This is a genomic window from Stenotrophomonas sp. S39, assembly GCF_016624665.1.
Taxonomy (GTDB): domain Bacteria; phylum Pseudomonadota; class Gammaproteobacteria; order Xanthomonadales; family Xanthomonadaceae; genus Stenotrophomonas.
Map to the genome: position 1 here is coordinate 1 of NZ_JACVTT010000004.1, position 57,671 is coordinate 57,671.

46 protein-coding genes (1 of these 46 running past the window's edge) are annotated in these 57,671 nt (G+C 66.7%); 22 read left to right on the top strand and 24 right to left on the bottom strand.

What is annotated here, in order from left to right; all coding sequences use genetic code 11:
• Nucleotides 1-185: 185 nt before the first annotated feature.
• Nucleotides 186-752, bottom strand: a complete 567-nt coding sequence (locus IAE41_RS02595) for an N-acetylmuramoyl-L-alanine amidase (RefSeq protein ID WP_200731979.1) — start codon at nucleotides 750-752, stop codon at nucleotides 186-188.
• Between the two features lie 72 nt (nucleotides 753-824).
• Here IAE41_RS02595 and IAE41_RS02600 point away from each other — a divergent pair, with 72 nt between their 5' ends.
• Together IAE41_RS02600 and rlmKL are read left to right on the top strand one after the other, a co-directional pair.
• Nucleotides 825-1,352 carry a hypothetical protein gene (locus tag IAE41_RS02600; RefSeq protein ID WP_079221303.1) on the top strand — a complete coding sequence of 176 codons (528 nt, stop codon included), beginning with the start codon at nucleotides 825-827 and terminating at the stop codon, nucleotides 1,350-1,352.
• A gap of 145 nt (nucleotides 1,353-1,497) precedes the next feature.
• A complete protein-coding gene (gene rlmKL / locus IAE41_RS02605) occupies nucleotides 1,498-3,636 on the top strand; it encodes a bifunctional 23S rRNA (guanine(2069)-N(7))-methyltransferase RlmK/23S rRNA (guanine(2445)-N(2))-methyltransferase RlmL (RefSeq protein ID WP_108759655.1) in 2,139 nt (712 codons plus the stop codon).
• A 65-nt stretch (nucleotides 3,637-3,701) separates the two neighbouring features.
• Here the strand turns inward: rlmKL and IAE41_RS02610 are convergent, their stop codons facing one another.
• The 9 genes from IAE41_RS02610 to IAE41_RS02650 form a co-directional block, all read right to left on the bottom strand.
• Nucleotides 3,702-4,034 carry a hypothetical protein gene (locus IAE41_RS02610; RefSeq protein ID WP_234458256.1) on the bottom strand — a complete coding sequence of 111 codons (333 nt, stop codon included), beginning with the start codon at nucleotides 4,032-4,034 and terminating at the stop codon, nucleotides 3,702-3,704.
• Nucleotides 4,035-4,327: 293 nt separating this feature from the next.
• Nucleotides 4,328-4,657, bottom strand: a complete 330-nt coding sequence (locus IAE41_RS02615; RefSeq protein WP_200731981.1) for a DUF3325 domain-containing protein — start codon at nucleotides 4,655-4,657, stop codon at nucleotides 4,328-4,330.
• The gene (locus IAE41_RS02620) at nucleotides 4,654-6,291 is read right to left on the bottom strand and encodes a PepSY-associated TM helix domain-containing protein (protein WP_200731982.1); all 1,638 of its coding nucleotides are present in this window, start codon (nucleotides 6,289-6,291) and stop codon (nucleotides 4,654-4,656) included. The genes IAE41_RS02615 and IAE41_RS02620 overlap by 4 nt, the downstream gene beginning before the upstream one ends.
• A complete protein-coding gene (locus IAE41_RS02625) occupies nucleotides 6,288-6,608 on the bottom strand; it encodes a DUF3649 domain-containing protein (protein ID WP_108759651.1) in 321 nt (106 codons plus the stop codon). Before IAE41_RS02625 ends, IAE41_RS02620 begins: the two co-directional genes overlap by 4 nt.
• 108 nt (nucleotides 6,609-6,716) lie before the next feature.
• The gene (locus IAE41_RS02630; RefSeq protein WP_200731983.1) at nucleotides 6,717-8,915 is read right to left on the bottom strand and encodes a TonB-dependent siderophore receptor; all 2,199 of its coding nucleotides are present in this window, start codon (nucleotides 8,913-8,915) and stop codon (nucleotides 6,717-6,719) included.
• A 261-nt stretch (nucleotides 8,916-9,176) separates the two neighbouring features.
• On the bottom strand, nucleotides 9,177-9,560 hold the full coding sequence (locus IAE41_RS02635; RefSeq protein ID WP_200731984.1) for a DUF4124 domain-containing protein: 384 nt from the start codon (nucleotides 9,558-9,560) through the stop codon (nucleotides 9,177-9,179).
• A gap of 326 nt (nucleotides 9,561-9,886) precedes the next feature.
• Nucleotides 9,887-11,173 carry a DUF445 family protein gene (locus tag IAE41_RS02640; protein ID WP_200731985.1) on the bottom strand — a complete coding sequence of 429 codons (1,287 nt, stop codon included), beginning with the start codon at nucleotides 11,171-11,173 and terminating at the stop codon, nucleotides 9,887-9,889.
• A 154-nt stretch (nucleotides 11,174-11,327) separates the two neighbouring features.
• A complete protein-coding gene (locus IAE41_RS02645) occupies nucleotides 11,328-12,206 on the bottom strand; it encodes a plasmid replication/partition related protein (protein WP_200731986.1) in 879 nt (292 codons plus the stop codon).
• 63 nt (nucleotides 12,207-12,269) lie between these two features.
• Nucleotides 12,270-13,622: an aspartate aminotransferase family protein gene (locus IAE41_RS02650; RefSeq protein WP_200731987.1), complete on the bottom strand. Its 1,353-nt coding sequence runs from the start codon at nucleotides 13,620-13,622 to the stop codon at nucleotides 12,270-12,272.
• A gap of 128 nt (nucleotides 13,623-13,750) precedes the next feature.
• On the opposite strand from IAE41_RS02650, the gene IAE41_RS02655 reads away from it, so the two are divergent.
• Nucleotides 13,751-15,247 carry an aldehyde dehydrogenase gene (locus tag IAE41_RS02655; RefSeq protein ID WP_200731988.1) on the top strand — a complete coding sequence of 499 codons (1,497 nt, stop codon included), beginning with the start codon at nucleotides 13,751-13,753 and terminating at the stop codon, nucleotides 15,245-15,247.
• Nucleotides 15,248-15,533: 286 nt separating this feature from the next.
• On the opposite strand, the gene IAE41_RS02660 is transcribed toward IAE41_RS02655, so the two are convergent.
• Nucleotides 15,534-16,172: a hypothetical protein gene (locus IAE41_RS02660; RefSeq protein WP_200731989.1), complete on the bottom strand. Its 639-nt coding sequence runs from the start codon at nucleotides 16,170-16,172 to the stop codon at nucleotides 15,534-15,536.
• Nucleotides 16,173-16,317: 145 nt separating this feature from the next.
• Between IAE41_RS02660 and IAE41_RS02665 the strand changes: the two genes are divergently transcribed.
• Nucleotides 16,318-17,616: an MFS transporter gene (locus IAE41_RS02665; RefSeq protein WP_079221316.1), complete on the top strand. Its 1,299-nt coding sequence runs from the start codon at nucleotides 16,318-16,320 to the stop codon at nucleotides 17,614-17,616.
• Here IAE41_RS02665 and IAE41_RS02670 read toward each other — a convergent pair.
• Together IAE41_RS02670 and IAE41_RS02675 are read right to left on the bottom strand one after the other, a co-directional pair.
• Nucleotides 17,597-18,058, bottom strand: a complete 462-nt coding sequence (locus IAE41_RS02670; protein ID WP_079221317.1) for a bacteriohemerythrin — start codon at nucleotides 18,056-18,058, stop codon at nucleotides 17,597-17,599. The two genes, IAE41_RS02665 and IAE41_RS02670, sit on opposite strands and share 20 nt — an antisense overlap.
• 71 nt (nucleotides 18,059-18,129) lie before the next feature.
• Nucleotides 18,130-19,482 carry a diguanylate cyclase gene (locus IAE41_RS02675; RefSeq protein WP_108746323.1) on the bottom strand — a complete coding sequence of 451 codons (1,353 nt, stop codon included), beginning with the start codon at nucleotides 19,480-19,482 and terminating at the stop codon, nucleotides 18,130-18,132.
• Between the two features lie 129 nt (nucleotides 19,483-19,611).
• Between IAE41_RS02675 and IAE41_RS02680 the strand changes: the two genes are divergently transcribed.
• The gene (locus IAE41_RS02680) at nucleotides 19,612-20,127 is read left to right on the top strand and encodes a hypothetical protein (RefSeq protein ID WP_234458257.1); all 516 of its coding nucleotides are present in this window, start codon (nucleotides 19,612-19,614) and stop codon (nucleotides 20,125-20,127) included.
• 49 nt (nucleotides 20,128-20,176) lie between these two features.
• On the opposite strand, the gene IAE41_RS02685 is transcribed toward IAE41_RS02680, so the two are convergent.
• Both IAE41_RS02685 and IAE41_RS02690 read right to left on the bottom strand, forming a co-directional pair.
• Nucleotides 20,177-21,787 (bottom strand): MASE1 domain-containing protein, encoded by a 1,611-nt coding sequence (locus IAE41_RS02685; protein ID WP_325166973.1) that lies wholly within the window; start codon nucleotides 21,785-21,787, stop codon nucleotides 20,177-20,179.
• A gap of 245 nt (nucleotides 21,788-22,032) precedes the next feature.
• Nucleotides 22,033-23,310, bottom strand: a complete 1,278-nt coding sequence (locus tag IAE41_RS02690; RefSeq protein ID WP_200731991.1) for an FAD-binding oxidoreductase — start codon at nucleotides 23,308-23,310, stop codon at nucleotides 22,033-22,035.
• A gap of 161 nt (nucleotides 23,311-23,471) precedes the next feature.
• Between IAE41_RS02690 and IAE41_RS02695 the strand changes: the two genes are divergently transcribed.
• The 10 genes from IAE41_RS02695 (at nucleotide 23,472) to IAE41_RS02740 (ending at nucleotide 35,806) form a co-directional block, all read left to right on the top strand.
• Entirely contained in the window at nucleotides 23,472-24,233 is a 762-nt protein-coding gene (locus IAE41_RS02695) for a gamma-glutamyl-gamma-aminobutyrate hydrolase family protein (RefSeq protein WP_200731992.1), read from the top strand.
• Nucleotides 24,230-25,627, top strand: a complete 1,398-nt coding sequence (locus IAE41_RS02700; protein ID WP_079221322.1) for a glutamine synthetase family protein — start codon at nucleotides 24,230-24,232, stop codon at nucleotides 25,625-25,627. Before IAE41_RS02695 ends, IAE41_RS02700 begins: the two co-directional genes overlap by 4 nt.
• Before the next feature lie 94 nt (nucleotides 25,628-25,721).
• The gene (locus IAE41_RS02705; RefSeq protein WP_108759639.1) at nucleotides 25,722-26,831 is read left to right on the top strand and encodes a polyamine ABC transporter substrate-binding protein; all 1,110 of its coding nucleotides are present in this window, start codon (nucleotides 25,722-25,724) and stop codon (nucleotides 26,829-26,831) included.
• Between the two features lie 227 nt (nucleotides 26,832-27,058).
• Nucleotides 27,059-28,228, top strand: coding sequence for an HlyD family secretion protein (locus IAE41_RS02710; RefSeq protein WP_200731993.1), 1,170 nt, complete (start codon nucleotides 27,059-27,061; stop codon nucleotides 28,226-28,228).
• Nucleotides 28,225-29,781 (top strand): DHA2 family efflux MFS transporter permease subunit, encoded by a 1,557-nt coding sequence (locus tag IAE41_RS02715; RefSeq protein ID WP_079221325.1) that lies wholly within the window; start codon nucleotides 28,225-28,227, stop codon nucleotides 29,779-29,781. The genes IAE41_RS02710 and IAE41_RS02715 overlap by 4 nt, the downstream gene beginning before the upstream one ends.
• Nucleotides 29,781-31,322, top strand: a complete 1,542-nt coding sequence (locus IAE41_RS02720; protein ID WP_200731994.1) for an efflux transporter outer membrane subunit — start codon at nucleotides 29,781-29,783, stop codon at nucleotides 31,320-31,322. Before IAE41_RS02715 ends, IAE41_RS02720 begins: the two co-directional genes overlap by 1 nt.
• Before the next feature lie 129 nt (nucleotides 31,323-31,451).
• Nucleotides 31,452-32,588 (top strand): polyamine ABC transporter ATP-binding protein, encoded by a 1,137-nt coding sequence (gene potA, locus IAE41_RS02725; RefSeq protein ID WP_079221327.1) that lies wholly within the window; start codon nucleotides 31,452-31,454, stop codon nucleotides 32,586-32,588.
• Nucleotides 32,585-33,517, top strand: coding sequence for an ABC transporter permease subunit (locus IAE41_RS02730; RefSeq protein WP_079221328.1), 933 nt, complete (start codon nucleotides 32,585-32,587; stop codon nucleotides 33,515-33,517). The genes potA and IAE41_RS02730 overlap by 4 nt, the downstream gene beginning before the upstream one ends.
• On the top strand, nucleotides 33,514-34,356 hold the full coding sequence (locus tag IAE41_RS02735; protein ID WP_079221329.1) for an ABC transporter permease subunit: 843 nt from the start codon (nucleotides 33,514-33,516) through the stop codon (nucleotides 34,354-34,356). The genes IAE41_RS02730 and IAE41_RS02735 overlap by 4 nt, the downstream gene beginning before the upstream one ends.
• A gap of 85 nt (nucleotides 34,357-34,441) precedes the next feature.
• Nucleotides 34,442-35,806, top strand: a complete 1,365-nt coding sequence (locus IAE41_RS02740; protein ID WP_200731995.1) for an NAD-dependent succinate-semialdehyde dehydrogenase — start codon at nucleotides 34,442-34,444, stop codon at nucleotides 35,804-35,806.
• 112 nt (nucleotides 35,807-35,918) lie between these two features.
• Here the strand turns inward: IAE41_RS02740 and IAE41_RS02745 are convergent, their stop codons facing one another.
• The 7 genes from IAE41_RS02745 to IAE41_RS02775 form a co-directional block, all read right to left on the bottom strand.
• Nucleotides 35,919-36,941 carry a magnesium and cobalt transport protein CorA gene (locus IAE41_RS02745; protein WP_200731996.1) on the bottom strand — a complete coding sequence of 341 codons (1,023 nt, stop codon included), beginning with the start codon at nucleotides 36,939-36,941 and terminating at the stop codon, nucleotides 35,919-35,921.
• A gap of 6 nt (nucleotides 36,942-36,947) precedes the next feature.
• Entirely contained in the window at nucleotides 36,948-38,207 is a 1,260-nt protein-coding gene (locus tag IAE41_RS02750; protein ID WP_200732020.1) for a DUF4105 domain-containing protein, read from the bottom strand.
• Nucleotides 38,208-38,230: 23 nt separating this feature from the next.
• Nucleotides 38,231-39,112, bottom strand: coding sequence for a transporter associated domain-containing protein (locus tag IAE41_RS02755; RefSeq protein WP_079221333.1), 882 nt, complete (start codon nucleotides 39,110-39,112; stop codon nucleotides 38,231-38,233).
• A gap of 64 nt (nucleotides 39,113-39,176) precedes the next feature.
• Entirely contained in the window at nucleotides 39,177-39,731 is a 555-nt protein-coding gene (locus tag IAE41_RS02760) for a hypothetical protein (RefSeq protein ID WP_200731997.1), read from the bottom strand.
• Nucleotides 39,732-39,825: 94 nt separating this feature from the next.
• Entirely contained in the window at nucleotides 39,826-40,410 is a 585-nt protein-coding gene (locus tag IAE41_RS02765) for a hypothetical protein (RefSeq protein ID WP_200731998.1), read from the bottom strand.
• A 71-nt stretch (nucleotides 40,411-40,481) separates the two neighbouring features.
• On the bottom strand, nucleotides 40,482-40,967 hold the full coding sequence (gene ybeY, locus IAE41_RS02770; protein ID WP_079221336.1) for an rRNA maturation RNase YbeY: 486 nt from the start codon (nucleotides 40,965-40,967) through the stop codon (nucleotides 40,482-40,484).
• Nucleotides 40,968-41,114: 147 nt separating this feature from the next.
• Nucleotides 41,115-42,098: a PhoH family protein gene (locus IAE41_RS02775; protein ID WP_200731999.1), complete on the bottom strand. Its 984-nt coding sequence runs from the start codon at nucleotides 42,096-42,098 to the stop codon at nucleotides 41,115-41,117.
• 409 nt (nucleotides 42,099-42,507) lie between these two features.
• On the opposite strand from IAE41_RS02775, the gene IAE41_RS02780 reads away from it, so the two are divergent.
• The 7 genes from IAE41_RS02780 (at nucleotide 42,508) to IAE41_RS02805 (ending at nucleotide 55,511) form a co-directional block, all read left to right on the top strand.
• A complete protein-coding gene (locus tag IAE41_RS02780) occupies nucleotides 42,508-45,687 on the top strand; it encodes a type VI secretion system Vgr family protein (protein ID WP_200732000.1) in 3,180 nt (1,059 codons plus the stop codon).
• A 2-nt stretch (nucleotides 45,688-45,689) separates the two neighbouring features.
• Nucleotides 45,690-48,992 (top strand): phospholipase D-like domain-containing protein, encoded by a 3,303-nt coding sequence (locus tag IAE41_RS02785; protein WP_200732001.1) that lies wholly within the window; start codon nucleotides 45,690-45,692, stop codon nucleotides 48,990-48,992.
• 80 nt (nucleotides 48,993-49,072) lie between these two features.
• A complete protein-coding gene (locus IAE41_RS02790) occupies nucleotides 49,073-50,527 on the top strand; it encodes a hypothetical protein (RefSeq protein ID WP_200732002.1) in 1,455 nt (484 codons plus the stop codon).
• Nucleotides 50,528-50,595: 68 nt separating this feature from the next.
• Nucleotides 50,596-51,990, top strand: coding sequence for a phospholipase D-like domain-containing protein (locus IAE41_RS02795; RefSeq protein ID WP_234458258.1), 1,395 nt, complete (start codon nucleotides 50,596-50,598; stop codon nucleotides 51,988-51,990).
• A gap of 23 nt (nucleotides 51,991-52,013) precedes the next feature.
• Nucleotides 52,014-52,328: a hypothetical protein gene (locus IAE41_RS22440; RefSeq protein WP_234458259.1), complete on the top strand. Its 315-nt coding sequence runs from the start codon at nucleotides 52,014-52,016 to the stop codon at nucleotides 52,326-52,328.
• Nucleotides 52,325-53,881: a hypothetical protein gene (locus IAE41_RS02800; protein ID WP_200732003.1), complete on the top strand. Its 1,557-nt coding sequence runs from the start codon at nucleotides 52,325-52,327 to the stop codon at nucleotides 53,879-53,881. Before IAE41_RS22440 ends, IAE41_RS02800 begins: the two co-directional genes overlap by 4 nt.
• A 40-nt stretch (nucleotides 53,882-53,921) precedes the next feature.
• Nucleotides 53,922-55,511, top strand: a complete 1,590-nt coding sequence (locus tag IAE41_RS02805; RefSeq protein WP_200732004.1) for a hypothetical protein — start codon at nucleotides 53,922-53,924, stop codon at nucleotides 55,509-55,511.
• Between the two features lie 183 nt (nucleotides 55,512-55,694).
• Here the strand turns inward: IAE41_RS02805 and miaB are convergent, their stop codons facing one another.
• Together miaB and IAE41_RS02815 are read right to left on the bottom strand one after the other, a co-directional pair.
• Nucleotides 55,695-57,110, bottom strand: a complete 1,416-nt coding sequence (miaB, locus tag IAE41_RS02810) for a tRNA (N6-isopentenyl adenosine(37)-C2)-methylthiotransferase MiaB (protein ID WP_200732005.1) — start codon at nucleotides 57,108-57,110, stop codon at nucleotides 55,695-55,697.
• A 208-nt stretch (nucleotides 57,111-57,318) separates the two neighbouring features.
• Nucleotides 57,319-57,671: the 3' portion of a glutathione S-transferase family protein gene (locus IAE41_RS02815; RefSeq protein WP_200732006.1), read on the bottom strand. Its footprint extends 268 nt past the window's final position; only the last 353 of its 621 coding nucleotides appear in the window; the start codon falls outside the window, past its right edge; its stop codon occupies nucleotides 57,319-57,321.

Below are 57,671 nucleotides of genomic sequence, written 5' to 3' on the forward strand. Positions count from 1 at the left end.
ACGCCCAACCCCGGTCTTGCCGTGTGCGCAGGACAGCGCACACGAGCAAGCCGCGACCAAGCCCCCATGGACGTACTTGCAGCGTCCCCCGCCACCGGACCCACCCCGCCATCCCACGGAGAGCCAGCTTTTGACGTTGACGTTGACGTTGATCCGGCAGGTGCAGGGCGCAGCCCTGCAGACCCTCACCCCACCGGTTGCAACGGCACCTTCGCCAGCACCCGCGCCCACGGGAACAACGGCCCCGGATCCCGCTTGCGCGCCACCATCAGCGCCGCATCATCACTGGCCGGCACCTGTTCCAGGTCCAGCTGGTCGTGCCCGGCAATCCGCTGCAGCGAGGGGTAGCGCGCCACCAGCGCCAGCAGCAGCGCCTCCAGCGCCAGCAGCTGCGCCTCCGTGTACGGCTCGTCCATCGCCTGGTGGCGGCTGTCGAACCAGTGCGGGTAGCGGCCGGTGTTGACCAGCTCGATGCCCACCGTATCGGCGTTCATGCCGCGCACGTGGTGGGCGATGCGCTCCGGTGCCACGTACTGCACCACGCTGCCGTCGCGGTCGATGTAGAAGTGGCCGCTGTTGCCGGCGCCGCTGTCATACAGCACGCGCTCGCCGTATTCGCGGGCCATGGCCAGGTCGGGCAGCTCGGTGCAGTGGATCACCACCATCCGCAGGCTGTCGGCGTCACGCAGGGGCAGGCGGTCGTGGTAGGGCAGGGGCTGCAGCTGCAGGCCGGGCAGGAGCGGGGTGGGCATCCGGCGATGCTAGCATTGCAGGATGAACCTGCCTTCCCGATCGACGTTGAACCGCTCCCTGGGAGCGCATGCATGAGCCGCGGCCACTGCATCCTGTCCCACGGCTTCGAGAGCGGCCCGGAGGCCACCAAGGTCACCGCACTGGCCGAAGTCGCGCAGCGCCTGGGCTGGACCCATGAGCGCCCCGACTACACCGACCTGGACGCGATGAGCGAGATCAGCCGCGTCGGCGACGTGCGCACCCGCCTGCAGCGGCTGGTCGAGCGCGCTGCCGCTGCCGCCGCACAGGGGCCGGTGGTGCTCGCCGGGTCCAGCCTGGGGGCCTACATTTCCGGCATCGCCTCGCTGCAGGTACCGGTGGCCGGCCTGTTCCTGATGGTGCCGCCCACCACCATGGGCCCGATGCCGGCGCTGGATGCCGCTGCCGTGCCGACCACGGTGGTCCAGGCCTGGCATGACGAAGTGGTGCCTGCCGCCGGGGTCATCGCCTGGGCGCAGGCGCGCTCGGCACAGCTGCTGCTGGTGGACGACGGCCACCGCCTGGAACGCCACGTGGAGGCCTCCGCGCAGGCCTTCGAGCGCCTGCTGCGCCAGCTGTGAAGCCCGGGCGCACGGCGCGCCCGCCCGCTTTGACTACAATGGCAGCCCCGCCGCCCCCGGCGCGGGCCTGCCGGCCGTGACTACGGCCCTCCTTTCCGACTGGCCCGGCCCCCATGCCGCGCCCGACCACCTGCGAACCGATCCCGTGAAATTCTTCGTCTCCTGCGCCAAGGGCCTGGAATACCTGCTTGCCGATGAACTGTCGGCCCTGGGCCTTGGCAAGGCCACCGCTACCATCGCCGGCGTCAATGCCGACGGCGAGCTGGAGCAGGCACTGCGGATCGTGATGTGGTCGCGCCTGGCCAGCCGCGTGCTGTGGCCGATCGACGAGTTCGAGTGCCCGGACGAGCAGGCCCTGTACGACGGCGTGCGTGCCCTGCCGTGGCACGAGCACATCAAGCCGGAAATGACCCTGGCGGTGGACGCGCACGTGTCCGGCGACAAGATCACCCATGCCCGCTTCGCGGCGCAGCGGATCAAGGACGCCATCGTTGACCGCATGCGTGACGAAGGCCTGGAACGCCCCTCGGTCAACACCGACCTGCCGGACGTGCGCGTCAACCTGTCGCTGCGCAAGGGCCGTGCCTCGCTGTCGATCGACCTCGGCGGCGGCCCGCTGCACCGCCGTGGCTGGCGCGGTGCCGCCCACGAGGCGCCGCTGAAGGAAAACCTGGCCGCCGCGCTGCTGATGCGCGCGCAGTGGCCGCGCCTGCACGCCGCCGGTGGTGGCCTGCTGGACCCGATGTGCGGCAGCGGCACGCTGCTGATCGAAGGTGCGCTGATGGCCGCCGACGTCGCCCCGGGCCTGATGCGCCACGGCAGCCTGCCGCCGAGCCGCTGGCTGGGCTTCGACAAGGCCGCCTGGAAGGCGATCCAGAGCGAAGCACGTGATCGCGAAGCCGCTGGCCTTGCCGCGCTGAAGCCGGTCATCCACGGCAGCGACATCGACCCGACCGCGATCCAGGCCGCCCGCGAGAATGCCGAAGTGGCCGGCGTGGCCCACGCCATCCGCTTCACCCGCGCCGACGTGGCCGACCTGGCCGCGCCGGAACAGGAGATCGGTGCGGTGGTCTGCAACCCGCCGTACGACGAGCGCCTGGCCGCCGATCCGGCGCTGTACCGCGCGCTGGGCAATGCCCTGCAGAAGGCGGTGCCGCAGTGGCGCGCCAGCCTGCTGTGCGGCAATGATGAACTGGCCTTCGCCACCGGCCTGCGCGCGGGCAAGAAGTACCAGATGTTCAATGGTGCGCTGGAGTGCGCGCTGATCGTCTGCGACCCGATCGCCGTGCCGGGCCGCGACCCGGCGCAGCCGCGCGAGCTGAGCGAAGGCGCGCAGATGGTGGCCAACCGCCTGCGCAAGAACCTGAAGAAGTTCAAGAGCTGGCGCGCGCGCGAGGACATCACCTGCTTCCGCGCCTACGATGCCGACCTGCCGGAATATGCGGCGGCCATCGACGTCTATGAAGAAGACGGTGGCCAGCGCCGTACCTTCCTGCACGTGCAGGAATACGCCGCGCCGGCCGCGATTCCGGAGAACGATGTGCGCCGCCGCCGCAACGAACTGCTGGCGGCCGCGCGTGAAGTGTTCGGCGTGCCGCCGGAACAGGTCTCGATGAAGTCGCGCGAGCGTGGCAAGGGCGGCAGCAAGTACGGCCGCTTCGAACAGCGCGACGAGTTCATCGTGGTGCGCGAGAACAACGCGCTGCTGCAGGTGAACCTGTTCGATTACCTCGACACCGGCCTGTTCCTCGACCACCGCCCGCTGCGTCGGATGATGGCCGAGCAGGTGCGTGGCAAGCGCTTCCTCAACCTGTTCTGCTACACCGGCGTGGCCAGCGTGCAGGCGGCGGTGGCCGGTGCGGCCAGCACCACCAGCGTCGATCTGTCGGCCACCTACCTGCAGTGGTGCTACGACAACCTGGCGCTGAACGGGCAGGGCGGCAACCAGCATCTGCTGGTGCAGGCCGATGCGATGGCGTGGCTGGAAGGCGACCGCGGCCAGTACGACGTGATCTTCTGCGATCCGCCGACGTTCTCGAACTCGGCCCGCGCCGATGACTTCGACGTACAGCGCGAGCAGCTGAAGATGCTGCGTGCCGCCGTGGCGCGCCTGGCGCCGGGCGGCGTGCTCTACTTCTCCAACAACTTCCGCCGCTTCAAGCTGGAAGAGAACGCCATCGCCGAGTTCGCCCAGTGCCGCGAGATCACCGCACGCACCATCGGCCCGGACTTCGAGCGCAACGCGCGCATCCACCGTGCGTGGGAACTGAAGCGCCTGGGCTGACCGGTAGCGCCGGGCCATGCCCGGCGTGCGCGGCGCTGGTAGATCCACGCCATGCGTGGATGGCCCTACAGCACCAGCAACCGACCCGGGGCATGGGCCAACGGCCAATGCCCCTGTTCGTACAGCGCGATCACCGGTTCCCAGTGCGCCGGCAGGCCGAGGTGTACTTCCAGCAACCGCTGCCGCGCGGCGAACATCGCCGTATCGCGCGCAACCAGATGCAGGTCATGTGCACCGCAGCGCAGGGCCGGCAGATCGACGGCGGACAGCACGCGCATCAGGGTGCGGTTGAGTTCGCGGCGGGGTTCGGCCAGCTCGGCGGGGCGCGGCAATGCGCCATGGAACGGATCCGGGTCGCCCAGCACGCTGGGCATCCACTCGAAGTCGTCAGTTTCCATGGCCTGCAGCGCTTCGGCCAATGACCCAACGGACGCAACCCCCGCAGCCGCGGGCAGTGGCTCGCCCAGGCGGGAGAAGAAGCGGATTCCAGCGATCCGTTGCAGCAGCGCAGTTGATTCCATGCAGGGAATTGTAGGCCGGTAGCGCCGGGCCATGCCCGGCGTGGACCTACGCGGTGCATGGATGCGCGGTGCCTGGATGGGGTCAGAGCCCTTGCGCGGCGCGCAAGGGATCCGACCCCGGTAGCGCCGGGCCATGCCCATGGTAGATCCACGCCATGCGTGGATGGCGGCTACAGCAACGCCACGACCAGCCCGGCCAGCGGCAGCACAACCGCCAACGGTGCGATCCACGCCGGGCGGTACGGGTACAGGCCGAACGCCAGCGGCACCCCGGCCAGGGTCAGCGCACCCAGCCACAGCACCGGGCCCATTGCCCAGCCGTGGTCGACCACGCACAGCGCGAACGCGACCGTCAGCAGGGCCCAGCCCAGCACGCGCCACTGCGTGCGCCGTGCCGGCGTGGCCGCCGCCTTGCCGTGCAGGTCCTGCTGGTGCTTTTCCATCGCCAGCGACAGCGCGGTGAACGCGGAGAAGGACAGTGTCAGGGCCAGCAGCATCATGCGCTGGCCTCCGCTTCGGTTGCCGCAGGCGCAGCCGGTGCCTTGGCTGCTGCAGCGGCGGCAGCCGCGCGCTTCTTTTTCTCGGCCGCGCTCAGCGGCGGCGTCCAGCGCTGCATGCGCCAGCCGCACATCGCCAGCATTGCGCCGAAGGCCAGCATCGACAGGTCAAAGCCGGCCAGCACCCAGTCACCGTTGACCAGCGTCACGCCCAGGTGCGCGTGGGTGGTCAGGGCATTGACCACCGGCACCAGCGCGAACGCGGCCGCGCCGATATACAACTGCCACGCCCACATCATCCGCTTGGGCCAGAGGAAGGCGGCCAGCAGGGCCGCACCCCAGGCGTAGAAGAACACGTTGGCCTCGGCGTTCGAGCGCTCGGCCATCTCCAGCGGCAGCAGGCGGTTGCCCCAGAAGTAGGCAGCAAACGCGATCGGCAGGCCGGCCACGGCACCGATGTTGAGCGCATCCACCAGGCGCAGGCCGAAGCCGATGCGCCCGCTCTTGGCATGCTTGGGCCGTTCCTTCACCGCCCACAGCACCACGCCGCTGGCCACCATCAGGCAGCCGGTCAGGCCGGACAGGAAGAACAACGCGCGCAGGCCCCAATCGGCGAAGCGGGCAAGGTGCAGGCCGTACATCACGCCACGGGTGGCGGTGGCGCCGCCGGAGGGCGGGCTCTCTTCCAGCAGGGCGCCACTGGTCATGTCATAGCGCAGCGCCGGGGTGTCGGTGGACAGGCGCTTGCCGTCGTGCTGGCGGATGTCGATGACCGCGTTGGCGGCGCCCGGGTTGGTGACGGTGAAGCCGGCCACTTCCACGCCCTTCCAGTGCGCGCGCGCGCTGTCCAGCAGCTGCGCGATCGGCAGCGGTGCCGCGCGGCCCTCGGCCGGCGCGCTCACTTCGGGCATGCCACCGAAGGCCTCGGCAAAGAACTTGTCCTCGTCCTGCGGGTAGGCCACCTTCACCCCCCACGGCAGGTACATGATCATCAGGGTGACGATGCCGGTGTAGGTGATCATCGCGTGGTAGGGCAGGGCCATCACCGCGCTGACGTTGTGGAAATCCAGCCACGAACGCAGGCCCTTGTCCTTGCGGAAGGTGAAGAAGTCCTTGAAGATTTTCTTGTGGGTAATGACGCCGGTGATGATCGCCACCAGCATGAACATCGCGCAGAAGCCCACCAGGTAGCGCGCCCAGTACACCGGGATGTAGTGCAGGTCGAAATGCAGGCGGTAGAAGAAGTCACCGCCACGGGTGTCGCGCGCCTTCAGTTCGCCGCCGGTGTTGGGGTCCAGGGTGGCATCGCCGAACGCACCGCGCCGGCCCTTGGAGGGATCGGCCTGGTCGGCCGGTACGCGCCAGAACGTGCTCATGGCCGGGTTGCGCGGCTGCGGGAGCGTCACGTACCACATCTCGGCATTGCCGGCCTTGTCCTGCAGGAAGTCGATCGCGCGCTGCGCGGCCACGTCGGTGCTGACCTTGGCGCTGGGCAGCTCCGGGCGCATCCAGCGGCTGATCTCTTCGCGGTAGTAGCTGGCCGTGCCGGCCATGAAGATCAGCAGCAGCAGCCAGCCGACCAGCAGGCCGGTCCAGGTGTGCAGCCAGGCCATCGACTGGCGGAATCCGTTCTTCATGCCCAGGCCCCCAGCAGGCGCGATGCGGCGGCCAGCAGCAGGGTGGGGCCGACGATGCCGACCCAGGCGCGCAGTGCGCTGCGCGTGGCGAAGGCCCACAGCGCGGCGCAGGCGGCGACCACGATGGCCAGCAGCATGCCGGTCAGCACGGCCTGGCCGCGCGCGGCGGGCAGGGCCACGGCGCAGAACACGCTGGTCATGGAGGCCAGCGCGTAACCACCGAAGATCGCGGCCAGGGAACGGGACAGCACTCCCCAGCGTTCGCTGGCGAAGAAGGTGCTGAGGCGGGAGCTGGCAAGTTCGGGCGAGCGGTCCACGGCGGTCCTGCAGGTGTGTTGGAAGAAAGGCCGGCGCACCGAAGCGCGCCGGGGTTGGCCATCCGTGGCCGGGCACCGGTCGCAGAACCGGCGCCATCCATCAGGGCATCAGAGCTTCCAGCGCAGCGTCACGCTGACGTTGCGCGGTTCGCCCCAGTACACGCCGTTGTAGAAACCGACGTTGTTGTAGTACTTCTTGTCCAGCAGGTTGTTGACGTTCAACTGCGCGCTGAAGTTCTCGTTGAAGCGGTAGCCGGCGGCCAGGTTCAGCAGGTAGAACGCGTCCTGGGTGATGTCGGCCCTGCTGCCATCGGCCTTGGTGCTGGTGCGCCAGATGCGGCTCTGCCAGGTGGCACCGCCACCCAGCCAGAAGCGGCCATCGATGCCGCCGGGGCGCCAGCTGGCGTTGAGGCGGAAGGTGTCCTGCGGGGTAGGGGTGTTCTGCAGCACACCGGCCTGGCTGCGGCTGACGGCATGGGCAAAGCCGGTCGACAGGTTCCAGCTTTCACCCAGGCTGCCCTGTGCTTCCACTTCCCAGCCGTGCACCTTGTTGCCCTTGCCGGTGGAGCGGTAGGCCTGGGTGCCATCCGGAAGCGAGTTCGGCGGCACCGAATCATCGACCTCGGCCACGTTGTCCTTCTCGCCTTCGAAGATCGCCGCCGAGGCGTTCAGCAGGCCGCCGAAGAACTCGGCCTTCAGGCCGCCTTCGTACATCTTGCCGACCACCGGCTCCAGGTAGCTGCCGTTCCTGTCGCGATAGTTCTGCGGCGCAAAGATGTCGGTGTAGCTGGCATACGCGCTGAGCACGCGGTTGAAGTCGTACACCACGCCGGCGTACGGCGTGGTCTGGTCCTTGGGCTTGTAGCCGGTGCGCGTGGTGCCCGTGCGGTTGCCGCTGCTGTCGTAGCTGTAGCGCCAGGTCTTGGTTTCCCAGTTGCCGTAGCGCACGCCGGCCACGACCAGCAGCGGATCGGCCAGGCGCAGGCGGGTGGCCACGTAGGCCGCCTGCTGGCGCAGCTCATCCTGCGAACCGAGGTAGCCCGGGCGGGTCACCGACAGCGGCGCGACATCGCCGGTCCAGTGGCGCCAGTCGGGAACCTGGGCGTAACTGGCGGGGTACGGATCGATGGAGGCCGCGGGATACTCGCCCTTGCGCAGCGATTGGCCCGCGCCGAACACCACTTCCTGGGTGTGGCCGAACAGGTCGAAGCTGCCGGTGGCGTTGACGTCCACCACATCCATCGTGCTGTCTTCCACGAAGTTGCCGATGTAGGCGAGCACGCCGGTGCCATCGGCACGCGGGTAGCCCTGCGCGCCATACCAGACCGCGCCATCGGTGTTGCGCTTGGCGCGGCTGATCGCGGCCTTCACCGACCAGTGGCTGCCCAGCTGCTGTTCCAGCCGCGCGAAGGTGGTCTTTTCCACGATCGGCCAGCTGCTCCAGGACGCAGACAGGTTGGTCGAGCGCGGCAGGTTGGCCGGCGTCCCATCCGGGCCCCAGTACGGCACCACGCCCCAGGTCACGCCGGTGGTGTGCGGCGACTGATACTCATAGCCCACTTCGAACAGCGTGCTGTCGGTCAGGTCGGCCTGGACGATGCCGTAGAACACATCCTTGTCGAGCTTGTAGACATCGCGGAACGAATCGCTCTGCTGCTTGGCGGCGACCACGCGCGCGCGGATGCGGCCGTCCCAGGCGATCGGGCCGCCCAGGTCGGCTTCCAGGCGCTGGTTGCCCCAGCGGCCCAGGGTCAGGTTGGCGCCCATCTGGAAGGTGTCGGTCGGGCGCTTGCGCACCATGCTGATGGTGCCCGACGGATCGCCGGCACCCGTGGTCAGGCCGGTGGCACCGCGGATCACTTCGATGCGCTCGTAGATCACGTTGTCGGTGTTGGTCTTGATCGACCCACCGAAGGTGTTGAGCATGCCGTCGATCTGGAAATTGGTGATGTTGTAGCCGCGCGACACATAGTTGATGCGCTCGCTGTCGGTGACTGCCACATGCACGCCGGTCACCTGGCCCATCACATCGGACAGCGAGAACAGGCCCATGTCATCCAGGCGCTGGCGGGTGATGACGGTGACCGATTGCGGCGTCTCGCGCAGCGACAGGTCCAGCTTGGTCGCGCTGCGGGTGTTCTTCACCGTGTAGCCGTTCTGGATCTCGCCGTCGGCGGTCACCTTCACCGTGTCCAGCGTGCGTGCATCGGCAGCGGACGGTGCATCGGCGTGGGCCAGCGGGGCACACAACAGCGTGGCCAGGGCCAGCGCCAAGGGTGAAACGGCGGGAATGTTCGGTCGGGCCATACAGTGCGATTCCATGCAGGAGAAAAACATCAGCGATGGAAACCATGCGTGCGGGCGCCTGCGCGGATTCGCGCGACCCGAGGCATCTCCCATCGCCACGCGCTGACGGCCAGGGCCGTCGGCGCACGAGGAGCCGGGGATGTACACGGGCGGAAGCGCGGTGGGGGCGCCAGGTGGCTGAGCGTACAACCGATCAGTAAATGATAGGCATTCGCATTTCGTTAATCAAGCACGGCCTGTCCGGGGCAGGTGCCCCAGCCTTCAGCGCGATGCGCAGGCGCGGGTGACCTCGTCGTTGAGTTGCCGTTGCGGCGTGCGCGTGCCGAACCACTCGGCCATTTCCCGGCGCGTGCGGGCCTTGTCGCAGGCTTCGGCGTTGCTGGCGGCCTCGATTACGGCGCCAGTGCCCTGCGGCGCACTGCGGCCGGCGTTGGCCTGCAGCTGGCGACGTGCATCGCGCAGCTCGCGGTCCACCCGTTCCGATTCCTGCCAGCTCAGCTTGGGATCACGCACGATCGGCCGCGTCACGCCCGTGTCCTGCCCACTCGGGCACGGCACGGTCTGGTAGACGGTACGGCCAACGTCGTTGCACTTGTACACACGCTGCGCGCACGCATCAGCGGCCGCCGCCAGCAGTGGCAGCAACACCCATATCCTTCGCATGGATCCCCCCACGGGCCACCCTGGCCCGCATGGCGCGGGAGCATAAGGAGTGTGACCCCGGTCGCGCAACAACGGGATCCGGCCCCGTGCCGATCAACGGTCGGCACCCACCAGCGGCGGCGGGATCCGTCACCGTCAAAGGCATGCATCGCGTCTGGGGCAGAGCCCCCTGAGTCAGGGGGCAGCCGCGAAGCGGCGGGGGTTTGGGAGCTGGTAAGTGGGGCCCGCGGTTCGCGTAGCGAATCGTGGGAGCGGCAGCGCGCATGCGATGGCGCGTACCCAGGGCGCAGCCCTGCCGGAAAACCCACTCAGAACCTGAACACCACCGTCGCCGCATGCAGCAGCAGCCCGATCAACCCACCCACCAGCGTGCCGTTGAACCGGATGAACTGCAGGTCACGCCCCACGCTCAGTTCCAGCTGCTCCACCAGGTGCCGCTCGTCCCAGCCCTTCACCGTCTGCGCGATATGCGTGGTCACGCCCTCCCGCAGGCGTTCGGTCAGCCGTTGCGCGCCCTCCAGCAGATGCTGGTTGAGGGCATCGCGCAGCGCCGGATCGGCCCGCAGCGTCGCACCCAGCGACGCCAGGCTGCGCTGCAGGTGGCCGACCAGCGCCGAATCCTCGCGCTGCAGGTCAGCGCGCAGGCTGGCATGGATGCGCGCCCACAGCCCCTGCACGTACTCCTGCAGGGCCGGGTGGTCGATCATTTCCTGCTTCAGCTGCTCGATGCGTTCGGCCAGCGCCGGGTCTTCGCGCAGGCGCTGCACGTAGTTGCCCAGCCAGGTCTCGTAATCCTGCCGCAACGGATGCTGCGGTTCGGCCAGCACCTGCTGCAGTTCCTCCAGCACCGCCCGCGCCAGCCGCGCGGCCAGGCTGTCACCGATTTCGTCGATCGGCTTCACCCAGTTCACCGTGCTCGACAGCGTCGGCCACTCGCGCTGGATGTAGCGCACGATCAACTGCGAGGCGCGCTCCTTCACTTCCGGCTGCTCGAGCCAGCGGCCAAGCCGCTGCAGGCCCTCGTCCAGCACGCGCTGGTGGCGGCCATCGGCGGTCAGCAGCGCCAGCAGTTCGCCGGCGGTGGACGCAGCGTTCCACTGCCGCAACTGCTGCACCACGAAACTGTGCAGCTGCCGGCGCACGGCGCCTTCGTCGAAGAAATCCAATGCCTGCAGCGCCCAGCCGCGGGCCATGTCAGCCAGCATCCGCGAACGCGCCGGATCGGCCAGCCAGCTTCCAAGGCGGCTGGCGGGGTCGAACACCTGCAGCTTGGCCAGCAGTACGCCGGGCTCAAGGAACTGGTCACGCACGAACACGGCCAGGCTGTCGCCGATGCGTTCCTTGCTGCGCGGGATGATCGCGGTATGTGGAATGGGCAGGCCCATTGGCCGCCGGAACAGCGCCACCACCGCGAACCAGTCGGCCAGCGCGCCGACCGCAGCGGCCTCGCAGAAGGCCGACACCCAGGCCCAGGCGCCGCGTTCGCCTTGCCAGTGGCTGACCGCAAACCCGGCCAGCATCAACACCAGCAGGCCGAGGGCGATGGCTTTCAGGCGGCGCAGCTGCGCGCGGCGCGGATCGATGGCAGACGTCATGGGGAGAGTCTACCTGCCGCACGGTGACGCTGATCTGTAGAGCCGAGCCCACGCTCGGCTGCTTCTGCTGCGGTGCACGGCAGCCGAGCGCGGGCTCGGCTCTACAGCGGCGCGAATTCCTATCGGTAGCGCCGGGCCATGCCAGGCGGTGTGGTTACAGCGCCTCGAGCTGCCTGCGCAGCGCGGCCAGCTGCGCGCGCAGGGTGTCGTTCTCGCGGGTCAGGGCCACCACGCGGCGACGCAGCGCCGGGGCGTCCTCGCCCAGCTGCTCCAGTGCGGACAGCACTTCGGCATCGCGGCTGGCGACCTCGCCCTCGCTCGGCTCCTCGAAATCCATCTCGGCCGCTTCAGGCTTCGGCGCGCGAGGCTTGCGCTTGGCGTCGCGCACGCGCTTGGCGGCCTGCTTCAGTTCGTCCTTGCCACCGGCGGCAGCCGCACGCTGCTCTTCTTCCGGCAGGTCGGCCACGGCGGCGGCGGCGCTGATCGAGATCACGCCGGCCTTCACCGCTTCCACGACCTCGGCCGCGGCCTGGGCGTGGATACGCTCGATCATGCCCACCTGGCTGGTGCTCAGCTTGGCCTCACGGGCCAGCTCGGCGCGGCTGACCTTCGGTGCCGGTTCCCACGGCGGGCTGTCTTCGCCCGCGTCGTCGGCCGGATCGGCGGTACCGTCGCTCTCACGCTGCAGCTGCGCCTGTTCCACCTGCTTGCGCGCAGACAGGATGTCGCGCTTGCGCAGGGCCAGCACGCCGCGCTGGAAGTCGGACACGCTGCGGCGGCCCAGGTGCTGCTCGATCATCCACAGGTGCACGTCTTCCATGCTCTGGAAGCGGGTGTTCTGCACGGTGTTGAACGGCAGGCCGTGCTTCTGGCAGATGCCGAAGCGGTTGTGGCCGTCCACCAGTACATCGCCCCACAGCACCAGCGCGTCGCGGCAGCCCTCGGCCAGGATGCTGCGCTCCAGCGCGTCGTGTTCGTCCGCGGTCAGCGGGTCGATGTAGGCCTTCAGTTCTTCTTTGACGACGATGTCCATGGGCACGGCAACAGTCAGGAGCGGAACCGACCATTGTACCCGCTCGCCGCTGCCGGCCCGGCCTCAGGCGGTGGCCCGGATCATCTCGCCCAGGGTGCCGGTGATCTGGTCGATCTGTGCCTTGTCCACGATCAGCGGCGGCGACAGGGCAATGATGTCACCGGTGCAGCGCACCAGCAGCCGCCCGTCGTGGAAGCAGCGCCGGTACACCTCGTAGCCACGGGCACCGGCGGCATCCCTGCGCGGCGCCAGCTCGACCGCGCCGACCAGGCCGAAGTTGCGGATGTCCACCACGTTCGGCAGGCCCTGCAGGGCATGCAGGCGCTCCTGCCAGTACTCGCCCAGCTCGATGGCACGCTCGAACAGGCGCTCCTCGGCGTGGATGTCCAGGGTGGCCAGTGCGGCCGCGCAGGCCAGCGGGTGGCCCGAATAGGTATAGCCATGGAACAGTTCGATGGCCTGCGCCGGGCCCTGCATGAAGCTGGCATGCACCGCATCGCCAACCAGCACGCCGCCCAGCGGCACGGCACCGTTGCTGACGCCCTTGGCGAAGGTCAGCAGGTCCGGGGTGACCCCGAAGCGCTGTGCGGCGAAGGGCATGCCCACCCGGCCGAAGCCGGTGATGACCTCGTCGAACACCAGCAGGATGCCGTGCTGGTCGCAGATCTCGCGCAGCCGCTGCAGATAGCCGGGGGCGGGCAGGATCACCCCGGCCGAGCCGGCCACCGGCTCGACGAACACGGCGGCAATGGTCGACGCATCGTGCAGGGCGATCAGCCGCTCGAGGTCGTCGGCCAGCTCCGCGCCGTGGCGCGGCAGGCCCTTGCTGAACGCGTTGCGCTCCAGGTCCAGGGTGTGGCGCAGGAAGTCCACGCCGCCCAGCTGCAGGCCGAACTGCCTGCGGTTGTTGGGCAACCCGCCCAGCGCCATGCCGCCGAAGCCCACCCCGTGGTAGGCCTTCTCGCGGCTGATGAAGCGGGTGCGCTGGCCCTCGCCGCGCAGGCGATGGTGGGCGAGCACGATCTTCATCGCGGTATCCACCGCCTCCGAGCCGGAGCTGGTGAAGAACACATGGTTGAGCCCGGCCGGTGCCAGCGCAGCCAGCCGCTGGGCCAGGGCGAAGGCCGGTGGTGAGCCCATCTGGAAGGCAGGCGAATAATCCAGGGTGGCCGCCTGTTCGGCGATGGCCTGGACGATGCGCGGGCGCGCGTGGCCGGCGTTGCAGCACCACAGGCCGGCGGCGCCGTCGAGGATGCTGCGGCCGTCGATGTCCTCGTAGTGCATGCCTTCGGCGCGCACCAGCATGCGGGGGGCGCCCTTGTACTGGCGGTTGGCGGTGAACGGCATCCAGTACGCGTCCAGTGAATCGGGACGCTGGGTGGCCAGCGCATGCGGGTCGATCGCGGGGTTCTTCATGCCGCCTCCGTCGGTTCCGATGCAGCGACTGTAGCGCAGCCGCGTCATCGCGGTGACAGTGCCGCAGGAGAACGGCCGCATCACGGCCGCGGCGGTATAAACGGGGCAATCGCTGCCTGGAGCCGGACATGGCTGACTTCCCCGACCGCACCCACTGGCAGACGCTGGCTGGCCAGCTGGCCATTCCCACGCAGGCCTTCATCGATGGCCGCTACGTGGACGCGGCCAGCGGCGCCCGTTTCGACTGCATCAGTCCCATTGATGGCCGCGTGCTCGGCCAGGTGGCCGACTGCGATGCGCAGGACGTGGAGCGCGCGGTGGCAGGGGCGCGTCGTGCCTTCGATGCCGGGCACTGGTCGCAGGCCAGCCCGGCGCAGCGCAAGCGCGTGCTGCTGGCACTGGCCGCGCTGGTGGAACACCATGCCGATGAACTGGCCCTGCTGGAAACCCTGGACATGGGCAAGCCGGTGCGCGATGCGCGGCGCGTCGACCTGCCCGGCGTGGTGCGTTGCCTGCGCTGGACCGCAGAGGCAGTGGACAAGCTGTATGGCGATATCGCACCGACCGGCCCGCACGAACTGGGCCTGGTCAGTCGCGAGCCGGCTGGCGTGGTGGCGGCCATCGTGCCGTGGAATTTCCCGCTGCTGATGGCCTGCTGGAAAATCGCGCCGGCGCTGGCGATGGGCAATTCGGTGGTGCTCAAGCCGTCGGAGCGCTCACCGCTGAGCGCGCTGCGGCTGGCCGCACTGGCCGCCGAAGCCGGGTTGCCCGACGGCGTGCTCAACGTGCTGCCCGGGCAGGGCATGTACGTGGGCGAACCGCTGGCGCTGCACATGGACGTGGACGTGCTGGCCTTCACCGGCTCCACCGCCACCGGCGCGAAGCTGCTGCAGTACGCCGGCCGTTCCAACCTGAAGCGGGTCTGGCTCGAGTGCGGCGGCAAGAGCCCGCACCTGGTGTTTGCCGATGCGCCGGATCTGGATGCGGCAGCCAAGGGCGTGGCGCAGGGCATCTTCTTCAACCAGGGCGAGGTCTGCACGGCCGGTTCGCGGCTGCTGGTGGAGCGTTCGATCCGTGACGATTTCGTACACCAGGTGGTGGCCTATGGCCGGCGCATGCAACCGCGCCATCCGCTGGATGCCGATGCGCCGATGGGGGCGCTGGTCGATGCCGCGCACATGGACAAGGTGCTGGCCGATATTGCCCGCGCCGAAGGCGACGGTGCACGCCTGCTGCTGGGCGGGCAGCGCGCCGAGGTGGAAGCCGGCGGCTGTTATGTGCAGCCCACCGTGTTCGACCAGGTGCGGCCGGAGCAGGCGCTGGCCCGCGAAGAAGTGTTCGGACCCGTGCTGGCGGTGCTTGGGTTTGACAGTGAAGCCGAGGCGGTGCGGCTGGCCAACGACAGCCGATACGGGCTGGCGGCCGGCCTGTGGACGCGCGACCTGGGCCGCGCGCACCGCGTGTCGCGGCAGCTGCGCGCGGGCAGCGTGTGGGTGAACGGCTGGGATGGCGGTGACATGACCGCGCCGTTTGGTGGCTACAAGCAGTCGGGCAATGGTCGCGACAAATCGCTGCACGCGTTCGACAAGTACAGCGAGATCAAGGCGACGTGGATCCAGTTGTAGCGTCGCGCCGCCGGGCATGGCCCGGCGCTACCGGCTTCCTGTAGAGCAGAAGGCAGCGGCAGGAGCCGCTGCCAACGTCGCCCATGGCGACGGCCCGAAGGGTGCCGGTCAGGACGACCGGCATAGCCATGCTTGGCGGCGCTTCGGTCTTCTGTAGAGCCGAGCCATGCTCGGCTGCCGTTCGATCTTCTGTAGAGCCGAGCCATGCTCGGCTGCGCTTCGGTCTTCTGTAGAGCCGAGCCATGCTCGGCTGCGCTTCGCGGAAGGCAGTCGAGCAAGCTCGACTCTACGGGCACCGCGCGCTCACCACCAGCACCGCATCACGCAGCGCCTGCCGGTCCATCTCCTCCACCGCACCCTGGAAATAGTCCATGTCCTGCTTCCCCAGCTGGCACGGGTCGACGATATACCCCGGCGGCCACAGGCCCAGCAGCTGTGCCACGCCGTGCACGATCTGTTCGGGCGTCATCGTCCTGCGGATGCGAAAGTAGTTCCGTCGCGGCGCAAAGGCCGGGTGCACTTCGCGGCGGCCGGTCAGGCGTGGCGCCACGCCCGCCGCCGTGATGCCATCACCGCCATCGATGCTGCCGGCCGGCAGGCCCAGCATGAGAGGTGCCTGTGTCGGCGTGCTGTCGCTTTCCACACCTGCCGGCGGCAGCGGTACAGGCGCGAGCCGCCGCGCGGGGCGGGCAGGCGTCGGTGCCGCCGATACCTCGGCGGGCACGTCGCGGGGCGGGATTGGTTGCGGCAATGCCGGCAGCCAACGCAGGCTGATCCGTTCATCATCGCCGGGCACCGTGCCGGGATGGCTACCCTGCCACAGCCACGCGCCCAGCAGGGCATGCAGCAGCACCACGAACAGGCAGGCCACCGTGCGCGGCAGCAGCGGTGAGTCGGACCAGCGCAACGCAACCACAGGGGCCATCGGCAAGCATCCATGCAGGGACCGGTGGCGCAGCGTAACCACTGCACGGAAAAATTCCGTTGGCATCGGTGTCGCCTGTAACCATCGTCCCGTCCGGCCGCCCGCGCGTGGCAGAATCGGTCGATCCACCTTCCACGCCTTGCCGATGTCCTCGATCACCGCTGCCGCGCCGCCCGTGAATTCCCCCAGCCGTGTCCTGCTGGCCAGCCTCATCGGCACCACCATCGAGTTCTTCGATTTCTACATCTACGCCACCGCGGCGGTGCTGGTGTTCCCGCACCTGTTCTTCCCGGAAAGCAGCGACAAGGCGGCCCTGCTGCAATCGCTGGCGACGTTCGCGGTGGCCTTCATCGCGCGCCCTGTGGGCTCGGCGGTATTCGGCCACTTCGGCGACCGCATCGGCCGCAAGGCCACGCTGGTGGCGGCGCTGCTGACCATGGGCCTGTCCACCGTGGCCATCGGCCTGCTGCCGACGCACGCGCAGATCGGGCTGTGGGCGCCGGCACTGCTGGCACTGTGCCGCTTCGGCCAGGGGCTCGGCCTGGGCGGGGAATGGGGTGGGGCGGTGCTGCTGGCCACCGAGAACGCGCCGCCGGGCAAGCGCGCCTGGTACGGCATGTTCCCGCAGCTGGGCGCGCCGTTGGGCTTCCTGCTGTCGGCCGGCATCTTCCTGCTGCTGGGCCGCTGCCTGGGTCAGCAGGATTTCCTGCAGTGGGGCTGGCGCATTCCGTTCGTGGCCAGCGCACTGCTGGTCGGCCTGGGCCTGTGGGTGCGCCTGAACATCCACGAGACCCCCGATTTCCAGCAGGCGCTGGAGCGCAAGGCACCGGTGCGGTTGCCGATGTGGACGGTGCTGCGTGACCACTGGCTGCCCATGCTGCTGGGCACGCTGGGTGCGTTCGCCACCTTCGTGCTGTTCTACCTGATGACGGTGTTCAGCCTGGGCCACGGTACGGCAGTGCTGGGCTACAGCCGCGAGCAGTTCCTGCTGATGCAGATGGGCGCGATGCTGTTCTTCGCGGCGGGCATCCCGCTGTCGGCGCGCTACGGCGACCGCTGGGGCACGCGCCGCACGATGGTGTTCGCCAGCCTGCTGATCCTCGGCTTCGGCGTGCTGTTCGCGCCGCTGTTCCAGGCGCACAGCCCGTGGCTGGTGTTCACTTTCCTGTGCCTGGGCCTGTTCCTGATGGGCCTGACCTACGGCCCGTGCGGCACCTTCCTGGCCGAGATCTACCCGGTGGAAGTGCGCTACACCGGCGCCTCACTGTCGTTCAATCTGGCCGGCATCCTGGGTGCGGCCCCGGCGCCTTACCTGGCCACGTGGCTGGCCGAACGCTTCGGCCTGGTCGCGGTCGGCTACTACCTGTGCCTGACCGCGGTGGCCACGTTGTGTGCGCTGCTGGCACTGCAGCGGCGCGCCCAGCTCAACCAAAGACACGCTTGAGCGTGCGGCCCAGCCAGCCGCCGCTCTGGTGCTCGCGTGCGAACTGGTTCAGGTGCGCCTTGACCTGTTCGGCGTAGGCCTGGTCATCGCCGCGGATATGGTTGAACAGCCAGCGCGAGAGCATCGTGCGCAGCTCGTCGGTGATGTCCTCGCCCGCCTTGAAGCGCAGCCGGTACTCGGCCACGCGCTTGATGAAGATCTCATGCACGCGCTTGTGCGCGGCACAGAACGGGTAGCCCGCTTCCTCCATCAACTCTTCCTCGAACGCGAAGTGGGACATGGTGTAGTCCACCACTTCGTCGATCACCTCGGCCACCACTGCCGTCTGCAGCCCGGCCTGCGCCACGTGCAGATGGTTGAGCATCTCCACGATGCGCCGATGTTGCTGATCGATCACATCGATGCCGATGTTCAGATCGTCCTGCCATACCAGTAGTGCCATCCCCGGCTCCCCTTCATTTTCATGTCGGGGCCGACTTTAGGGCGGCCGCGCTCAGGCGGCGTTGATCTGGATCAAAGCGCGCCGGCCATCGCCGCTTCGCGTGGGCGCAGCGGGCTGGCCACGGTGGTGCAGCTGACCCGGTTGCGGCCGGCTGCCTTGGCCAGGTAGAGCTGGCGGTCGGCTTCGGAGATGAGCCGGTGCAGCGCATCGCGCTGCGGGCGCAGGCAGCACAGGCCGATGCTGACGGTCATGCGCAGGGTGGCGGTGCCGATGTCCACTTCCAGCGCGGCGATGCGCTGGCGCAGCTCCTCGAAGTAGACGATGGCTTCATCCTGCTCCATCTCCGGCACCAGCAGGCAGAACTCTTCGCCGCCGAAGCGTGCGATCAGGTCCTGGCTGCGTGCGTGGTCGCCCACTGCACGTGCCACTGCGCGCAGCGCATCGTCGCCGGCCTCATGGCCATGGGTGTCGTTGATGTGCTTGAAGTGGTCGATGTCGATCATCGCCACCGCCACGCACTGGCCATGCAGCTGCAGCTGCGGCAGTTGGCGCTGGCTCTGTTCCAGGAAGCAGCGGCGGTTGGGCAGGCCGGTGAGGAAATCGCGGGTGGCCAGGTCCTGCAGGGTGCCGATCAGCTCCAGCTGGTCGACGTTCTGCGACACGCGGCAGAAGAATTCCTCGCGCGAAAAGGGTTTCCGCAGGAAATCGTTGGCGCCGTTCTTCAGGAAGCGCGGGATCAGCGAGGCGTCGGTGTTGCCGGAGATGCCGATCACCGCCACCTTGTCGCGCGAACGCAGGGTACGCAGGCGGCGGGTGAATTCCACGCCCTGCATGCCCGGCATTTCCTGGTCGACCACCGCCAGGCGGATCGCCGGGTGTGCCTCGATGGCCGCAAGGCCTTCGGCGCCATCGGCGGCCTCGAACACTTCATGGCCGTACATGCGCAGCAGTGCGGCGGCGTAGCCGCGGGCCGACGGTGAATCATCCACCACCAGCGCGGCGATGCGACGGTTGCGTTCGAGCCGCTGCACCAGCCACACCAGGTAGTCGACGCTGCCGGGCGTGTTCTTCAGCACGTAATCGATGATCTGCTGCTGCAGCACGCGCTTGCGCAGGTCTTCGTCATACACGCTGCTGACCACCACGGTGGGCAGGTCGCGCTTGAGGAAGAACTCGACGACCGCATCGCGGTCACCGTCGGCCAGCACCAGCCCGGTCAGGACCAGGAACCAGCCACCTTCGTCGCTCAGCAGTCGGCCCGCCTCGGCCAGGGTGGAGGCCACCACCACCGGCAGTTCCAGGCGCTGTTCAATGGCTTCGCGCAGCATTCCAGTGAACGCGCGTGAGTTCTCCACCAGCAGGATCCGCTGCGGAAGGGGGTCGGCCAGGTCGCCATCGACAACGACCTGCGGGAGGACGGGCATGGTGCGGAGGCTCACGTGAGGGAGGGGCGCTCGGGATGGGTAGCGGCGGTTGCGGAAGAAACTTTAGCCCGAGGATGTGATCTGCCGGCAGCAGAGGCTGACTTATAGTATCGAGCGGGTGTCTGTCGCATGCACGAATGCGGGCCCTCCTGCGGCACCCTGGAGGGAATCAATTTACATTTTCCGGACAGCGATCCTGCTGTCCCAGATGAGGAGGTGGATGTGCGAATCTCATACGTTCGGGCGCTTGTTCTGGCGCTGCTGGCAGTCCTTCCCGTGGTAGCGTCCGCTCAGTCGGATGACCATGGCATCCGGTTGGCAAAGCGCGGTCTTGGCCAGGCCAATCCCGTTGCGGTCAACCTGAGCCAGGACACCAACTGGTTGCTCTATGGCTTCCAGCGCGACGGCATCAGCTATTTCCAGGTGAATGATCTGGCGGGCCGCGTGGAGTTGATCATCGGCAATGCCGGGGATGAATTCTGGGTTCTTCCCGCCGGTGAAAGCCTGGCGCGGGTGTCCCTGCCGGGCCGCGAGCTGCCCTTGCCGGGCGGTGCGGTGCGAACGGTGGTGTACCGCGGCAGCGATTTCACGCTCGTCCGCTACGGCGCCGGTGTGGACGCGCTGTGGTCGGTGGAAACGCCGTAAGCCACGGGCCAGCAGGCTGCTTCGGCACCTGCTGGCTTCCGGCCTGCGACTACGCGCGGGTCTGGCTCCATGCGGACGGCGATGCAGACTGCAGCCCGGCAGGTCCGTGGCCGGGCACGGATGATCGTTCGCTGCTTGGCTCGACCAGCAGCATCCTGATGCGGTTGTGACGCGTTCGGACCGTTCCGCCGAATGCCAGCATGCGTCCGGCCAGCCGATCTGCAGCCAATTCGCCCGTGTCGGAGGAAAGGGCGCGGTGCGGGTCCAGCAACGCAACGGTCATGACGATGCCGCGCTGCCCACGGCCACGGACACAGCGCGTACGGACGACGATCTGGCCCGTCTCGTGCTTGAGCATCAGTGAAACGGCATCGATGAGCGTGCGGTAGGCCAGGAGTTGCAGGTCGAGGCTGAGGTTGCAGGGATCACCACTCAAGCGCGGGTCAACCACCCGATGCGTCCCGTTCCATGCAGCCCGCACGCCACCGGCCTGCAGGGCGACATACAGGCCGAGCTGCTCGAGTGCCGTCGGGTAGACCATGCTTGCCTGTTCGCGGAACAGGCGCGAGTGCACCGTGGCGGTGTGCAGCAGGCTGTTGGCAATGGACTGGTGGCCTTGCGACGTCAGCCAGTTCACGACTTCCGTCAGTGAAAGATCGATGCCATCGCCGAGCCTGCGCAGGCTGATCGCACGTTCGCGCAGTTCCATTTCACTGGCGACGTGGGAGCTGCGGGCAAGCGAGATCGCCTTTTTCTCGCTGGACTCACGCTGGCGATAGCGGCGGTGGTACTGGGAAATGCGTGCGCCCAGCAGCAGCAACGCAATGCCGGTAATGGCCATGACCTGCTGGGTGGCAAGGACCGTCGCGTCAAACGTGGCAGGGTAGGGCTTGGGCATGCTCAGGCCGATCATCAGATTGAGCAGTGGCACGCCGACGGCTGCACCTTTCCAGCCGTGCAGGCCGGTCAGGACGACGGCCGGCAGGGCAAGCAGCAGTTGTATGGATGTGCGGGCCGCTGCCGACTCATCCGGCATCCAGGCGGCCATGATTCCCAGCACGATCATCGATACAACCGCCAGGGTCGTGGTGCCAAGGTACTCACGCTTCAACGTCGGCTCGGCGTGCCTTGCCGCCCAGACCAGCGCCAGCGGTGCGACGGTGAGGATGCCCAGGAAATCACCGGTCGTGAAGCGTCCGGCGCGGGTGAGAAACGCTGTCAGTGTGTCGCTGGGAGCTGATGGCCACAGCGCATGGGAGAGCCCGAGGTTGGTCAGTGTGACCACGACCGACGCGGCGGCGGCGATGACCAGCAGCCCGGCGTTGGTCGATCGCGACATCAGCTGTTTCGATCGATGGACGATCAGCATCACCGCGGGCATCAGCAGCGTAGAGGCCAGGATGACCCAGGCAATGCCGTATTTCTCGATCAGCGGATAACGGATCTGGGCGAAGTAGGCGTATTCGCCCAGCAGAAGATAAGGCCACAGTCGCGGTGGACACAGGAGCAGGGCGGCAACCCGGATGCCGGCAGGCAGGTAGAACTGGTCAAACGACAGCTGCCGTGCGCCCCAGCATGCAATCGCGTACAGCGCAGCCAGGGCAAGACCTGCCGGATGGATGCGCAACTTCAACTGCAGGCCTTCATTCCACCAGTTCAATCGTACTTCCCCTTCCTGTCTACGTACCCTGTCAGCTTCCATTCGCCGCGGGCCCCGGTTGGACCGACGGTATCGGCAGGCGTCCGAATATGCAATCGCCGCACGCCTGAATTCCACAAGTGAGAAAGTCATCACACCAATGGTGTGATTTACCTAAGTCACCCTGCAGCGGGAACGCGGCAGCCCTTTGATAATGAGGTCGTTCTGATTGGTGCGTGTGCCGGGATAATCCGGCCGCGGCCGTGCTACCACAGTGCGTCGCGCAGCTTGTACCAGGACATCGCCGCCACCAGCAGCGGCATGCGCAGCAGCCGGCCGCCCGGGAACGGCGCGTGCTGCAGGCGCTGGAACACATCCAGGCGTGCGCTCTGGCCGTCGATGGCGGCAGCAATCACTTCGCCCGCCAGGCCGGCGGCGGCCACGCCGTGCCCGGAGAAACCCTGGGCAAAATAAAGGTTGCCGTCCAGCCGGCCCCAGTGCGGCGCACGGTTGCGGGTGATGTCCACATAGCCGCCCCAGACCTGCTCGAGGGCCACGTCGGCCAGCTGCGGGAAGACCTCGTGCATGCGCCGCTGCATCACCCCGCGCAGCCCCGGCGGCGGCAACGCCGAATAGCTGGCACGGCCACCGAACAGCAGGCGGTGATCATGGCTGAGGCGGAAGTAATCCAGGGCCCAGGCGGTGTCAGCCACTGCCATGTCGTTGCGGATCAGCTGCCGCGCGCGCTCGGCGCCCAGCGGCGCGCTGGCGCCGATGTAGGTGCCGACCGGCATGACGCGGCACTCCAGTTCCGGCAGCAGCCCCTGCAGCAAGGCGTTGCCAGCCACCACCAGGTGCGCGGCACGTACGCTGCCCTGCACGGTATGCAGGGTGGCCTGCGCGCCGCGCTGCACGCGGGTGACCGGTGAGTGTTCGTGGATGGCCACGCCGGCCGCGCGGGCGGCATCGGCCAGGCCGCGGGCGTAGGCCAGCGGATGCAGGTGCGCGCTGAGCGGGTCGAACATCGCGGCGCGGTAACGCGGGCTGTCCAGCTGGGCGTGCAGGACGTCACGCTCCCACCATTGCATGGGGTAATCGTAGTGGCGCTGCAGGTGTTCGCAGCCGGCGCGCAGGTCGCGTTCGTGGCGCGCGCGGATCGCCACGCTGGCATGGCCTTCCACCCAGTGGCAGTCGATGCCGTGCCGCGCGATGCGCTGGCGCATCGACTGCACCGCCTCGCGCGACCAGTCGAACAGGTGGCGGGCGTCGTCGCGGCCGAGCTGGCGTTCCAGCTCATCCACCTCGCAGCCGTAACCCACCAGCGCCTGGCCGCCGTTGCGTCCCGACGCTCCCCAGCCGATGCGCTGGGCTTCCAGCAGCACCACGCGGTAGCCGCGCTGGGCCAGCTCCAGTGCGGCGGTCAGGCCGGTGTAACCGGCGCCGAGCACGGCCACGTCGGCCTGCACGTCTCCCCGCAACGGCGGCAGCGCGGCCGGCTCGGGCAGGCTGCTGGCGTACCAGCTGGGCGGGAAATCCGCGCTCACGGCAGGCCTCGCGGGCGCGCGATGCAGGGACAGGGCGGGGGAGGGCGATCACTGTTCACCCGTATAGTCTGGCCGATACGCGCGCGCTGGGGTGTGACGGCGACGACTTGCCGCCTGCGCGCGCCGACGGGTATTTTGGCTCCACGCTAAGGAGTTTCCCCATGCGCCGCCTGCCCTGGGTGGGCCTGCCCACCGACAGCACCGTGCTCGGCCATCACCGTTTCGCGGTGGCTGGGGAAAAGTACGTGCGCGCGCTGGTCGATGCGGCGGCGGTCACTCCGCTGGTGCTGCCCAGCCTGCAGCCACCGCTGCCGGCCGACGACTGGCTGCAGGGGCTGGATGGCCTGCTGTTGACCGGGGCGGTCAGCAATATCGAACCGCAGCACTATGAGGGCGGCCGCAGCTGGCCGGGCAACCTGCACGACCCCGCGCGCGATGGCAACGCCTTTGCCCTGCTGCAGGCCGCGCTGGCGCGGGATCTGCCGGTGCTGGCGATCTGCCGCGGTTTCCAGGAATTGAACGTGGCACTGGGCGGCAGCCTGCATCCGCAGGTACATGCAGTACCCGGCCTGTCCGACCATCGCGAGGACCCGCAGGCGCCGGTCGAGGTGCAGTATGGCCCGGCGCACGCCGTCAGCCTGGCCCGGGGTGGCTGGCTCGCACAGTGGCAGGGCAGCGAGCGGGCACAGGTCAATTCCGTGCATGGGCAGGGCATCGCGCGGCTGGCCGATGGCCTGCAGGTGGAGGCGTGGGCCGATGATGGCCTCGTTGAAGCTGCACGCAGCAGCGACCATTGCTTCGTGCTCGGCGTACAGTGGCACCCGGAGTGGCGTGTCATGCAGGCGCCGTTCTATCACGCTATTTTCCGTGCTTTCGGCCAAGCTTGCCGGCAGTACCAACAGAACCGACTGGATTCCCGATGAGTTCCCGACCTCGCCCGCGCAAGACGGCCACGCCCCCCGCACCGCAGGAAAGCAGCCTGCTGCGCTGGCTGAAGGAGCGGCGCATCACCGAGGTCGAATGCCTGGTGCCGGACATCACCGGCAACGCGCGCGGCAAGATCATCCCCGCCGACAAGTTCTCGCACGACTACGGCACGCGCCTGCCCGAAGGCATCTTCGCCACCACGGTCACCGGTGAATTCCCCGACGATTACTACGACCTGACCTCGCCGTCGGACTCGGACATGATGCTGCGGCCCGACCCGGACACGGTGCGCATGGTGCCGTGGGCGGCCGATGCCACCGCGCAGGTCATCCATGACTGCTACACCAAGACCGGCGAGCCGCATGAGCTGGCCCCGCGCAACGTCCTGCGCCGGGTGCTGGCCGCGTACGCCGAACTGGGCCTGCGCCCGGTGGTGGCGCCGGAGCTGGAATTCTTCCTGGTACAGAAGAACACCGACCCGGATTTCCCGCTGCTGCCGCCGGCCGGTCGTTCCGGGCGCCCGGAGACGGCGCGGCAGTCGTATTCGATCGATGCGGTCAACGAGTTCGATCCCATCCTCGACCTGATGTACGACTACGCCGATGCGATGAAGCTGGACGTGGACACGCTGATCCACGAATCCGGCGCGGCGCAGCTGGAAGTGAACTTCACCCACGCCGATGCGATGGACCTGGCCGACCAGGTGTTCCTGTTCAAGCGCACCATGCGCGAGGCGGCGATGCGCCACGGCGTGTACGCCACCTTCCTGGCCAAGCCGATGGAGAACGAGCCGGGCAGCGCCATGCACATCCACCAGAGCCTGGTGCGGGTGAGCGACGGCAGCAACGTGTTCACCGGCGAGACCCATGGCGAGGGCGAGTTCAGCCCGGTGTTCGGCCATTACCTGGGCGGCCTGCAGAAGTACGTGCCGCAGGCGATGGCCTTCTTCGCGCCGAACGTCAATTCCTACCGGCGCCTGGTGTTCGGCGAGGTCTCGCCGAGCAACGTGCACTGGGGCTACGACAACCGCACCTGTGGCCTGCGCGTGCCGCTGGACACGCCGGAGAACATGCGGGTGGAAAGCCGCTTCGCCGGCTCCGATGCCAACCCCTACCTGGCGATGGCCGCCACCCTGGCCTGCGGCCTGCTGGGCATCCGCGAGCGGCTGGCCCCGGACGCCCCGGTGACAGGCAGCGCCAAGGAACTGGGCTACAACCTGCCGCGCTCGCTGGGCGAGGCGCTGGACGGGCTGGAACAGTGCGCCGAACTGCAGGCCCTGCTGGGCGAACGTTTCTGCCGGGCCTATATCTCGGTCAAGCGCAAGGAATACGAGACCTTCTTCCGCGTCATCAGCTCCTGGGAGCGCGAGTTCCTGCTGTTGAACGTGTGAAGGGCTGCAATTGATGAATGAGCCGCCGGGGGGTAGGCTGGCACCCGTCGCCGGCCCCGCCGGCCTCCCCCCATTCCGCATTCTGGAGCACCCGATGAAGCTGCGTATCCTCACGCTCGGCCTGGCCTCCGCCATGCTTGCCGCCTGTGGCGGTGGCAACGGTGGCGCGCAGGACAGCCAGGTCCTGAACGTCTACAACTACAGCGATTACATTGCCGAGGACACCATCCCGACCTTCGAGAAGGAGAGCGGGATCAAGGTGACCTACGACGTGTTCGACAGCGACGAGATGGTCGAGACCAAGCTGCTGGCCGGCAACAGCGGCTACGACGTGGTGGTGCCGACGCTGAACTTCTTCGGCCGCCAGATCCAGGCCGGCGTGTTCCTGCCGCTGGACAAGAGCAAGATCCCGAACCTGGCCAACCTGGACCCGTCGGTGATGAAGCGCATCGCCACCCAGGATCCGGACAACAAGTACGGCGTGCCGTACATGATCGGCACCACCGGCATCGGCTACAACGTGGACATGCTGAAGGAGCGTTTCGGCGGCAGCGCCGACATCGCCAACAGCTGGGACCTGATCTTCAAGCCGGAAAACATCAGCAAGATGAAGGACTGCGGCGTGACCATCCTGGACACGCCGGCGGACATGATCCCGATCGCCCTGCATTACTTGGGCCTGGACCCCCACAGCGGCGACCCGGCCGAGCTGCAGAAGGCCGCCGACCTGCTGAAGTCGATCCGTCCGTACGTGCAGAACTTCCACTCCTCGCAGTACGTGGGTTCGCTGGCCAATGGCGGCACCTGCCTGGTGGTGGGCTGGTCGGGTGACATCATCCAGGCCCGCGACCGCGCCGAGGAAGCGAGCAACGGCGTGCACGTGGCCTACTCGATCCCGAAGGAAGGCGCACCGCAGTGGTTCGACATGCTGGCGATCCCGAAGGACGCCAAGCACCCGGAAGCGGCCTACAAATTCATCAACTACCTGCTGGAACCGAAGGTCGCCGCGGCCAACACCAACTTCATCCACTACGCCAACCCGGTGCCGACCGCGACCCCGCTGGTGGACGAAGCCATCCGCACCGACCCGACCATCTACCCGCCGGCCGACGTCGCCGAGAAGATGTTCACCTACTCGATCAACACCCCGGAAACCGACAAGCTCTACACCCGCCTGTGGACCGAAGTGAAGACCGGCAAGTAGGTGCCGACCGTTGGTCGGCACGCTTTCTGGTAGGGCCGACCAACGGTCGGCCTCCACCAAGCAGAAAAACGGAGGCCAACGGCCTCCGTTTTTTTTTTGCCTTTGCCTCTGCTCTGCACCCTGCCAACCGGGAACTAATCGCAGGCACGCGACAAACGCTTTCACCTCACCTCCGCACCCCTTCCCCTACCGTCCCGTATGGCACCGACCACCGCCACGACAAGACAATGACCGACCACCCCCAGCGCACCGACGCCCCCACCGACGAAGACGCCTCCACCAAAGAGGACAAGCCTTCGCCGCTGAAGAACCCCAAGGTCCGCTGGACCCTGGCCCTCATCGGCATCGTCGTGGTCATCGCGCTGGTCGCCTGGCTCGTCTACCACCTGCTGGTCGGCCGATACCTGCAGGACACCAACAACGCCTACCTGCAGGCCGACGCCGTCGCCGTCGCCCCGCGCATCAACGGCTACGTCACCGAAGTGCTGGTGCAGGACAACCAGTGGGTCAAGGCCGGCGAACCGCTGCTGCGCATCGACCCGCGCACTTACCGCGCCACCCTGGACCAGGCCGAGGCGGTGATCGCCGTGCGCGAAGCCGATATCGCCGCCGCCGCCGCCGGCGTGCAGGGCCAGCAGTCCAGCCTGCTGCAGGCACGCACCCAGCTCACCGCTGCCACGGCCTCGCTGCGTTTCGGCAAGGCCGAGCTGGCCCGCTTCACCCCGCTGGCCGCCAGTGGCGCAGACACCCACGAACACGTGGAAAGCCTGCGCCACGACGTCGAACGCGCGCAGGCCCAGTACGACGCGGCCAAGGCACAGATCCAGGGCGCGCAGAGCCAGATCGAGGCCAGCCAGGCACAGCTGGAACAGGCCCAGGCCGGGCTCAAGCAGGCGCAGGCTGATGCCGCGCAGGCACGGGTCGCCTTCGAGGACACCGAGCTGCGCGCGCGCATCGACGGGCGCGTCGGCAACAAGACCGTGCAGGTGGGCCAGTTCGTCGCTGCCGGCACCCGCACCATGACCATCGTGCCGGTCGAATCGCTGTACCTCAGCGCGAATTTCAAGGAAACCCAGGTGGGATTGATGCGCGCCGGACAGCCCGCCGAGATCAAGGTCGATGCGCTGCCGGGCACCACCCTGCACGGCACGGTGGAAAGCATCTCGCCGGGCACCGGCTCGCAGTTCGCGCTGCTGCCGCCGCAGAACGCCACCGGCAACTTCACCAAGGTCGTGCAGCGCGTGCCGGTGCGCATCCGTGTCGATGCCGGAGCCGAGGCGCGCAAGGTACTGGTGCCGGGCATGTCGGTGGAAGTGACGGTCGATACGCGCAATGCCAAGGACGCGCGCCAGCGCACCCGCGACGAGGCCGAGGCCACGGCCGCACCGGCGCGATGAACGCCACCACCGCCCCCGCAGCGCCCGCCGCCGGAGGCAAGGCCGATGCCGGTGCGTGGCTGGCCGTGGCGGCCGGCACCATCGGCTCGTTCATGGCCACGCTGGATATCTCCATCGTCAACGCGGCGTTGCCCACCATCCAGGGCGAAGTCGGCGCCAGCGGCACCGAGGGCACCTGGATCTCCACCGCCTTCCTGGTCTCGGAAATCGTGATGATTCCGCTGACCGGCTGGTTCGTGCGCACGCTGGGCCTGCGCACCTTCCTGCTGATCTGCGCCACGCTGTTCACCGCGTTTTCGGTGATGTGCGGCCTGGCCGATTCGCTGCCGATGATGATCGCTGGCCGGGTAGGGCAGGGCTTTGCCGGTGGTGCGCTGATCCCCACGGCGCTGACCATCGTCGGCACGCGGCTGCCGCCGAAGCAGCAGCCGCTGGGCACCGCGCTGTTCGGCATGACCGTCATCCTCGGCCCGGTGATCGGCCCGCTGCTGGGCGGCTGGCTGACCGAGAACGTCAGTTGGCACTACGCGTTTTTCATCAACGTGCCGATCTGCGCCGGCCTGGTCGCCCTGCTGCTGCTCGGCCTGCCGCATGAGAAATCGAACTGGGGCGGGCTGCTGCGCGCCGACTGGCTGGGCATCCTCGGCATGACCGCCGGGCTGTCCGCGCTCACCGTGGTGCTGGAAGACGGCCAGCGCGAGCGCTGGTTCGAATCGACCATGATCGTGGTGCTCAGCCTCGTCTCGCTGCTGGGGTTTGCCCTGCTGGCGCTTTCCCAGTTCACCAGCAAGGCGCCGGTCATCCGCCTCAACATCCTGTTCCAGCGCAGTTTCGGCGCGGTGTTCGTGATGGTGATGGCGGTGGGCATGATCCTGTTCGGGGTCATGTACATGATCCCGCAGTTCCTGGCGATCATCGCCGGCTACAACACCGAGCAGGCCGGCTACGTGCTGCTGCTGGCGGGCCTGCCAACCATCCTGCTGATGCCGTTGATGCCGAAGATGCTGGAAACGGTGGACGTGCGCATCATGGTGTTCGGCGGCATGCTGTGCTTCGCCGCCGCCTGCTTCGTCAACCTGGGGCTGACGCCGGACAGCATCGGCCCGCACTTCGTCATCGGCCAGCTGCTGCAGGGCTGCGGCCTGGCGCTGGCGATGATGGCCCTGAACCAGGCGGCCATCACCTCGGTGCCGCGCGAATACACCAGCGATGCCTCGGGCCTGTTCAACGCCGCGCGCAACCTCGGCGGCTCGATCGGGCTGGCCATCATCTCCACCTTCCAGGAGCGTCGCGCCACCCTGCACATCGATGCGATCGGCAGCAGCGTCACCGCCAACTCGACCATTGCCCAGGACGCGTTGCATGCCTACGGCCAGCAGCTGGGCGATGCGACGCAGGCAATGGCGGTGCTGGCGCAGACCGTGCAGCTGCAGGCGATGGTGATGGCCTACAACGACCTGTTCTGGATCTTCGGCCTGATCGTGGTGGCGACCCTGCCCCTGGTGTTCCTGCTCAAGCCCCTGCCCAAGGGCGTTCCATTGGCGATGCACTGATGACTTCGACGACGCTCACCGCTTCCCTTCGCCTGCACCGGCTGTGGCCGGCCACGCTGCCGCTGCTGCTGGCCGGCTGCATGCTGGGCCCGGATTACGTGAAGCCGGACGTGGCTACCGGCGCCACCGCGCAGGCCCGGCTGCCGCGAGCGGCGCAGGCCGGCGTGCAGCCAGCCACGCCGCCCAGCCAGTGGTGGCGCGCACTGAACGATCCGCTGCTGGACCAGCTGGTGGACGAGGCGCTGCGCAACAGTCCCAACCTGCGCGCGGCGCAGGCCAAGCTGCTGGCCTCGCGCGCGCTGCAACGCCAGCGCCGCGCCGAGCAGCTGCCCAGCGTGGGCGCGGCTGCGGGCTATGCCAACGTCAAGGCGCCTGATTCCCTGGAAAGCAGCGTGCGTGGCCTCGGCGAGAACATCGCGGGCGTGGCCGAGGCCAACGGTCGCCCGCAGGAGGCGGCGCAGCTGCGCCAGCAGTTTGCCGATATCGATCTGGATACCGAGCTGTACGTGGCCGGCTTCGATGCCAGCTGGGAGTTGGATCTGTTCGGCCGCCGTCGCCGCGCGGCCGAACAGGCCGCCGCCGAAGCCGAGGCCAATGCGGCGGCGCTGGCCGATGCGCAGGTGCAGTTGGCGGCCGAGCTGGCGCAGGTCTACCTGGGCTACCGCAGCAGCCGCGAGCGCATCGCGCTGGCCGAGGACAACCTGCGCGCGGCCGATGACAGCCTGCAGCTGACCCGCCAGCGCCGCCAGCGCGGGGCCGATTCGGACCTGCAGGTCGAGCGCGCGCAGGCCCAGCTGCAACAGCAGCAGGCCGCGCTGCCACCGCTGCAGGCGCAGGCGGATGAGGCCCGCGATGTGCTGGCCCTGATGGTCGGCCGCGAGCCGGGCGCGCTGGATGCGCGGCTGGCCGCGGACCAGGCGCTGCCGGTGCTGCCGGCCAGCGTGCCGGTGGATGATGCCGGTGCGCTGATCCAGCGACGTCCGGATGTACGCAAGGCCGAGCGCGAGCTGGCGGCCTCCTCGGCGCAGATCGGCCAGGCGATTTCAGCCTACTTCCCGCAGGTGACCCTGCTGGGCACCATCGGTGCCGGGGCCACATCGCTGTCCGATCTGGGGCCGGATTCGGCGGCCACCATCGTCGCCCCCTTCCTGCGCTGGTCGTTGTTCGATTTCGGGGTGAACAAGGCGCGCGTGGCCCAGGCCCGGGCCGGCAACGAGGCGCGGCTGGCGGCCTACGAAGGCACGGTGCTGGCCGCGCTGCAGGACGCCAACACCGCCTTGGCACGCTTCGGTGCCGCCCGCCAGCAGCTGCAGGCCAGCGTCCGTGCCGAAGCCTCGGCGGACCGCTCGCTGGCGCTGATGAACCAGCGCCGGCAGGCGGGCGCCACCTCGCAGATCGACCTGCTGGACGTGCAGCGCCAGCGCCTGCAGGCGCAGGATGCCGCCGCCCAGGCGCGCCTGCAGCTGCTGGTGCGCTACGTGGGCCTGCAGAAGAGCCTGGGCCTGGGCTGGCAGGACGCCCCGCCGGTGGCCGCGCGGTGATGCGTTCCGCCGGGCCATGCCCCCGCGGGCCCTCCGGCCCGGTAGGTGCCGACCGTTGGTCGGCACGCATTTGCGCCCCCCGGCCGGTAGAATGGCCGCCGCTGTCCACCGCCCGCTCCCGGAGCCCCCATGCCCGTTGAAGCCCAGCCGGAAGCCGCCGTCGTCGATGCGAACGGTGCGCCCGGCTATCTTTCCATTCGTGACCTGCGCAAGGAATTCGACGGTTTCGTCGCCGTCGACGACGTCAACCTGGACGTGCGCAAGGGCGAGATCTTTGCCCTGCTCGGTGGCTCGGGCAGCGGTAAATCGACCCTGCTGCGCTGCCTGGGCGGCTTCGAGACGCCCACCAAGGGCAGCATCACCCTCGATGGCCAGCGCCTGGATGCACTGCCGCCGTACCAGCGGCCGGTCAACATGATGTTCCAGTCCTACGCCCTGTTCCCGCACATGACGGTCGAGCAGAACATCGCCTTCGGCCTGAAGCAGGATGGCCTGGCCAAGGATGCGATCAGCCGTCGCGTGGGCGAGATGCTGGACCTGGTGCAGATGGCGCACCTGGGCAAGCGCAAGCCGCACCAGCTGTCCGGCGGCCAGCAGCAGCGCGTGGCGCTGGCACGGTCGCTGGCCAAGGGGCCCAAGCTGCTGCTGCTGGACGAACCGATGGGCGCGCTGGACAAGAAGCTGCGCTCGCAGATGCAGCTGGAACTGGTCAGCATCATCGAATCCTCCGGCGTGACCTGCGTGATGGTCACCCACGACCAGGAAGAGGCCATGACCATGGCCACCCGCATCGCGGTGATGGATGCCGGCTGGATCCAGCAGGTCGGCAAGCCCGATGAGGTCTACGAGCAGCCCGCCAACCGTTTCGTTGCCGGCTTCATCGGCTCGGTCAACCTGTTTGAAGGGGTCATCGACGAGGACCTTCCCGAGTACGTGACCGTGCGCTCGCCGCTGTTCCCGGCGCCGGTCTACATCGCCCACGGCATCACCTGCTACGAAGGGCAGCCGGTCGCGTTCGCGCTGCGCCCGGAAAAAGTGATGATCGGCAAGGACGAGCCGGACGCGCCGACCAACAAGGCGCAGGGCGTGATCGAGGACATCGCCTATTTCGGCAGCCATTCGGTCTACCACGTGCGCCTGCCCAGTGGTGCCAAGGTGCTGGCCAACTTCGCCAACTCGCAGCGCTGGGCCAGCGATGGCCTGACCTGGGGCGACCAGGTGTGGGTGCACTGGCGTGACAACGACGGCGTGGTGCTGACCTCATGAGCGCGGCGGGCCTGAAGCGCTGGCTGCCGGGCACGCGTGCCACGGTCATCGGCATTCCCTACCTGTGGCTGCTGCTGTTCTTCGCGGTGCCGTTCCTGATCGTGCTGATGATCAGCTTCTCGCACAGCCGGGTCGGCTCGCCGCCGTATACCTGGCTGCTGCAGTACGTCGATGGCGCGTTCTCGCTGAAGCTCAACCTCGAGAACTACCTGGCGCTGTTCCGCGATTCGATCTACGCCCAGGCGTTCCTCAGCTCGATCAAGATCGCGGCCATCTCCACCTTCCTCACCCTGCTGATCGGCTACCCGATGGCCTATGCCATCGCGCGCCTGTCGCCGGCCGCGCGCAACGTAGCGATGATGCTGGTGGTGCTGCCGTCGTGGACCTCGTTCCTGATCCGCGTGTATGCGTGGAAGGCGATCCTGGACCGCAACGGCCTGCTCGACCAGTTCCTGCAGTTCACCGGCCTGCAATCGCTGATGACCAGCATGGGCCTGCCCAAGCTGCAGCTGATCGACACCCCGACCGCGGCCTACATCGGCATCGTCTACTGCTATCTGCCCTTCATGGTGCTGCCGCTGTACGCCAACCTGGTCAAGCACGACAACCGCCTGCTGGAAGCGGCCTACGATCTCGGCGCCAAGCCCTGGCAGGCCTTCCTGCGCATCACCCTGCCGTTGTCCAAGGCCGGCATCATCGCCGGCTGCATGCTGGTGATGATCCCGGCGGTGGGTGAATTCGTGATCCCGGAAATGCTCGGTGGCTCGGAGACGCTGATGGTCGGCCGCCAGCTGTGGAACGAGTTCTTCAACAACCGCAACTGGCCGGGCGCTTCGGCCATGGCGGTGGCGATGATCCTGCTGCTGCTGGTGCCCATCCTCTGGTTCAACCGATCCCAGCAGCGCCTGCTGGAAGGGAAACAGGCATGAGCCCGCGTAGCGCAAAGGGCCTGGGCCTGGGCGTGCTGGTGCTCGGCTTCGCCTTCCTGTACCTGCCGATCCTGCTGTTGATGTTCTATTCGTTCAACAGCTCGCGGCTGGCGATGGTCTGGGCCGGGTTTTCCACCCGCGCCTACAGCGATCTGTTCGCCGACCGCGCGCTGATGGATGCGATGTGGACCAGCCTGGTCGTGGCGTTCTGGACCGCCTGCACCGCCACCGTGCTGGGCACGCTGGCGGCGATGGTGATGACCCGCTTCCGCCGCTTCCGTGGCAAGCAGGTGTTTGGTGCGCTGGTTACCGCGCCACTGGTCATGCCCGATGTCATCCTGGGCTTCTCGCTGATGGCCCTGCTGGCCTCGATGGGCGCCATCCCCGGTTTCCCCGCGCGCGGCCTGGCCACCATCTGGATCGCCCACGTGACCTTCACCCTGTGCTTCGTCACCGTGGTGGTGTCCTCGCGCCTGCAGGAAATGGATCTCTCGCTGGAAGAAGCGGCGATGGACCTCGGCGCCAGCCGGCTGACGGTGTTCGGCCGCATCACCTTGCCGATCATCGCCCCGGCACTGGTCGCGGGCTGGCTGCTGGCCTTCACCCTGTCACTGGATGACGTGGTGGTTGCCAGCTTCGTCGCCACCCCGGGCTCGACCACGTTGCCGATGAAGGTGTTCGCCTCGGTGCGCATGGGCATCAGCCCGAAGATCAACGCGCTGGCAACCCTGCTGGTGTCGGCGGTGTCGGTGGCCGCAGTGATCGGCTGGTACATCAACGCGCGTGCCGAAAAGCGCCGCCAGCGCGACCTGCAGCTGGCCCGCCAGGACAACGGCTGAGGCCCGCACGCCGCCGCCATGCGGCGGCAACACCCGGCTCACGGGATCGGGCGCACACTGGGGATCTGCCTGATGGAGATCCCCCATGACCGTCGAAATCGTCAACCCGGCCACCGGCCTGGTCACCTACCGCCATGAACTGCTCGGCGCGGCCGACATCGAGCAGCGCCTGCAGGCCGCCGCCGACGCGTTCCCGGCGTGGGCCGAGCGCTCGCTGCAGGATCGCGGCGCCATCCTCAAAAGCATCGCCGCCCAGCTGCGCGCACGCCGCGACGACCTGCAGCAGGCGATGACCGGCGAGATGGGCAAGCTGAAGGCCGAGGCGCTGGCCGAGGTCGACAAATGCGCGGCCGCCTGCGAGTTCTATGCCGGCCACGCTGCCGATTACCTGAAGCCACAGATCATCGACACCGAGGCGCAGCGCAGCTATGTGCGCTATGAGCCGATTGGCTGCGTGTTCGCGGTGATGCCGTGGAATTTCCCGATCTGGCAGGTGTTCCGTTTCCTGGCCCCGGCGTTCATGGCCGGCAATGTCGCCCTGCTCAAGCACGCCAGCAACGTGCCGCAGTGCGCCGACCTGATCCTGGCAGTGTGCCGTGACGGCGGCCTGCCGGCAGGTGTGTTCGATGTGCTGCATATCAACAACGACCAGGCGGCCGATGTGCTGCGCGATGCGCGGGTGAAGGCGGTGACCCTGACCGGCAGCGAGCGGGCAGGGCGTTCGATTGCCTCCAACGCCGGCAGCCAGCTGAAGAAATCGGTGATGGAGCTCGGCGGCAGCGATGCCTTCGTCGTGCTCGACGACGCCGACCTGGACAAGACCGTCGCCGCCGCAGTGAAGTCGCGCTTCGACAACAGCGGGCAGACCTGCATCGCGGCCAAGCGCTTCATCGTGGTCGATGCGGTGGCCGATGCCTTCACCGACCGCTTCGTCGAGGCCGCCGGCCAGCGCCAGTACGGTGATCCGAACGAGCGTGGCACCACGCTGGCGCCGATGGCGCGTGCCGACCTGCGCGATGAACTGCACAAGCAGGTACAGGCCAGCGTGGCCAAGGGCGCGCGCGTGCGGGTGGGCGGCGAACCGATTGCCGGCACCCACGCGGGCTACCCGGCCACGGTGCTCGACCAGGTCGGGCCGGGCATGCCGGCCTACGACGAGGAGCTGTTCGGGCCGGTGGCCGCGGTGATCCGGGTCAAGGACGAAGCCGAGGCCCTGCGCGTGGCCAACGACACCCGCTTCGGCCTGGGCGGCAGCGTGTGGACCGCCGACGTGGTGCGCGGCGAGCGCTTCGCCCAGCGGATGGAATGCGGCGCGGCGTTCGTCAACGCCATCGTCAAGAGTGATGCGCGCCTGCCGTTCGGCGGCAGCAAGGAGTCGGGCTTCGGCCGCGAACTGGCCGACCACGGCATCCATGAGTTCATGAACATCAAGACCGTCTACGTGGCCTGATCCCGCTTCTGTAGAGTCGAGCCATGCTCGACTCTGCGCTCTCGTAGAGTCGAGCTTGCTCGACTGCTTTGGCACGCATCAGTCGAGCAAGCTCGACTCTACAAAAAGCGCCCTACAGCCATCTGGCGCGCTTGAACAACCGGTACAGGCCCACGCACACCACGGCCACGCCGACGATCATCAACGGGTAGGACCACGGCTGGTTGAGCTCGGGCATGTGGCTGAAATTCATGCCGTACCAGCTGGTGATCAGCGTCGGCGCGGCCAGCAGTGCCGCCCACGCACCCAGTCGCTTCACCGTCTCACCCTGCGCCAGCGTCACCAGCGACAGGTTGACGCTCAGGGCCGTGCCCAGCATCTCGCGCAGCGTATCGATCACATCGCTGATGCGCGCGGCGTGGTCGTGCACGTCACGCACGTACAGCTTCACTTCGTCGGGAATCAGCTCGCCCTGGTAGCGGCGCAGCTGCGCCAGCACGTCCTGCAGCGGCGCCACCGCCATGCGCATCTTGTTCAGTTCGCGCTTGAGTTCGTACAGGCGCGTCACCGTGCTGCGCTTGTAGGTCTCGGCGAAGATGTCCTTCTCCAGCAGGTCCAGCGTGTCGCGGAAGCGGGTGGTGATCGGCAGGTAGTTGTCCACCACGAAATCGGCCACCGCGTACAGGCAGTAGGACGCGCCCATCTTCAGCAGCTGCGGTTCGCGTTCCACCCGCGCGCGCACCGGTGCATACGACAGCGATGCACCGTGGCGTACCGTCACCAGGAAGCGTGGGCCGAGGAAGGCGTGGGTTTCGCCATACTGGATGCGCTCGTCGACCATCTGCGCGGTGGTCATCACCACGAACAGTGAGTTGCCGTAGGCCTCGGCCTTGGGTCGCTGGTGCGCGTTGCGCGCGTCCTCGATGGCCAGGTCGTGCAGGCAGAATTCTTCCTGCAGTTTCAGCAGCACGTCATCGTTGGGGTCGAACAGGCCGACCCAGACGAAACCGTTGCCACTGGCGATCACGTCGCTGATGGCATCCAGGCTGATGTCGTGGCGCTTGCCCTGGTCATCGTAGTGGACGCAGTTGATGACGCAGGCGGGGTTGTTCGATGCGGGGGCGGAAGCGGAGGCGGGCAATGACATGCCCGCCATCCTGCGTCAGCGGGGTGTTTCGGACAAGTGAGGACGACGCGCCAGCACCCAGGCCAGTGCCACGTGCACCGGCAGCAGCAGCACGATCCACTGCACGTTGTACTGCGCCTGCAGGCTCAGCCAGTGCAGCACGAGGGCGGCCACCGACTGCGCGGCCAGCAGCCACAGGACGATGCTGAACATGCGCCCGGGCACGCGCCGGCGCAGCAGGGCGATCGCGCCCGGCAGCAGCAGCACCGCCAGCGGCGAGAGCAGCAGCAGGTTGCGGTTGGCCCAGGCGGCGTAGTGGATGCTGAAGCCCCACAGGAACACCAGCACGCCGCCGAACAGCGCACACAGCAGCCAGAACGGCAGGGCCAGCCCGGCCAGCAGGCGTGGGCGGCTGCGCAGGGCCAGCACGCCGGCGGCGATCACCAGGCCGCACAGCAGCCACGGCCACCAGCGACGGGCGAACTCCTTCGGTTCGGCCGCGATGCGGTGCGGCAGCAGTTCCTGCTCGCTCTGCACCAGTGGCCGGCCATCGCTGTTGCGCACCTGGCGCAGCGCATCGGCCAGGCGCATCGGCACGAAGGCTTCCTGCCAGCGCGACAGCGGCTGGTCGGCGAAGGGTCCGAGGCCGACGTCGAAGCCCAGCCACATCCACGGTGCCGGCGAGGCCAGGCGCACCGATTCGCTGCGGTAGGTGTTGCCGCGCGAACGCCCGGACAGCTGCGCATGCAGGCCGCCATCCAGTGCTTCGTTCAAGGTGTCGCGCACCATCGTGGCGCAGTTGGCGGTGTAGTAGTCGTAGTGGTAGCGCGCGTTCTCCGGCTTCGCCCGTTCGGCCAGGCCGGCGGCCAGGGCACGGGCCTGGTCGGGGCGCAGGTCCAGCCACTGCACGCTGGCACCGCGGCCGGTCTCGTCGTAGTACGACAGGTCCTGCTGCAGCGGCAGCGCCACCAGGTAATACATCATGTCGCCGCGTGCGAAGCGGCTGATGAAATCATCCTCGGACGGATCGAAATAACCGAAGTTGTACGAGATCGCCTCGCCGCTGACCGGGTCGAGAACCACGATGGCGTCGTGGCCGAAGCGCTCGAAGAACACCGTGCCCGGCTGCATGGTCACCACGCCGATGCGCGGCGCCGGTGCCTCCTGCGGGCTGGCGACGCCGGCCGCCGGGGCGGCCGAAGCCGCCGAGGCCGCGTGTGCGAAGGCGGCCTGCGGCAGGGCCATGGCCAGCACGCACAGTGCCAGCCACAGGGTCAGGCGCGCGCTCAGGCGCATTGGCGAGAACGGGCCCCGGCGCTTCAAGCGTCGTCCTGCTCGTCCGGCGGCAGCACCGTCACATGGAAGGCCTGCACCCGGCGCGCATCGGCACGCGCCACGCGGAACATGAAGCGGTCCAGCGCCAGTTCGTCGCCCACCTCCGGCAGGTGGCCGATCGCTTCGGTCACCAGGCCGCCGATGGTGTCGTAGTCCTCGTCGGAGAACGTGGCACCGAAACGCTCGTTGAAATCACCGATCGCGGTCAGTGCATCGACCACGTAGCGGCCGTCGGCCTGGATCGCGATCTGCGCCGACTGGTCCTCGGCCTCGTCATGCTCGTCGTCGATCTCGCCGACGATCTGTTCCAGCACGTCCTCGATGGTGACCAGGCCGGCGACACCGCCGTACTCGTCCACCACCATGGCCATGTGGTTGCGCGACAGGCGGAACTCCTTCAGCAGCACGTTGAGCTTCTTCGCCTCGGGGATCAGCACCGCCGGGCGCAGCAGCTCGCGCACGTTGGCCGGCCCGTTGTCGGCGACCACGCCGCGCAGCAGGTCCTTGGCCAGCAGGATGCCAAGGATGTCGTCCTTGTTCTCGCCGTGCACCGGGAAGCGTGAGTGGCCCGATTCGACGACCTGTTTCATCAGGTCCAGGAACGGCGCCTCGACCGGCAGAGAGACCATCTGCGAGCGCGAGATCATCACGTCGCCCACGGTCAGCTCGGCCACCGAAATGGCGCCTTCCATCATCTTCAGGGTATCGGCGGCGATCAGACCCTCCTCCTGCGCGGTGTGCAGGACAGCGACCAGCTCGTCGCGGGTATGGGGTTCGCCGGAGAAGGCGGAGGTCAGGCGTTCAAGCCAGCCGCGCTTCTTTTCATGGGGCTCCAGGGAGGAGCTACTACTGTCGTCTTCTGACATCTCTGGAAAAAGGGCACCCGGCAAGCCGGGCGTTGCCCCAAGTCTAGCAGGATGTTGGGGCCTTTCAGTGACCGCCGCCGGCGGCGGCCGGAACCTCGTCCTCGGCCGGCAGATCCAGGCTGTAGGTGCAGCCGGCCAGGGTCTTGCCGGGGTGGCTGGCCACCGTCGACACGCTGAGGATGATCGATTCGATCTGGGCCTCGCCGGTCCTGGGGTTGGTCACGTCGCGGCTGACCACCTCGCGGCCGGCCATGAACTTGCCGTCCTGGTCGTAGCCGGTTTCCAGTTCCAGGCGCTTGGCCAGCGGGTGCGGGTCGGCCTGGTCCAGCACGGCCATCACGCTGGCGCCGGCCAGGGCCACCCGTTCGGTCTGCTGGCCGAACACGGTGATGGGATTGGCCAGGCGGAATTCGCTCATGAACTGGTTGCCCTGCGGCAGCGGCTGCAGGCCCTGGGCCACGGCCTTCAGCGGGTCGGCCAGCAGCGGCGCCAGCGCGGCATGCTCGGCTACGCCCTGGCGGCATTCGATCAGGGCCGGCAGGTCCAGCGGGGCGGCCGAAGCGGTGGCGGCGAAAGAGGCAAGCAGCAGGGGCAGGGCAGTACGCAGCAGCACAGGCATGGGATCCGCAATGAAGGTGCCCGGACATGGTAGCGGCGGTGGGGCGCGCCCGCGACCGCGACCGGACAGGCCGGGGCGCACCCGGGGGGCATGCTCAGCCCTGCGAGGTACGGCCCAACAGGGACCGCATGCGCCCCAGCGAACGGCGAGCCACGGCGCGCAGCGCCATCACCGGCAGGGTCAGCATCGCCGAGAGCAGTGCCACGTGCACCAATTGCAGCACCGCACGCAATGCAAGCTGCAGGGGGCCCGATTCCAGCAGCCAGTCCGGTACATCAGCGACCGAACGAGGAATGACGATCATGTACACCGTGGCAAGTACGAGCAGCGCCCACAGCTGCGCACGGCTTGCATGGAAGAACGGCAGGCTGCTGCTGTCGCGTCCCAGGCGCTTCTGCAGGACCACGCGCCAGCAAACCGGCGCGGAGAATGCGCCGATCAGGATCAGCACCATCGACGTCATCCACAGCGTGCCGTTGCTGCTCACCGGCCCAGGGCCTTCCAGCAGGTGCGGGCCGACCACGCCTACCGCCAGGGCGGCCAGCAGGCTGGACGGCGACAGCACGGCCAGCGTGCGCAGCAGCCAATGCCGGCCATCAGGGTGGCGGGCGCTGAGGCGGTGCAGCAGGTTGGCGGCGACCACCAGCAGCAGGGCAAAGATTGCCGTTTTGGCCAGCATTGGCCCCATGTCACCCATCATCGTCCGTGTCTCCGGGGAGGTTGCAGCTGCAGGATAGCGCCGTACGCGGCTCAGCGCTCGCCGGCGTAGGGGTCTTCGATACCGAGCTCGGCCAGGATCTCGCGCTCGAGCTGTTCCATCGCCTCGGCTTCCTTGTCGTCCTCGTGGTCCCAGCCCAGCAGGTGCAGCACGCCGTGCACGGTCAGGTGCGCGTAGTGGGCATTCAGGGCCTTGCCCTGCTCGTCGGCCTCGCGGGCCACCACCGGCGCGCAGATCACCAGGTCACCCAGCAGCGGGAATTTCACGCCCTTGGGCAGGCCTTCGGGCACATCGGCCGGGAAGCTGAGCACGTTGGTGGCGTAATCCTTGCCACGGTAATGCCGGTTCAGCGACTGGCCTTCCTTGGCATCGACCACGCGGATGGCCAGGTCGGCCTCGCGGATACGGCCCTTCAGGGCGGCGGCCACCCATTTGCGGAAGCTCACCGCCGCCGGCAGCCCGGCGCGGGGCAGGGCGTAGCTGATGGCGACATCGAGGCGGACGGGGCCCTTGGTCATGACATTTCCGGCATTCAGATCTGAGAGGCGACAGTATCGCGCGTGTGGCGTCCTACTGCGACGTCCAGTCGTCGGCGTCGTAGTCGATCCTCATCCTTTCGGTACCTTCCAGCGGAGCCCGGGCCGCCTCGCGACGGCAGCGTACGGTTATTCGGCGCCCGGCTTGAGCTGATGCAGGTCGCGGCGGTCGTAGGCATTGACGATACGCGCCACCAGCGGGTGGCGCACGACGTCGCGTGACTCGAAGAACGTGAAGGTCACGCCTTCCACATCGCGCAGCACGTCGATGGCATCGCGCAGGCCCGACTTCACGTGCTTGGGCAGGTCGGTCTGGGTCAGGTCGCCGGTGACCACTGCAGTGGAGCCGTAGCCCAGGCGGGTCAGGAACATCTTCATCTGTTCGATGGTGGTGTTCTGCGCTTCGTCCAGGATCACGAACGCGTCGTTGAGCGTGCGGCCGCGCATGTAGGCCAGCGGCGCGATCTCGATGACGTTCTTTTCCAGCAGCTTGACCACCTTCTCCACGCCCATCATTTCGTACAGGGCGTCGTACAGCGGGCGCAGGTAGGGGTCGACCTTCTGGCTCAGGTCGCCGGGCAGGAAGCCCAGCTTCTCGCCGGCTTCCACCGCCGGGCGCACCAGGATCAGCCGCTGCACGCGTGACTCGTTGAGAGCCTCGACGGCGCTGGCCACGGCCAGGAAGGTCTTGCCGGTACCGGCCGGGCCGATGCCGAAGTTGATGTCATGGGTCGCGATCTGGTGCAGGTAGCGGCCCTGGTTGGCGCCGCGGCCGCGCACGGTGCCGCGCTTGACCTTGATCGCCACATCCTGCGCTTCGTAGGAACGCTCGGCGATCTGCTCGACATTGGCCTGCGCCATGCGCAGGTGGATGGCGTGGCTGTCAAAGGTGGTCTCGGCGGCTTCGACATACAGCGCTTCGATCAGCTTCTGCGCTTCGATGATCGCCTCGCCCGGCCCGCTGATGCGGAACACGAAGCCGCGGTTGGCGATCTCCACACCGAGCTTCAGCTCGATTTGTCGCAAATGCCCATCAAAGGGGCCGCACAGGTTGGCCAGTCGCTCGTTGTCTTCCGGCGACAGGGTGAAATCTCGATGCTCGATGCTTTTCATTGATCGGGTAGGGCGGAAGCCTTGCACCACAGTGGATTCAAGCAGCAAGGGTAGCGCGCGGCAGGGCCGCACGGCCAGCGTCGGGCGTTTTCCACACCCCGTGTGGACCGGGCCGCAGGAAACCTGTGGATAGACCCCTGTATCGCTTGTGCCACAAGCCTCATGAGCCGGTGGTGAAAAAACCGTCATGGCCGACGTTGGCGGATGTGACGGGAACTTGACGGCGGCCGGTCCGGGGATGAATATCGGCCCCGAGTCCCAATGGAACAGGGTCTTCCGCGAGGATCGGCGCAGGGCGCCGGGTCAGACGCGACCGCCAAGGGAAGTCGGCGGCCGGGCCTGGTCAGGTCCGCGTGGAAGGTGGCATCAGGCCATCGCCGGCGCAGGAGCGCCTGGCACAGGAGAAGTCATGGACGCTTCACGTGCGCATTCCGCGCTTGCTTCGCTGGTCGGGCTGGAGCCCGATCACCAGCTGCACCGCCTGCAGGCCGAGGGCCTGCCGCCGTTGTTCGTCGAACAGTGGTGGGGCCATGAACACCTGGCCAGCGGATTCGATTACTGGGTGGATGTGCTGCACCCGGATGCCAACCTGCCGCTCGACGCCTGGCTGGGCCGAAGCGGGGCGCTGGTCACCCGCCTCGACGACGGGCAGGACCATCACCGCTGGGGGCATGTTGCCGAGGCCTGCCTGCTCGGCAGCGATGGCGGACTGGCCCGCTACCGCCTGCATCTTGTGCCATGGACGTGGTTTCTGGGTCATGCCCGGCACAGCCGGGTGTACCAGGAGCGCCCCGTGCGCGATATCGTCGAGGACGTGCTGGGCGGGCATGGCGATCTGGCCCGTTGGCGCTGGAGCGACGATGCCGTGGCTGCCCTGGCCACCGCGCCCGTGCGCAGCTACTGCGTGCAGTACCGGGAGCCGGATCTGGCATTCGTGCTGCGCCTGCTCGCCGAAGAGGGAATTGCCTGCGCCTTCGACGGTGACAGCGGCGACGGACTGACCCTGGTGATGTCGTTCGACAGCACCGTGCAGCCGGAAAACCCACAGTCGGCCCGCGATGGCGGCATCCGCTTCCATCGCAACGACGGCACCGAGGCGACGGACACGCTGCAGCAGCTGGGCCCGCACCGCCTGTTGGGCAGCAACCGCCTGTCCCTTTCCACCAGCGACTATCAGGGGCCGGTGGTGCGCCATGTCCAGCTGCCCTTGCAGGGCGCAGGCAGCAGTCCGCGCGAGATCTACGAGCCCGTCGGCGCCCATGCCTTCGCCCATGCAGATGACGGGCAGCGCCGGGCCCGCCGCGCGGCGGAGGCGCATGAAGCGGGCCTGGCCGGTTGGGTGGGGGCGGGGAGTATCCGCAGCCTGCAGGCCGGTCGCTTCATCCGCGTCCTGGGCACCGGCTCGGGTTCCGCGCCGGTGATCCTGCCGATCGAAGTGCTGCACCACGGGTGCAATCCATCGCCACTGACCAAGGCATCTGCACCGTCGCGCGCCGAGGCACCCGCCGCCTGGCGTGATGCCAGCCAGGCGCTGCCGGGTGCTCCGTTGGACGCCGCGTCGGCCAACGGCTGCGTCAATCGGTTCCGCGCCGTCGACCAGCAGAAGCCCTGGCGGCCCGTGCTGCCCGATGGCACGGGGGAGCGCCTCAATCCGCGCCCGCTTGCGCCGGGCTACCAGTCGGCCATGGTCATCAGCGGTGGCGGCCGCGACGATGCGGACCTGCATGCAGACAGCCAGGGCCGGGTCCGCGTGCGCCTGCATCTGCAAGGGGCTGCCGATGCGGACGCCACATGCTGGATGCGCGTGGCGCAGCGCTATGCCGGGCCGGGTGTCGGGTCGCAGTTCCTGCCGCGTGTCGGCCAGGAGGTGCTGGTCGGCTTCATCGAAGGCGACATCGACCGGCCGCTGGTGCTCGGCGCGCTCTACAACGGTCGCGGAGACGCAGGCATCGTACCCACCCCCGCCGGTGCAGCAGCAGGGGCAGGTGATACCGGGCTGTTCGGGCGAGCTACCGACACCGGTGCCAGCGCGCAGGGCAATGCTGCGGGCGGTCACGCGCCGGCCTGGCATGCGATGGCGCCAGGCGAGGGGCAGCACCGTCACGCCGGGGCGTTGTGGGGTATCCAGTCGCGCGAGTGGTCCGGCACCGGCTACAACCGCCTGGTGTTCGACGATTCCGATGCACAGCTGCGCCTGCAGTTGGCCAGCAGCCAGGCCAGCAGTGAATTGAATCTTGGCCATCTGCTGCACACGGCCGACAACCATCGCGGCTCACTGCGCGGTGAGGGGCTGGAACTGCGTACCGATGCCTGGGGTACGCTGCGCGCGGAGCGCGGCGTGTGGCTGACTGCCAGGCTCCATGGCGCGTCGTCGCCAGCCGGGGAGGTGGTCGCGGCCGGTGCGTTGCTGCAGCAGGCTGCCACTCTGGCCCAGGCCAGCCATGCAACGAGCGCCACGCACGGCACGGTTGGCCTGGCCAGCCACGCGCCACCCGACGACAGCGCGGGTCTGGCCGGCCTGCAGCGTGTCGCCCGTGCCAGCGTTTCCGGCCAGGCCTACGCGCAGGCCTGCGCGGATTGCGCTGGACAGCCTTCAGCCGCCGGGGTGCCACATACCGATGCGCCCACCCTGGCGCTGCACGGCCATGCCGGCCTCGCCATGGTCGCCGGGCAATCCCTGCACTGGAGCAGTGCCCAGCATGTGGCGCTGGCCAGTGGCCAGCACAGCGACGCCAGCGTGGCGGGCCATGCGCGACTGCATGCGCGGCAGGCAATCGGCATGTTGGCTGCCGGCAGCCGCAGCTTTGCAGGCGATGCTGCGCTGAGCATCGTGGCCGGACAGGCCATGCTGGACATCCGGGCCCAGTCAGACCGGGTCAACCTCACCTCGCGTGCCTCGCAACGTGCTGTCAGCGCGCAAGAGGCGCTGGAACTGGCCGCGCCGCGCACCCTGCACATCGCCACGGCCGGTGGCGCCAGCCTCACCCTGGAAGGTGGCAATCTGGTGGTCAACTGTCCCGGCACCGTGACCGTCCATGCGGGGCAGAAGTCGTTCGTAGGGCCGGCACAGCTGACGTATCCCCTGCCGGACATGCCCACCAGCGCGCTCAGCGAACAGATTCCAAAGTTGGCCTTCAGGCTGCAGGACATCCCAGGGCCCCAGGGCCTGCCACTGGCAGGCCAGGCCTGGAAGATCGTGCGCACCCGAAAGGCCCTGGACGTTGAACTGCGTGACGGCGCGCTGGTGCCGGAAAGCTGGGCCGAGACGCTTGCCGAGGGCGAAGCGGATGCGCAGGGTGATGTGAGCCTGGACGATGCACTGTGCGCGAAAATCTGGAACGACGCTGGACGGTTCCCGGGGCGCCTGTTCCTGGTGCATGGCATCGACGTCATTCCACTGCAGCGACCGCGGCCGTACAGCAGCTCGCCCGGCGTGCGCGCCACGATGGACACCCTCGAGGCGATCAACTACGGCAAGACGCTGGCCGACCTGCCCGACGATGCGGCCCTGTACGCCTACCGGCAGCGCGCCGAGTACGAGTTCCAGTCGCATATCGACGCCGACCCGGCCCAGCGCAAGGAGATCTAGTCATGGCAGATGGCACCACACTGGGCAGCGTCCCGCATACCGCCCTGACCTGCCTGGACGGGCAGAAGGGCACCACCAGCGGTGATTACTACGCACCGCCCGATCGCCAGTTCGCGCCTGTCCGGCAAGGCAACAAGGTCGATGCGTTCACCGACGGGCGTTCGGCGATGAAGGCGATGGCGGACGCCATCCGCAATGCGCGGAAATTCATTTTCATCGCCGACTGGCAGATGAATTTCGACACCGAGATGGACGAACGCGGAGGCGCCCACGCCAGTCGCCTCAGTGAACTGTTGTTCGACGCCATCAACCAGCGCGGCGTGGATGTACGGGTGCTGCTCTACGACAGTGTCGAGGCGGCGGCCTATACCCACGAAAACGAGGCGCGTACGGCCTTGTACAAGATGCAGGATGCCAACACGCCGGGGCAGGTGCAGGTCGGCCTGCACAACCCGGCCACCGGGCGCACCGATGCCTTCAATATCGCCTTCTCGCACCACCAGAAGATCCTGGTCGTGGATGGGCACATCGGCTTCGTTGGGGGCCTGGACATCGCGCATGGTCGATGGGATGACGGCAACTTCGACGTGGTCTGCGACCCGGCGCTGCACGTGCTCAATGACCACTACAACAACTGCCTGAGCAAGTTCCGCGGCATGACGAGCGCGGAGCAGGAGCTGACCCTGGACAAGCCCGATACCAGCCCGGACGCGGCTGGCCGTGTGCGCCCAGGCTTTGCCCAGGCGTACGTGCCGGGCCTGGCCATCGCACTGGACCGGATGAAGGCGCAGTGGGACGCAGGCGCTGCGCTGGCCGAACTGCAGGACTACGCGGACAAGCTGGGTGTGCCGGAGGCGCTGGAACGCGAGGGCATCCGCAAGCTCGCAGAATGGGTCATCCCAGGCATGGAAGAAGCAACAAAGGTGCAGCGTACGGTCGCCAAGACCTTCCTTGCCATCAAGGGCTGGCTGACAGAAATCGAGAAGGAGTACGCCGAGGTCACTGCCGCTTCCAACAGGGCCGCCGACGAGGCGGTCAAGCTCAATGTCGGCGAGGCAGCTGCGGCTGCCGCGCGTGCCGCGGAAGCTTTCGCCACGATCCAGGCGAAGAAATTCGGTGAATGGTTCGATGAGCGCAAGGCCGCGGTCAAGGACGCCATTCTGGGCCCGGTCAACACGGCCACCACCGTTGTGGGATATGTGCGCGATCCCGCCTCGTTGGTCAAGGACGCCGAAGCCAAATATGCCGAGATCGAGAGCAAGATCGTCAAGGCGAAGCAGGCCTGGGAATCGCTGGTGAAGTGGATCAACGAGCCGGTGGATCGCATCCAGCGGCTGCTCGACAGCGGGCGCCAGCCACGCATGCCATGGCAGGACGTGCACGCGCGGCTGCAGGGGCCGGCGGTGTTCGATATCTGCCGCAACTTCATGCACCGCTGGAATGCCATGGTCTGGCAGAACCAGCGCGGTGACCGCGAGATCGGCACGGTGGTGCGCGAAAGCTTGAACTGGGGAATCCGGGGTGCCAATGGCCTGGTCGGGACGGATGTGCCCGAGCAGACCACGCTGGCGCGCGGGATGGAACTGACGCCCTTGAGTGATCAGTGGCTGCAGTCCATGGGCGGCATGCAGGAACTGTTTGGCGACCTGACCCGTCCGGGCAAGGCCGGGAATGTCAGCGTGCAGATCGTCCGATCTTCGGGTACGGCACTGCACGCCCTGGAGAAGAAGGGGTGCAAGGAGCTCGGCCTGAAGCTGGATGATGCCAGTTGCCTGCAACCCTACTGGGAGCGCGACCAGCCGATGCATTCCATCCTTGATGCGATGGTCAACTGCATCGCCTCGGCCAGTGCCTTCGTCTACCTGGAGACGCAGTTCCTGATTTCCGACTGCGGATGGTCCGACGCCGGGCCAGGAAGTGCGGTGGAGACCGCGATCAAGGGGGGCGAGCGCCGGGAAATGACCGAGGCCGAGAAGAAAAAGGCAGGCTACGTCGACAAGGGCGTGGGCATGAGTGGTCCCCTTGGAAAGGCCGGCGTGGTCCAGAACATGGTCACGCGGAAGCAGGGCGTGAAGTCAGCGGCCAGCAACCCCTTGGTGGCGGCCATCGCCGCGCGCATCCGCCGCGCCATCGTGGCCAGGCAGGGGTTCCACGTGTACATCACGTTGCCCGTGCATCCGGAAGGCAGCCTGTTCGACGGTGCCGTGCTCAAGCAGCAGTACTGGGTGCAGCAGACGCTGCTGCGCGGCGACGACAGCCTCATCCGCCGCATCTGCCGTTCGCTGATCGCGCGCGACAAGGACATCCGCGAGGTGAGCGTGGAAGAGGCAGACCTGCAGGCGGAGGTGAAGGCAGGTCGGTGGAAGGAGTACCTGTCGGTAATGAATCTGAGAAGTTACGGGGTGCTTGCCGACATCAACCACAAGAACCACTACGCACCGCACACGATCGGCGCGGACCAGGCCACACCCTTGTATGTGGTGACCGAGCAGTGTTACGTACACTCCAAGCTGCTGATCGTGGACGACGCCGTGGCCATCATTGGAAGTGCGAACTGCAACGACCGCAGCCTGCTGGGCACGGGCGATACCGAGATCGCTGCGGTGATCGTGGATGGTGCGGCCCAGTCGCTGGACCTGGGTAATGGCGTAAAGGTGATAACCCGGAAGTTTGCGCGGGATCTGCGGATGAAGCTCTGGAGGAAGTTCCTGGGGGAGGAAATCCAAGCGTTGCCGGAAAAGAAGGACAAGCCCTACAGCGCTGTTGAATCTGCGGAATTGTATCTGCCTTGGTTCGATATTCAGAGCCCCAGTATCAGGATCGAGAACCCGGCGAGTCCCGCTACGTGGAAGGGGATTAGGGTGCGAGCGGATTCCAACGCGACCACGTACGAGCGCGTTTTTACCAACGTCCCTCGCGATTCGTTTCGGCGGTACGATGCCGTATTCGGAGGGTTTCCGTCTGCGGGTCTGAGTGACAAGGGACATGTCAAGCGCATGTTGTATGCACAACCACCTGACCTGCAGCCAGACTTCATGCAGGAACATAGTGTCGTGAATGACTATGTGACCAGCGCGGTGGGACGGCACAATGTGGGAAAAGCTGTGGAGGCGCTGAAGGCAGGCGAATCACGCGTCAGAGGCTTTTGGGTGGCGATGCCGCTTTTGTGGGGCAACGGCATGGATGACCCCGCCGCAACAATGCCTAACGAGATCATCGCAGCGCTGCCCCTCGGGACTGACCTGCGAGGAGGTACGATGCTGGCGAGACAAAGTGTCGACGAAGGACATGGAGAGCAGGTTTGAATAGATTTACTGTCCCTAGAGTCATGGCCTTTTTCGGTGCAGTATCCTGCGCAAGCGCCGCCTTTGCTGACTGTGCGCCGATGAATGGCGACCTGAGTGCGTCGCCGGATAGAAATGTAGAGATCCGCTTCAGTCCGGAACCCATTGATCGATTCCACATAAGTCTGAGTCGAGCGAACGAGGTCGCACCATTCATCCGCATTGGCGTCTATCCGGAGGTCACAAGACTGGAGAACAAGCCTTTCAGTTCCGAAGGTGGAACGATCTTCTATCTAGAGCCGGGCCCTCAAGGGCCGAGGCTCTGCCGGGTGGAGGAGTGGAAGCGAAGAGTACAAAAGGTGAGTAGCGATGATGCGAGCTCGCTTCCTGCAATCCAGCGGATTCTCCCGTACTTCGAACTTCGGCAAGTTCGCACCATTCACTATGATCCGTCTGGTCTACTTGTATCCAGTCGAAAGATTGATGCGAATGCGCGTGGTAGCACAATTTTTTGTGCGCTCTATGATAAGGAAGGCAGAATTGAAGTGGCAAATGAAAGCTCTGAGACGGATGTTTCAGGTAGTCCGGGCTTTCAGTGTTCGCAGCTTCGTGATGGGCCTGTAAAGAAGGTTACTAGGTATTTCGCCTATCGAGCTGATGGATTCTTGGTTTCGGATATGACCAAGATGGCTACGCGCAAGCCTGGGGAGGGCGTGGGGCAAGAAGATGCCGGTTTTGGAACCGAGGTCACGGATGGTGCCTGGTACGCGCAAGGAGATTTTTACTTCAATGATGGCAACGTCCACCGCCGCGTTGGTGCATCGTTTCAGATGAGCGATAAGCGAGGGCTTACTGGTATACAGAGTGAATCCTTTGCCATCGCGTCATCCGACGCGACGCCCGTCTTTGAGCAACGCAGTCGGGATGAAGGTAGGGAGTTGAACTACACCTTCCCTGGAGAGCGTGTATCGCCAGATGTGCTGAAGGGGCAATTTGACGGCGTAACCGCATATGCGCGTGTTCGTGAGTATTTCCACCGCACCGGACAGCGCATATTCGAGATTTTTGCTCCGGGCGCAAAGCACCCTCGCGAACGCCAATGGCGCACGCTGGATCTGAATCGTCAGGAAAACTACGACGCAAAGGGCAAGCTCACGCGCGTGATCCTGTCCGGCCCTGTCTCTGGTGACGGCTACACCGAGAACCTTCGCGCCTACGCAGAAAAGGGCGTTTTGAAGCTTACGCCTCTCACCAGCGGCTACAGCTCCTACCGCGTGTACGACTATGACGCCACCGGCAAGGAGTCACTCTCGTTCGTCTGCTGGCGCTACGAAGTCTCGACCAACAAGCCCTACGCCCATTTCCCCTGGTGGGAGTCCGACCCCCGCCCCAAGCGTAGTCGTGAAGCCGAACTGCAGTACGGCAGGACGCAGGTGGGCACGCGGTGCGGCACGCCTGACGGCAAGATGATTGTGGAGGGCATGGGCCCGGTGAAGAAGCTGATGGAAACCAAGTACGGCTTTGGGACGACCAAGCTGGGGTTGCCGGGCGAGTAGGGCGAGTCTTCTATCCCGACCACGTGCCAGGCGCCGGCCTGTCGGCGCAGACCACGCTGGCGCGCGGGATGGAACTGACGCCCTTGAGTGATCAGTGGCTGCAGTCCATGGGCGGCATGCAGGAACTCTTTGGCGACCTGACCCGTCCGGGCAAGGCCGGGAATGTCAGCGTGCAGATCGTCCGATCTTCGGGTACGGCACTGCACGCCCTGGAGAAGAAGGGGTGCAAGGAGCTCGGCCTGAAGCTGGATGATGCCAGTTGCCTGCAACCCTACTGGGAGCGCGACCAGCCGATGCATTCCATCCTTGATGCGATGGTCAACTGCATCGCCTCGGCCAGTGCCTTCGTCTACCTGGAGACGCAGTTCCTGATTTCCGACTGCGGATGGTCCGATGCTGGGCCAGGAAGTGCGGTGGAGACCGCGATCAAGGGGGGCGAGCGCCGGGAAATGACCGAGGCCGAGAAGAAAAAGGCAGGCTACGTCGACAAGGGCGTGGGCATGAGTGGTCCTCTTGGAAAGGCCGGCGTGGTACAGAACATGGTCACGCGCAAGCAGGGCGTGAAGTCAGCGGCCAGCAACCCCTTGGTGGCGGCCATCGCCGCGCGCATCCGCCGCGCCATCGTGGCCAGGCAGGGGTTCCACGTCTACATCACGTTGCCCGTGCATCCGGAAGGCAGCCTGTTCGACGTTGCCGTGCTCAAGCAGCAATACTGGGTGCAGCAGACGCTGCTGCGCGGCGACGACAGCCTCATCCGCCGCATCTGCCGTTCACTGATCGCACGCGACAAGGACATCCGCGAGGCGAGCGTGGAAGAGGCCGACCTGCAGGCGGAGGTGAAGGCAGGTCGGTGGAAGGAGTACCTGTCGGTAATGAACCTGAGAAGCTACGGGGTGTTGGCCGACATCAACCACAAGAACCACTACGCACCGCACACGATCGGCGCGGACCAGGCCACACCCTTGTATGTGGTGACCGAGCAGTGTTACGTACACTCCAAGCTGCTGATCGTGGACGACGCCGTGGCCATCATTGGAAGTGCGAACTGCAACGACCGCAGCCTGCTGGGCACGGGCGATACCGAGATCGCCGCGGTGATCGTGGATGGTGCGGCCCAGTCGCTGGACCTGGGTAATGGCGTAAAGGTGATAACCCGGAAGTTTGCGCGGGATCTGCGGATGAAGCTTTGGAGGAAGTTCCTGGGGCAGGCGCTTGAGACGAAGCCTGAGAAGGGGGTAAGCAATTCGTCTTTTCTAATGCAACCGAAGACTACTACCCTTGGTTCAGCGAAGAAGTTCCAACCCTGGAGGTCGACAAACCGGCAAGTTCCAGAACTTGGACGGGAATCAGGGAGCTTGCGGATGCCAATTCGGAAGCTTATCAGCGTGTCTTCACGAATGTCCCTCGCGATTCGTCCCCGCGCTACGATTCCGTGTTTCATGGGTTCCCCGCAGCAGGTTTGAGTGACAAGGGGCATGTCAAGCGCATGTTGTATGCACAGCCGCCTGACTTGCAGCCTGAATTCATGCTGGAGCCGAGCATTGTGACCAACTACGTGACCAATGCTGTCGGTCGGCATGATGCAGAAAGGGCGACAAAGCTGCTGAGAGGTGATGATAAGCGCAAGGGAGTTCAGGGCTTCTGGGTAAGCATGCCGCTGCTCTGGGGCAGCGGCATGGATGACTCTGCTGCCATGATGCCGAGCGAGATCATTGCAGTCGTGCCTGTTCAGGAGGATAGATCAACTGAACTGGCTTACTCGAGTCGGCAGGTCCCCTGGGAACACGGAGAGCAGGTATGAACGGGTATCAATTGTTGAGGGTATTCTTCGTCCTGGGTGGCCTGTGCGCTGTACAGGCTGCGCTTGCCGATTGTGGTTCGTCAAACGAGAAGAATGCACCGTTTCACGGCAGTGAAGTGGTGCTCAAGTTCTCGCCGAGGGAAGTTGGCGAAGGGTCTGCAGTAGCCGCCAGTCTCGATCGTGCGAACACTGATGCCCCCTATGTGCGAATTGACCTGAACCCTCAAGTAAGTGAGTTGAATAATAAGCCGTTCGACTCGAGTGGTGGTTCGGTCTACTACTTGGAAAAAGGCGTTCAAGGACAACGGATATGTCGCGCCGAGCAATGGAAAAAGCGAGAGCACAAGTTGATTGGCGCACAGGTTCCTGAAAGCCTGCACCCTGCAGTCAGGCATGTGTATCCCTACTTCGAGGTCTACAAGACGCACGAGCTTGATTATGATGGGTCAGGTCAATTGACATCGATTCAACAGATTGACGCCGCAGGGCGCAAGGTCACGACATTCTGTGCACTCTATGACGAAAATGGTCGCATAGAAGTGGCAAATGAGAGTTCTGGGTTGATTGTCTCGGATAAGCCAGAGTTTCAGTGTTCGCAGCTCCGCGATATGCCATCCCGCGTTAAAACTCGGTACTTCACTTATCGGCCGGATGGATTGCGCGCTTCCGATGTAGTCAAGCAGGCCACCCGTAAGCCAGGTGAGGATCCCTACCGCGAGGACACCGGCCTTGGAACGGAGGCGACCGATGGTGCCTGGACTGTGGGGGGCTTCGTCAATGTCGACGATGCTGAACTGAAGCGGATTGTCGGCATTCGCTTCTATGGCAGCGAAAAGCGAGGGCTTGTAGGGGTGCAAAGTCCTTCCGCTACGCTGGTTCCATCTGACGCCACTCCAGTTTTCGCAGAGCGCAGTCGGAGCGTGTCGCAGGAGGTGCGGTACACGTTCCCGGGTGAGCGTGTTCCTCCAGAGGTCGCCAAGGAGTACTTTGAAGGAGTCACAGGCTATACCCGTGTGCGTGAGTATCTGCACCGTTCGGATAGCAGGATTTTCGAAGTATTCGGACCGCAGGCAAAGCATCCGAGCGAACGCCAGTGGCGCAGGCTGGATCTGAATCGTCAGGAGAACTACGACGCAAATGGCAAGCTTACGCGGGTGATTCTGTCCGGCCCGGTCTCTGGTGACGAAGGCTACACCGAAAACCTGCGCGCCTACGCCGAGAAGGGCGTTTTGAAGCTCACGCCGCTCACCAATGGCTACAGCTCTTACCGCGTGTATGACTACGACGCTGCCGGCAAAGAGACCCTGTCGTTCGTGTGCTGGCGCTACGAGGTCTCGACCAACAAGCCCTACGCCCATTTCCCCTGGTGGGAGCCTGACCCCCGCCCCAAGCGCAGTCGTGAAGCCGAGCTGCAGTACGGCAGGACGCAGGTGGGCACGCGGTGCGGCACGCCTGACGGCAAAATGATCATGGAGGGCATGGGCCCAGTGAAGAAGCTGATGGAAACCAAGTACGGTTTTGGGACCACGAAGCTCGGTTTTCCGGGCGAGTAAGACTCTCTACGTAAAGCGATGCATGCAAGGAGGCAGTCATATGAAGTCGATGGATGCGAGAAGTACGCGGAAGCGCTGGCACCCAGTGGGGAAGCTGGCGGGGGGCGTGATGCTGGCGTATGCCGTGCTCAGTTCCTCGGCCTCGGCCTGTGGGGGCGGTGTGGCAGACGATCCTTGGGTTTCCCCTTGGAAGATGGAGGACGTCAGCGTTCTGACGTCCCCGCTGATCGAACAGTACGCAACGGAGCTGAGGGGCGCATCGCCCACGGCCGATGGTAGCCTCACGGTTCCGCAGATCAGGCTCAGGAGTTCCAGTTCGGCGGCACGCACGCTTCCTTTCTCGCGGTTGGGTGGGAGCATTGTCTATGTCCGGTCGGAAGGCGGGGCCGGTGAGCGTATCTGTCGCGAGGAACTGTGGCAGAGCCGCGAGTACGATAGCTGGGACTCGGCAGCAGCCGGTCTGGTGCCGCGCGAAGTGCCTTTATCCCCTCCAGTCGCCGTCGACATTGATCCCTCAGCGAAAACAGCGGTTGCCGAGCTGCTCCGGACGATTTCCAACGAATTCGTGCTCGCGGAGGCGCGTGATTATCTCTACGACGACCAGGAACGCCTCGTCGAGATCCGCAAGCACGGGCGTGGACCGGATGGCAGGTTGTTCAGCCAGCCGGTGAGTTGCATAAGATATGACCAGCAGGGCCGCCCGACATGGTCTGCAGAACCATCGCCCCTTTATCTGCGCCGGGCAGATGCCCCGTCCTGTGACCAGATGGATCAGGGTAATGCGCTGGTGCAACGCCTTCTGCTCGACCAGGAGGGCCGTTTCTATGGTTCTATCGCCTCCAAGCCACCGGCGCCATCGACGGGGCAGAACGTGATGGCATCCGTTAGAGGCACGTACGGTTGGACCGGCGTCGCTGCGTACGCGCGTCCTTCCGGGCGGAGCGGGTCGGGATATCAGGCGTATGCGATGGCTCGGCTCGACCAGGGGTTGGGGGTCTACGTGATCGACGGCATGGAAGAGGATCTGTTACCGGCCGATGCGCAGCCTCTCTATCAGGATGCCGTCACCCGGTTGGGCGTGAAGGGTGCAGACCTGCGGTACGACTTCGTCAACGTCACCATTCCCGCCGAAGTGGGAATGAACGGGTTCTCGAAACTGTCGACCTATCCCCGAATCCGTAGTCATCGCGTTGCGGAGAAGATGCGGGTTCACGAAGTCTTTGATGCAGGTTCCCACAAAATGCGCCGGCGGGTCTGGGCCAACGAGTCCGGGCCGATCTATCGCCAGGAGGATTACGATGAGGCTGGGCGCCTGGTGCAGGTCATCAATGCCTGGGAAAATCCTGATGTACCCATGCCGGAAGACGCCATTGCCGCAGATGGATTCGATGCGCGCGTGCTCCAGGGGTCGGGCCAAGGCTACAGAGTGTTTCGCTTTGACCGGCGGGGCCGTCCCAAGCGCGAGCTGGTGTGCGGAAAAATTGTAGGGGGCGCGGAATCACGCGATGAGACGCACTGCGGCAAAGGTGATCGTAGCGTTGTCGTCTACCAGAACAACGGGGTCAGTGGTTTCCTGACGGACACCTATGGATGGCGCGACCGGCCTCTGGCTGCAGGCTCTCCGCTCTAACGCCCAGCTTCTCCACATCCGCTGTGGAACGAAGCCCAATCAACCTGTGGATAGGTGGCGCAGAACCTTGTGCCGAAAGGCTCTGCATGGTGCGGTGAAAAAATCACCACGTCTGCCGTGCTGGCGAGGTCGGCGCCCCCGCAGGGGGCCGACCGGCAGGGGCCGGCCATTGACCGGCACGCCTTACTCCGCCACCACGCGTGCTCGCAGCGAATTGGTCAGTGCCTCGGTGATCACCACGTCGACGAACTGGCCGATCAGGCGCGCCGGCGCCGGGAAGTTCACCGAACGCATGTTCTCGGTCTTGCCGGTCAACTCGTTCGGGTTCTTGCGCGAGGGGCCTTCCACCAGCACGGTCTGCACGGTGCCGACCATCTTTTCAGAGATGCCGGCCGCATGCGCGTTGATGCGTTCCTGCAGGCGCGACAGGCGCGCATGCTTTTCCGCATCGCTGATCGTGTCCTCCAGGTCGGCGGCCGGGGTGCCCGGGCGACGCGAATAGATGAAGGAGAAGCTGTGATCGAAGCCGATGTCCTCGATCAGCTTCATGGTCTTCTCGAAATCGGCATCGGTCTCGCCGGGGAAGCCGACGATGAAATCCGAGCTGATCGAGATGTCCGGGCGCACCGCACGCAGTTTGCGGATCTTCGACTTGAATTCCAGCGCGGTGTAGCCGCGCTTCATCGCCGACAGCACGCGGTCGCTGCCGGCCTGTACCGGCAGGTGCAGGAAGTTGGCCAGCTGCGGCACATCGCGGAACGCGTCGATCAGCGAATCGCTGAACTCCAGCGGATGCGAGGTGGTGAAGCGGATGCGGCCCACGCCATCGATCTCGGCGATGGTGCGGATCAGCAGGCCCAGGTCGGCGAACTCGCCATCACCGTAGGGACCGCGGTAAGCGTTGACGTTCTGCCCGAGCAGGTTGATCTCGCGCACGCCCTGCGCGGCAAGCTGCGCCACTTCCACCACCACGTCCTCGAATGGGCGGCTGACCTCGGTGCCGCGGGTGTAGGGCACCACGCAGAACGAGCAGTACTTGGAGCAGCCTTCCATGATCGAGACGAACGCCGAGGCGCCATCGGCGCGCGGTTCCGGCAGGCGGTCGAACTTCTCGATCTCGGGGAAGCTGATGTCCACCTGCGGGCGCTTCTGCTCGCGGCGGGCGCGGATCAGTTCCGGCAGGCGGTGCAGGGTCTGCGGGCCGAACACCAGGTCCACGAACGGCGCGCGCTTGATGATCGCTTCGCCTTCCTGCGAGGCCACGCAGCCGCCCACGCCGATGATGACTTCACGGCCCTTGTTCTTCAGGCTCTTCCACACGCCGAGCTGGCTGAACACCTTTTCCTGCGCCTTCTCGCGGATGGAGCAGGTGTTGACCAGGATGACGTCGGCGTCGTCCGGGGTATCGGTCAGTTCCAGGCCATCGCTGGCGGCAAGCACGTCGGCCATCTTGGCCGAGTCGTACTCGTTCATCTGGCAACCGTGGGTCTTGATGTACAGCTTGCCTTTCACCTGGTCGGGCTTGCGCGGACCGGCGGGCAGGGCAACGAGCGGGGTACCGCCCGGGGCGGGCGGGAAGACGTCTGGCGTCCCGGTCATGGCGCTTAATCCATTCGGGTGGCGGGAAAGCGGGCAATTCTACCCGCATCCCGCGCTGCCCGCCGTGGCCGGTTGGACCGCATGCCAAGCGGCGGGTAGCGCCGGGCCACGCCCGGCGAAATGCCCAAGGCGCCGCGCTGCGCGCTCGCGGGGCATGGCCCCGCGCTACCCGCATCCCGCGCCGCCCGGCGGTCGTTGCCTGCAGCGGTTACGCCGCCGCCAGCTCCGCGTCGATCTGGCGGGACCGGTCGAACGCGGCCAGCGTGCTCATCCGGTCGATGTAGGCTGCGGTGGCCGGGGCCGGCTGCACCAGTCCGAACTCGCGCATCCAGCCCAGCGCATTGCCCCACAGGATGTCGGCCGCGCTCAGGGTCTCGCCCAGCAGGTACGGCCCCTGCGCCAGCTGCGCCTCGATCACCTGCAGCACGGTCTCGGCATCGTTGTAGGGCGACATCATCCGCGGCGGCGGCTCGCGACGCATGGCCTTGTCGGTCATTGCCGGCTCGAAGCAGGCACCGTAGAAGGCCATCCAGCGCAGGTAGGGCCCGCGCTGCCCGTCAC

Coding starts and splice junctions, on each gene's coding strand:
- IAE41_RS02790 (WP_200732002.1), top strand. CDS start 49,073: ATGAATGGCGACCTGAGTGCGTCGCCGGATAGAAATGTAGAGATCCGC.
- IAE41_RS02775 (WP_200731999.1), bottom strand. CDS start 42,098: ATGAAAAGCATCGAGCATCGAGATTTCACCCTGTCGCCGGAAGACAAC.
- IAE41_RS02745 (WP_200731996.1), bottom strand. CDS start 36,941: ATGGCGGGCATGTCATTGCCCGCCTCCGCTTCCGCCCCCGCATCGAAC.
- IAE41_RS02600 (WP_079221303.1), top strand. CDS start 825: ATGAGCCGCGGCCACTGCATCCTGTCCCACGGCTTCGAGAGCGGCCCG.
- IAE41_RS02615 (WP_200731981.1), bottom strand. CDS start 4,657: ATGATGCTGCTGGCCCTGACACTGTCCTTCTCCGCGTTCACCGCGCTG.
- IAE41_RS02640 (WP_200731985.1), bottom strand. CDS start 11,173: ATGACGTCTGCCATCGATCCGCGCCGCGCGCAGCTGCGCCGCCTGAAA.
- IAE41_RS02670 (WP_079221317.1), bottom strand. CDS start 18,058: ATGGCACTACTGGTATGGCAGGACGATCTGAACATCGGCATCGATGTG.
- IAE41_RS02680 (WP_234458257.1), top strand. CDS start 19,612: ATGCACGAATGCGGGCCCTCCTGCGGCACCCTGGAGGGAATCAATTTA.
- IAE41_RS02720 (WP_200731994.1), top strand. CDS start 29,781: ATGACTTCGACGACGCTCACCGCTTCCCTTCGCCTGCACCGGCTGTGG.
- IAE41_RS02750 (WP_200732020.1), bottom strand. CDS start 38,207: ATGCGCCTGAGCGCGCGCCTGACCCTGTGGCTGGCACTGTGCGTGCTG.
- IAE41_RS02705 (WP_108759639.1), top strand. CDS start 25,722: ATGAAGCTGCGTATCCTCACGCTCGGCCTGGCCTCCGCCATGCTTGCC.
- IAE41_RS02760 (WP_200731997.1), bottom strand. CDS start 39,731: ATGCCTGTGCTGCTGCGTACTGCCCTGCCCCTGCTGCTTGCCTCTTTC.
- IAE41_RS02730 (WP_079221328.1), top strand. CDS start 32,585: ATGAGCGCGGCGGGCCTGAAGCGCTGGCTGCCGGGCACGCGTGCCACG.
- IAE41_RS02675 (WP_108746323.1), bottom strand. CDS start 19,482: ATGCCCGTCCTCCCGCAGGTCGTTGTCGATGGCGACCTGGCCGACCCC.
- potA (WP_079221327.1), top strand. CDS start 31,452: ATGCCCGTTGAAGCCCAGCCGGAAGCCGCCGTCGTCGATGCGAACGGT.
- IAE41_RS02795 (WP_234458258.1), top strand. CDS start 50,596: ATGGAACTGACGCCCTTGAGTGATCAGTGGCTGCAGTCCATGGGCGGC.
- miaB (WP_200732005.1), bottom strand. CDS start 57,110: ATGACCGGGACGCCAGACGTCTTCCCGCCCGCCCCGGGCGGTACCCCG.
- IAE41_RS02740 (WP_200731995.1), top strand. CDS start 34,442: ATGACCGTCGAAATCGTCAACCCGGCCACCGGCCTGGTCACCTACCGC.
- IAE41_RS02710 (WP_200731993.1), top strand. CDS start 27,059: ATGACCGACCACCCCCAGCGCACCGACGCCCCCACCGACGAAGACGCC.
- IAE41_RS22440 (WP_234458259.1), top strand. CDS start 52,014: ATGTTGTATGCACAGCCGCCTGACTTGCAGCCTGAATTCATGCTGGAG.
- IAE41_RS02715 (WP_079221325.1), top strand. CDS start 28,225: ATGAACGCCACCACCGCCCCCGCAGCGCCCGCCGCCGGAGGCAAGGCC.
- IAE41_RS02755 (WP_079221333.1), bottom strand. CDS start 39,112: ATGTCAGAAGACGACAGTAGTAGCTCCTCCCTGGAGCCCCATGAAAAG.
- IAE41_RS02735 (WP_079221329.1), top strand. CDS start 33,514: ATGAGCCCGCGTAGCGCAAAGGGCCTGGGCCTGGGCGTGCTGGTGCTC.
- IAE41_RS02665 (WP_079221316.1), top strand. CDS start 16,318: ATGTCCTCGATCACCGCTGCCGCGCCGCCCGTGAATTCCCCCAGCCGT.
- IAE41_RS02805 (WP_200732004.1), top strand. CDS start 53,922: ATGAAGTCGATGGATGCGAGAAGTACGCGGAAGCGCTGGCACCCAGTG.
- IAE41_RS02700 (WP_079221322.1), top strand. CDS start 24,230: ATGAGTTCCCGACCTCGCCCGCGCAAGACGGCCACGCCCCCCGCACCG.
- IAE41_RS02660 (WP_200731989.1), bottom strand. CDS start 16,172: ATGGCCCCTGTGGTTGCGTTGCGCTGGTCCGACTCACCGCTGCTGCCG.
- IAE41_RS02645 (WP_200731986.1), bottom strand. CDS start 12,206: ATGGACATCGTCGTCAAAGAAGAACTGAAGGCCTACATCGACCCGCTG.
- IAE41_RS02620 (WP_200731982.1), bottom strand. CDS start 6,291: ATGAAGAACGGATTCCGCCAGTCGATGGCCTGGCTGCACACCTGGACC.
- IAE41_RS02610 (WP_234458256.1), bottom strand. CDS start 4,034: ATGGAAACTGACGACTTCGAGTGGATGCCCAGCGTGCTGGGCGACCCG.
- IAE41_RS02800 (WP_200732003.1), top strand. CDS start 52,325: ATGAACGGGTATCAATTGTTGAGGGTATTCTTCGTCCTGGGTGGCCTG.
- IAE41_RS02630 (WP_200731983.1), bottom strand. CDS start 8,915: ATGGCCCGACCGAACATTCCCGCCGTTTCACCCTTGGCGCTGGCCCTG.
- IAE41_RS02695 (WP_200731992.1), top strand. CDS start 23,472: ATGCGCCGCCTGCCCTGGGTGGGCCTGCCCACCGACAGCACCGTGCTC.
- IAE41_RS02650 (WP_200731987.1), bottom strand. CDS start 13,622: ATGAAGAACCCCGCGATCGACCCGCATGCGCTGGCCACCCAGCGTCCC.
- IAE41_RS02765 (WP_200731998.1), bottom strand. CDS start 40,410: ATGCTGGCCAAAACGGCAATCTTTGCCCTGCTGCTGGTGGTCGCCGCC.
- IAE41_RS02780 (WP_200732000.1), top strand. CDS start 42,508: ATGGACGCTTCACGTGCGCATTCCGCGCTTGCTTCGCTGGTCGGGCTG.
- IAE41_RS02655 (WP_200731988.1), top strand. CDS start 13,751: ATGGCTGACTTCCCCGACCGCACCCACTGGCAGACGCTGGCTGGCCAG.
- ybeY (WP_079221336.1), bottom strand. CDS start 40,967: ATGACCAAGGGCCCCGTCCGCCTCGATGTCGCCATCAGCTACGCCCTG.
- IAE41_RS02595 (WP_200731979.1), bottom strand. CDS start 752: ATGCCCACCCCGCTCCTGCCCGGCCTGCAGCTGCAGCCCCTGCCCTAC.
- IAE41_RS02785 (WP_200732001.1), top strand. CDS start 45,690: ATGGCAGATGGCACCACACTGGGCAGCGTCCCGCATACCGCCCTGACC.